The following is a 57671-nucleotide window of genomic DNA, read 5'->3' on the forward strand; positions in this document are numbered from 1 at the left end:
GCGGCGAAGGGCAAGACAGTCGTGCTGCATCTGGGCAACGGCGCAAGCATGACGGCGCTCGACAATTGCAGAAGCATCGCGAGCACGATGGGCTTCACAGCCGTCGAAGGGCTCGTGATGGGCACACGCTCGGGCAGTCTCGATCCCGGCGTCGTGCTGTGGATGATGGATGAAGCAAAGATGGACGCGCGCGCGATCGAGTCGCTGCTGTACAAGCGCTCGGGCCTGCTCGGCGTATCCGGCATTTCCAGCGACATGCGCACGCTGCTCGCGAGCGACGATCCCAAAGCGGCCGAAGCCGTCGAGTTGTTTTGCTACCGGATTTCGCGCGAGCTCGGCTCGCTCGCGGCCGCACTCGGCGGGCTCGATGCGATCGTGTTCACCGCGGGCATCGGCGAACGCGCGGACGTCGTACGCCAACGCGCCTGCACGCTTGCCGCGTGGCTCGGCGTATCGCTCGACGATGCGGCGAACAAACGTCACGGTCCGCGCATCAGCGATGCGAAAAGCGCCGTCGACGTATGGGTGATTCCCACCAACGAAGAACTGATGATCGCCCGGCACGCGCTTCGCCGGCTGGAGGATTGAGCATGGACAAGCCAACGGGCCAGGTGCTCGCGCAACGCAAGGTACTGATCATCGGCATCGCCAACGAACACTCGATCGCATACGGCTGCGCACGTGCGTTCCGCGAGCTCGGCGCGGAACTGGCCATCACGTATCTGAACGACAAGGCAAAGGCCTATGTCGAGCCGCTCGCGCAGGAACTCGGCGCGTCGCTGCTGCTGCCGCTCGACGTGTCGAAACCCGGCGAACTCGAAGCCGTGTTCGATGAAATCCGCAATGCGTGGGGACGGCTAGACGTCGCCGTGCATTCGATCGCGTTCGCGCCGAAAGCGGACCTGCAAGGCGGATTGCTGAACAGTTCGGCGGAAGGCTTTTCGGTGGCGATGGACGTGTCGTGCCATTCGTTCATCCGCATGGCGCGCCTCGCCGCGCCGTTGATGGACGATGGCGGATCGATGTTCGCGATGAGCTATCTGGGCGCGTCGCGCGTCGTGCCGAACTACGATCTGATGGGCCCCGTGAAGGCGGCCCTCGAAGCATCGTGCCGTTACCTCGCGCATGAGCTCGGGCCGAAGCGCATCCGCGTGCATCCGATCTCGCCGGGGCCGCTGATGACGCGCGCCGCGTCGGGTCTCAAGGACTTCGAGTTGCTGCTCAACGAAGCGGCCGAGCGCGCGCCCATCGGCGAACTGGTCGACATCATGGACGTCGGCTACACGTGCGCGTTCCTCGCGACGCCCTACGCGCGCCGCATGACGGGCAACACGATCTTCGTCGACGGCGGCGTCAGCATTATCGGCTGAAAGCAGGCATCAGCATGAAGCTCCTGATCAGTGGTCTGCCGCACCAACCCAGAGTCGACGAAATCAAGGCGCTCGTGTTCCGCTATTCGCACGCGGACTGCCGCGAAATCGATCTGGTCGGCGCGGCCGACGAGCATCCCGCCGCGCTCGTCGCGATCAAAGGCGCCAACTGGACGACGCTGAACAACATCCGGCGCCGCCTGCACGGCATGTACTGGCATCGCTGCCGGCTGTCGGTGCAGGTGCTGTCGTTCTGGGACGTGAGCGAAGCGGCCGAGGCGCGCCGGCAGACGAGAACGGCCCGGCCGGGACGTGATGAGCCGCGAGCCGCCGACCCGCGCGTGTAAACCGTTTCGAGCCGCGAGACGTTGTACTTCTGCACAGCGCAGCTTGCTGCACTGACGCGCAAACCGTCATGTCATAACATCATGGATCTCGCGCACGTTCGCGTCAGCGGCATGCGTCCCCCTGGCTCAGTTACCGGTTCGAAAGAAACACGTTGTCGAAATGAACGATGCGTCGCCTAAGATAACTTCTATCCCTTCTTCGTCGAAAGCTCCCGCCGTGCCATCGCCGTCTACCGTTCCCGAACTGGAACGCGCGCAGCACCGCGCCTGCGCCGCGCACAGGGATGCCGCGAAGCACGGCGGCACGCCTTGGGCGATGTTCGCGCTGTCGGTCGTCGGGCTGATGGTCGGCGCGTTTGCGGTGATCGGACCGGAGCATGTGTCGATGGCCGTCGCCAAGACGCTGTTGACGGTCGGCTGCCTGCTGGCCGCGGCGCTCGCGGGCATCGTCGCGTCCGATCTCTCCCGTGACCGCTGATCCGCCGTCCGCGCACCATCGTGGCGCATCCGGGCATACATAAAGTGGTGCACCGCACCACATTCTCTGCTATACTCGCAGATTCACTTTTCCGCACGCGTCGAATTGCGTCCCATTGGAAGGCACTGCGCGGAAGGCCCTGTGTAGCCACTGGTATTTCAGTGGGCTTCGCAAGTGGCCTCGCGCGCATGGTTCCGCGTCAATCGATTCGTGCAACACCCCGCCCTCCCTCACGATCCGACAGGTCACGCCGCCTGCCGCGCGTGCGCGCGCGGGGAAGCGAAACAGCCTGCCGAGGAGAACGCATTGGCAAAGCTTGACCGGGATAACTCCCAGTTCGAAACGACCGCACCGAAGGCGCCCAAGCGCGCCGCAAAAGCGAAGGCACAACCCGCCGCCGTGCCGCAAGACGCGGCGCTGATGGAAACCCTCGCTGAAGAGCGTCAACGTCAGATGCGCGCGCTAATCGCGCTAGGCCGCGAGCGCGGCTATTTGACGCACGCCGATATCAACGACCACCTTCCCGACAATTTCACCGAAACGGCCGCGATGGAAACCATCGTCAGCACGTTCGGCGAAATGGGCGTCTCCGTGTACGAAACGGCGCCCGACGCGGAAACGCTGCTTCTGAACGACGGCCCGTCGGCGGCCGCAACGGACGATCAGGCAGATGAAGAAGCGGAAGTCGCGCTGTCCACGGTCGACTCCGAATTTGGCCGCACCACCGACCCCGTGCGCATGTACATGCGCGAAATGGGCGCGAGCGAGCTGCTCACGCGCGCCGGCGAAATCGAAATCGCGAAGCGTATCGAAGCTGGCCTGCAGGAGATGGTGCAGACCATCGCGATGTGCCCGTCCATCGTCTCGACGATTCTCGCGGACGTGGACCGCGTCGTCGCGGGTGAAATCCGCATCGACGAACTGGTCGACGGCATCAGCGACGCAAGCGAAGCCGCCGAACTCGACGACGATGCCGCGGAAGCCCCAGCGGAAGAAGAACTGGAAGCGAGCGCCTCGGACGACGATTCGGACGACGAAGACGGCGACCTCTCCGATGACGGCGGCGAAAAAGCCAACGCCGCGCGCCTCGAGCAACTGACTGCGGACAGCCTCGCGATTTTCGAGCGCGTGCGCAAACTGTTCGAGAGCGTGCCTGACATGCCTGTCACGGACAAGCGCCGCGCGGCGGCCATCGCGAACCTGCGCGAGTCGATCCAGCAGGAGCTCACGCCGATCCGCTTCACCGCGAAGACCATCGACCGGCTGTGCGCGGACGTGCAGGCGCAGGTCGCGCAGGTTCGCGCAATCGAGCGCAACATCCTGCAGATCGCCGTGGACCGCTGCGACATGCCGCGCGAAGCGTTCGTCGAATCGTTCCCGGGCAGCGAAACCGATCTCGAATGGACGACGCGCACGGCCGCGAAGTCGAAGGCCTACGGCCCGGCGCTCGAACGCCACCTGCCCGCCATTCAGTCGGAACAGCAGAAGCTCGTCGATATCGAAGCGGCGATTGCGCTGCCGCTGCAACAGCTCAAGCAGATCAACAAGAAGCTCGGCTCGGCTGAATCGAAGATGCGCCAGGCCAAGCGCGAGATGATCGAAGCGAACTTGCGTCTCGTCATCTCGATCGCGAAGAAGTACGTCAATCGCGGCATGCACTTCCTCGATCTGATCCAGGAAGGCAACATCGGCCTGATGAAGGCAGTGGACAAGTTCGAATACCGCCGCGGCTGGAAGTTCTCGACGTACGCGACGTGGTGGGTCCGTCAGGCCATCACGCGTGCGATCGCGGACCAGGCACGCACCATTCGTGTGCCCGTCCACATGATCGAATCGATCAACAAGCTGAATCGCATTCAGCGCGAGATCGTCCAGCAGACGGGCCAGGAGCCGCATCCGTCCGTGCTCGCCGAGCGCATGGACATGCCCGAGGCGAAGATCCGCAGCATCCTGAAGATCGCGAAGAACCCGGCCTCGCTCGATTCGCCCGTGGGCGAAGATGCCGATACGACGCTCGGCGACATGATCGAAGATACGTCCGCGACGTCGCCCGCAGATGCTGCGGTTCATGCGAACATGCGCCGCGCAATCGACGAAGCGCTCGACGCGCTCACGCCGCGCGAAGCGAAGGTGCTGCGCATGCGCTACGGTATCGATACGGCGTCGGAACTGACGCTCGAAGAAGTGGGCCGCCAGTTCGACGTAACCCGCGAGCGTATTCGCCAGATCGAAGGCAAGGCGATCCGCAAGCTCAATCACCCGAGCCGCGCGGACAAGCTGCGCCCGTTCCTCGAACGCAGCTGATGCATACGGCCGCGCATGGAACGCGCGGCCTTCTCAAACGACGCGCGGCAGCCCCAGGGCTGCCGCGCGTTTTTTTGCATCTGCAATCAGCTCATGCGAGCCAATCGCGCGCCTGTGAGGCCGCTCAGTGGTGCTCGCTGTATTCCTTGCGCGCCATCGGCGTCGCGCGGACCTTCGTGTACTGGAACGCCGGAATCGCCTTCACGGCGTCCTTCGTCGCGCCCGCCCACACCAGCTTGCCGCCCGAATAGTCGATCTGCGAGAACGGCACGGCCACGTCATGCTGCGACACGCCGAGGAACTGGTGCGCGGCGACGATCGCAAACGAAGCAGCGTTGTCCGGCGAAATGATGATGTCATGCAGCACGCCGACCTTCTGGCCCTGTTCGTTGTAGATCGGCTTGCCGAGCAGACTCTTCTTCGCACTCCAGCCGTTGATGATGAGCGATTCCTGCTCGACGCTCACGCCGATGGTCTGCGCACCCGCCACTTGTGCGCTCGCCTGGCCGCACACCACGCCAAACGTCGACGCCGCGATCAGAACCGCTGCCCACTTTGCCTTCATAGCTTATTCTCCGATGTGAAATGTTGCGAGGGACTGCCGCTGCTGTGAGAAGTGATATACCTTACCGCATCAGAAAGAAAATGTCGCAGAAGGGTACGCGCGTGCGCTTTCGCGCGACATGACACGCGCATCGGCTATTTCGCGAGGCGCAGTCCCTTGGAGAGCACTGTGCCGTCCTTCCGGTTCACGAGCCAGACGGCCTGAATGTTGCCGTGCAGAGTCGAGACTCTGCGAGTGACGTCGGTGGGCTCTTCATCCGTCGGCTCGTCGTGTTCGCGCGTTTCCGTCAGATACGGCGGCTCGAGCGTGCAGACGAGCACCACGGCGAAGTAGTCGTCGGCCTTCTCGAAGTTCTCTTGCGAGAGCTTCAGACGTCCGCGCGCCGTCGTTTTCGTCTTGCCTTGCGTCCTCAATTCGATCGAGTCGATCTTCTGGATATAGCCTTTTGCCTTTGCATCGGGCGCGATGACCAGTCCTCGTCCGCTCGGGCCAACGATGCTCTCGTAAAGCTGAATTGCATCGGGATGCTCGTCGCTCGCAAGCGGCACGTTCACGCTCAGCATATCCGTATTCGACCGGTACAGAATGCCGTGCGGCGCGGGAATCATGAAGAGAAACGTGCGCTGGCCGTTGTCAGTCGCCGCCGCATGGCCGCGAAAGATGTGACCAAACGGCTCGCGCGCGAGATTGCGCAGGCGCTCGCTGAGCGAGTGCGGCGCGGCGCCGGGCATCTGGCCGGCGAGCGCATCACGCACCTTGACGGGATCGTCCGGCGTGATGTGCTCTTGTGCCGCGACGGTGCTCGCCTGCGCGCCGGGCGTGTCGCCGGCCTTGGGCGCGCTCTGGTTCGCGGCATGCGCCGCCGTGCCAGCGCTTAGCGCGACGCCGACACACAGCGTCGGCACAATGCGATTTGCCCAGGCTACCGTGCGATTCAGAAATTGCACAACACACTCTCCATACATGATGACGCTATCGATGCGTCTCGATCTTCACGCTATTCGCTTGGCATTCTAAGCGCATTCGATAAAACGCGACCGACCGGTATGCATACGTTCAAAGGCGTCGGCGCAATGGAAAACGCCAGGCAGCGCAAGCACCTGGCGTGAAGCAAACGCAGCGTGACCGGCAACATCAATTCATGATTGCACGGTGCCGCTGAAAAACAAAAAGGAGCGATGTCACGCGCTTTCGCGCGCAATGACCGTGTAGTCGATCTTCACGTTCTTGCGCGCGGACACGCGTGCCGCGGCGCCTGCGCCGTCGCTCGCGGCAAGTGCGACGAGCAGCGCTTCGCCCGTGCGCGCGCCGATGCCGTAAGCATCGACGGAAACGGTCGTGATGGAGGGCGTGCAGCATGCCGCCACTTCGAAATTGCCGAAGCCCGCGACGGCGATATCGCCGGGCACCGACAAGCCGCGCCTGTGACACTGCATGATCGCGCCGAACGCGGACATGTCGCTCACGCACATCACGGCGTCCGTGTCGGGCCACTGCTGCAGCAGCGCATCGAGCGCGGGCCCACCGTGGCTCATCGTGACGGGCGATTCGCCCAGGCGCACGACGCGCGGCTCGCCGAGCCCCTGCGCTTTCACTTCCTGCAGATAACCCTTCAGACGTTCGAGGCCGCGCTTATCGCGTTCGCTCGCTCCGCCGAGAAAGCCGATGCGCCGATAGCCGCGTTCGACGAGATAGCGGACCATCTCGCGCGCCGCCTTCGCATTCGAAAAGCCCACGGCGGCATCGATCGGCGATGCAGGCAGATCCCACATCTCGACGACGGGGACGCCCGAGCGCACCAGCAGTTCGCGCGTCGCGCCCGTGTGCTGCGAGCCCGTCAGCGCAATGCAGCGCGGCTGATGACGCAGCATCGAACGCACGAGCCGCTCTTCGCGTTCGAGATCGTAGTCGGTGTCGCCGATCAGCAGTTGCAGGCCGTGCGGTTCGAGCGCCGCCGTGAGTCCGCGCACGGTGTCGGAGAAATTGGAGCTGGCGAGCGACGGCACGAGCACGGCGGCGAACGCGGAGCGGCCCGAGGACAGCGCGCCCGCCGCTGCGTCGGCGACATAGCCGAGTTCGTCGATGGCCTGCTGCACGCGCTCGCGCGTCGCGGGCGCGACGCCCTGGCCTGCCAGCACGCGCGACACCGTCATCTTCGATACGCCCGCCAGCGCCGCGACATCGGACATGCGCGGCGGACCGGCAAGCGTAGGGGCGCGCGCTTCGATGGCGCGCTTTGCGGTGCGTGATGTGCTCGACATGTCGATCGATTCGGCTCGCGTTCATGGACAGGCGCATATGATACCGGCAGCATCGAGCGATGCCTGCATGCCGGCGGCAGATACCGGCGCGGCATGGCGGCGGCCGCGAGCGCGCCGCATCGCGTGCGGCGTGGCGCGCAATCAATCCGTCACACGCAACGCACTGCGCTTTTCGATCAGACCCGGGACAAAGACGTGCATCGCAAACACGCCACCCGACTGCGGATACTGTTCGATTTCTTCAGCCGGGCGGCCTTGACGCGCCGTCGTCACATAGAGCGTGCGCAGATCGTCGCCGCCGAACGCGCACATCGTCGGGCAACGCGCGGGCAGCCGATGTTCCTCGACGATCTTGCCTTCGGGTGAAATGCGCACGACGCGCCCGCCTTCATAAAGCGCGGACCAGTAGTAGCCTTCGCTATCCACCGAGGCACCATCGGGACGCCCGCGATCGGTCGGCGTCGGCTCGAATTTCATCCAGTCTTCGCGCGGCCCGACCTCGCCGCTTTCGATGTCGTACGGATGCCGGTAGATCGTGAAGCGCGGCGTATCCGAGTGGTAGCACCAGCGATAGTCGGGGCTGAACGCCATGCCGTTCGACGTGAGCAGGCCCGCATCGATCTTCGTCAGCGCGGCGTTCGCATAGCGATAGAGCGACGCCGCGTTGCCCGCCTTCGGTTCGTCGAGCGTGCCAAGCCAGAAGCGGCCGCGCGCATCGCAGCGGCCATCGTTGAAGCGGCTCGTCGCGGGGTTCTCCGGGTTGGCGCACAGCTTGCGAACGACCTGCCCTTTCGCGTCGAGCAGAAAAATGCCCGTGCGCATGCCGGCGATGAATCCGTCGTCCTCGGTCAGCGAAAAGCATCCGATGTTCTCGGGCATCGCAATCGACGTGTCTTGCCCCGTCTTCGGATCGAAGCCATGCAGCGCGGGCGCCTGGATATCGACCCACCACAGCTTCGCGCGGCGCTCGTCCCAGCGCGGACATTCGCCGAGCGCGGCGGCGGCGGGCAACACACATTCGAATGTCTGCATGATGACAGTCCTCTCCCGTGAACGGTGAGCGCGCCGGATATGACGAGCGGCGCGAATCAGTCAACAGTAGCAGACATTCACGCGCACAGCAGCGCCAGCACGCGATCCAGTTCGGCTGCGAGCGTGGCCTGAGCGCCGGCCGCTTCGATCGTAAGCGTGCCTTCGCTGACTGCCCGGGCGAGCATCGCAAGCAACGCTTCGCGCGTGTGGCTGCCGTCGAGATGGGGCAGCAGATAGTGCATCACCGGGTTTAGCAAAACGGGCTCGTGCCATCCGTTGAATGTGTGCACGGCCTGGCCTTGCGGCAGATATGCCGGATAGTCGCGCGCGGCCTTGTCGACGCACGGATGCTCCCCTTGCCGCACGAGCGGCGTCAGCCGATAACGCCCGATGCCCTGAACCACGATCGAGTTGAAGAACGCGACGAGTCGTCCTTCCGTGACGTTGCGTGCTTGCTCTGTCTCGGGCAACTTCGATTGCACGACGCGATGCAGCTCGTCGAACCCCATCGTGAATGGCCAGGCTCGCGTGAGCGCCTCGGCCGCCAGCTTCGCGACGGCGTTGTCGAGCACGACGGCGTTGCCGTTGGCCGCGCTGAACGGCTGCGGCGAATCGTCGATGCGCGCCTCGCCTTGCGCGCACGCGAGTTGCGCCGCCACGTGAAGCCCGCGCAGCCGCGTGGCCTGCACGTTATAGCCGATGTCGCCCGCGCGCTCCTTGCGCACCAGCAGCGAGCGTCGAAATGCACGGTCGGTGACGAAATCCAGATATTGCTCGAGCAATACCTGGCTGTGCCCGCATTCGTCGAACAGCAAGCGCGCGATTTCGTCGCCGTAGTTCGTGGCGAACATCAGCGGCGGATCGGCGTCGGCCAGATAGGCGAGGTCATGTTCATCCGCGCGCGCCGCGAAGTCCCTGAAATAGCACGGCGCATTCGTCGATGCGAGAAAGTCGTGAATCACGTAGGCGGCGTCGAAGGTCCGGATCATCGCATGATCCTGTTCGATCGCCCGCGCGAGTACGCTGTCGCGCCGCGCGTGCTGATGCAGAAAGTCGAGCATGCCGCGCCCATAAGCAAGACGCTCGGCACCGCCTTCGCGCTCGCCCGCGCGCAGCAACATCGCGTCGCGCACGATTTCGTGCGCCTTCCAGCCCGGATAGGTCTTGTAGCCGATGTACGCGATGCCCCGTGCGGAAAGATTCTCGCGGCAGATGCGCAAGATCGCTTGCTGCACCTTTTCCGGCACCCAGCTATACACGCCATGACAGAGGATGTAGTCGAATTGGCCGAACTTCTTCGTCACCGACACGAGATCCTTCTGGACCAGTTCGAGGTTCTTCAATTGCAGACGCTCGACCCGGGCGCGCCCATCCTGAATCTGCGCACCGGAAAGATCGATGCCGACCACTCGCGCCTGTGGATTGCGCACTGCGAACGGAATGAGGTTACCGCCGGCAGCACAGCCCGTTCAAGGACGCGTGCCGTGCGCACGTCGGGCGCGGAAAGGCCGAACACATGCGCGACGGCGGCCAGATGCTCCGGCGCGCTCTGGTGATACGGGAAAGAGTAATAAGGACAATCGTCGTAGTTCTTCTGGATCTGCTGTGTGGCGTCTGTCATTGCGCAACCTGTCCTTTGGCTGAAGTGAACCAAAAAGTGTAGGCACTTCGTTCATACGAAATGTCGCAATGTGTTGCCGGCCATCGAGGTTATCGGACTACGTTGCCGCGCGGCGCAGTCGTGCCCATTCAACCGGCACAGCCTGCGGCGCGAGCGGACCTGTACACGTCGCCACGGCGCATCCGCGCACGCGTCCCGCGCCGGCCTCTCAACCGCTCGGGGCGCATGCTCGCGCCATGACGCAAACGGTCTTCGTCCGCGGTCGTGGGTGAATCGGTCGACGTCGGGTGCCGTGTGAAGAAACCCGTCAACGTCAAGATGCGCTGCTTCATTTCGTCTCCATGTGCGCTCTTCCGCTGCAACGTGAAGAGCACGCGAAAGTTGGGCGAGCAAGTTGAGCGAGAAAGTTGAGCGACAGTAAACGCGAACGGCGTCCCGACGGTCCGGTTAGAAAACCAGACCAAGGGGACGCCATTGTCCTGTTCGATGTTGCGAAAAAACCCGCTGCGGCGCGGCTCGTCGTCGATGCCGCGGCGGTTTGTTCATGCAAGCCATATGCCATTCGCTTCGGTTCGCGTTGCAGGCACGCCCGCGCAAGGTTTTGCGGGACGTCGACGGTTGCCGTGCCAAGGCGGCGAGCGAATCATCATGACGCTTCGGAGCACTCATGTGGTGCGCCACAGCACTGGACGGGTGCGCTTGTCTCGTAATGGCAAAGGCTCGCGTGTGACATGCGCCCCTACCTCGGCATCGCGCTCGGCGCAGCCCAGGCCGGCGCTCGCGGACGGATCACGCTGTCGCCGACGCCACTGGCCCCGTTCTTGCACAGTTGGCGTGTCCGGCAAAGGCGCCGGCATCGACACACGAGCAGCAATACCCAGGACAGCGGCGTCCCCTTCGTGCATGCACGAGCGGGACGCCGTTTTGCATGGACGCCTCGAATGACGACCACGCGACGGAGAAAACGATGAACACAGGCAAAGTCACATTGGTCAGCGCAGGACCGGGCGATCTGGACCTGCTGACTTTCAGGGCGGCCAAAGCTATCGGGGCGGCCGACGTGCTGCTGATCGACGACCTCGTGAACGACGAAATCACCACGCTGAAGGCGCCGCATGCACGCGTGGTGAAGGTCGGCAAGCGCGGCGGCTGCAAGTCGACGCCGCAAGCGTTCATCCAGCGCCTGATGCGCCGTTATGCGCTGCAAGGCAGGCATGTGGTGCGGATCAAGGGCGGCGACGCCCTGCTGTTCGGCCGCGCGGGCGAGGAGATCGCCGATCTTAGGCACGCGGGCATCGCCGTCGATATCGTCAACGGCATCTCGTCCGGCTTCGCGGCGGCCGCCGGGCTCGGCGTATCGCTCACGCATCGCGATCATTGCCAAGGCGTCATCTTCGTGACGGCGCATCTGCGCGACGGCACCGAGCCCGATTGGACGACGCTCGCGGCCACGGGCATGACGCTCGCAATTTACATGGGCGCAAGCCGCATCGACAGCATCAGCGCGGCGTTGGGCAACGCGCTTCCTGCCCATACGCCCGCCGCCGTCGTGCAATGGGCGGGCACGTCGCGCGAGAGGCGCATTTGCGCGACGCTCGGCGAGATCGCGGCGCGCGCGGCGTCGGAACAGATCGCAAGCCCCGCGGTGATCCTGGTCGGCGGTGCGATCGGCGAGGCGGTGGCGGAACACGCGGCGCAACTGGCCGCGCAAGCAGGTGCGAAGTGCAGGCTGAGCGCGTGAGCCCGTTGCTGGAGGCCGCTTACTGGCCCCGCTTGCTGGCCCGCTTACTGGCCCCGCTTTGGCCCCGCTTGCTGGCCCCGCTTGCTGACCCCGCTTACTGGCCGCACATGATCTTCACGATGTCGGCCTGGGTCAGCATGCCCACGACGCGCGCGCCCTCTTCCACGACGGGCAAATGGTGATGCCCGTTTTTCGTGAAGCGCGGAATCACCTCCGTCAGCGGCGTCGTCGCCTCGACATACTGGACGTGGCTCGACATCACGGTCGTCACGGGCCATTCGCGTCTTTCGCTCTCAGGGGCGGTCGCAACGGAAGCGAGCTTGAGGAAGGGCAGAAACTCGTCGAGTGGCTGCAGATCGACATGCGTCACTACGCCCTTCAGACGCCCCGCTGCGTCGACCACGGGCAGCAGCTTGATGTGATGTGAATCGAGCACCTTCAACGCGCCGCCGATGGTTACATCGACGGACACGGTGACGGGCGGCTTGCGCATCACGTCCGCGCAAGTGAGCCGCAGCAGCTCTCGCAGATAGGCCTGCCGCTGCAGTTCGTCGAGCAGCACATGCCGCTCGTCCTGCGGCTCCCGTGCGCGATGCCCGGCATCGGGCGGTCCGCCGTTGCCGCTGCGCCCATTGTCCGGGGCAACATGGCGACGCGCGTTTCCGAGACCCCAGTGCAATACCGATGAAATCGACATGTTGCGCCTCCGCGAGTACGTTGGCCGTGCATGCACGGCAATTCCAGCTAATCGTGCCTGATGCGGCCACGGCCGCACCAACCTTACATCGTTTTCGGCAGTTTACATCATAACGTGATCTAATTGCACGCGCCGGCCCTTCGCAGTACGCGAACGCACGCGACCGGCCACATTTGCGCGACATGCGATAATCGGGCATTACGTCGCGCCGCGACTGCCCGTCTGTTTCAGCCCTTGAAATCGCTTCTCGTCCCGCTCGATCAATTAGCGGACTTCGACGAAATCGTCGATGTCCGTACGCCGCTCGAATTCGCCGAAGACCACATCCCCGGCGCAATCAACGCGCCCGTGCTGTCCAACGAGGAACGCGTGATCATCGGCACGATGTACAAGCAGGTGTCGCCGTTCGAGGCGACCCGGCAAGGCGCCGCAATGGTGTCGCGCAACATAGCCGCGCACCTCGAGACGACCTTCGCGGACCGTCCGCGCAACTGGCGGCCGCTCATCTATTGCTGGCGCGGCGGCAAGCGTTCGGGGTCAATGACGACCTGGTTCAACCTGATCGGCTGGCGCGCGCGCCAACTGGACGGCGGCTACAAGAGCTATCGGCGGGGCGTCGTCGAAGCGCTCGACGCGCTGCCCCGGCAGTTCCGCTATATCGTGCTCGCGGGCCATACGGGCAGCGGCAAGACGCGGCTGCTCAACGCCCTCGCCGGGGCCGATGCGCAGACGCTCGATCTCGAAGCGCTCGCCGCGCATCGCGGCTCGATTCTCGGCATGCTGCCGCACGCGCCGCAGCCCTCGCAGAAAGCGTTCGACACCGCACTGGTGTCCGCGTTGCGCGGCTTCGATACGCAGCAGCCCGTGTTCGTCGAAGCGGAGAGCCGCCGCATCGGTTCAGTATCGTTGCCCGCGTCGCTGACGCAGGAGATTCATCGCGGCACGTGTGTCAGAGTGGACACGGAGCGCGGCGAGCGCATCCGTCTGCTGCTGCAGGACTACGCGCACCTGTTCGACGATCGCGAGTTCTTCAAGTCACAACTCGCGAAGCTCGTGGAACTGCACGGTTACGAGAGAATCGGCGAATGGCAGACGATGATCGACGAGGACCGCCGCGTCGAACTGTTCGAGCAACTGATCGATCTGCATTACGACCCCGCTTATGCGCGCAGCACCAGCAAGCACTTTGCGCGCTTGACGGGGTCGATGCGCTTCGCGCTTCGGCCCAACGATGCCGATCTCCACGAGCAGGCGTGCGCGCTGCTCGAACAATTCGCCAGAGCATCCGTCGTCTGACGCATCACGCACGAGGCATCACCAATGTTCGGCCGTCGGCCAGGGCAGCCGCCGCAGAGACCAGTCCAGTTCCGCGCCGACCACGCAGCGTCCCGCGTGCGACTGCAATGCGACCGTCACCGCGATGCACGGCCTGCCGCTCGCGAGCGACAGATACGGGCTGCTCGTAATAGGCACGCCCGGCCGCAGCACGGCATTGCGGAAATACGGCCGATGATCCCAGCGCGCATCGCGCGGATTCGCGACGGGATGAAGCGACCCGCCATCGACAGCGGACGCCTTGCCCGGCACTTCATGTCCGATCTGCCTGCCCGTATCGTCGAGCACGAAGCAGCTGATGCATAGCTCCAGTTGCGCGAGATCGTAGAACGCATCGTTGAGCGGCACGCCCTTGAGCCATGCATCGACGCCCGCGTCGAGCGCCTGCCGGTACGGCTGCACTTCCGATTCGAACAACGCATGCTGATGCGCGCGCCCTTGCGCGATCACGTCGAATGCATCGTCGATGCGCCGGTGCACCGCATCGGGCGGCGTGACGGAAGGCGCAGGACGGCCAAGCAGATAGCCTTGCGCGAAGTCGACGTTCGATTCGACGGCGAGTATCAGCTGCTCCGTCGTCTCGACGCCCTCCACGACGACCAGCATGCCCGCCTGATGCAGCAGAGAGACGAGCCTCGGCAGGATCGGCTGCTCGACGTCCGGGCTCGTCGCACGGATCAGCTCGCCGTCGAGCTTCACGAGATCGGGCCGGATGCGCAGCAGACGGTCGAGATTCGAATGCCCCGCGCCGAAATCGTCGACGGCGATCAGAAAGCCGTGCTCGCGATACCGGCTCGCCGCGCGCGACAAATCGTCCACACTGCCGCCATGTGACTCCAGCAGTTCGAGCACCACGCGCTCCGGCTCGAGCCCGGCCGAGCGCGCGATGTGCGCGAGCTGGCCGGGATAGCCTTCGGCGACGAATGTCGCGGGCAGAATGTTGAGAAAGATCCACGCGTCGTCGGGAATGAGGCGGCGCGCGTTGCCCAGATGCAGCGCGTGGCTTGCGCGGTCCAGCGCGCCCTGATCGCTGAACGGCTGCGGCGAGAACAGCACGGCGGGCGGCACCTGTGCGCCGTCCTCGCGCTCGCCGCGCAGCAGGGCCTCGAAGCCGACCTGCTTCTGATGCGACAGGCTGTAGAGCGGCTGGAAATGCGAGGTCAGCCAGAAGTCGTCCCACTGCTGGCGCAGGAGAGGCTGCGACGACACGTCGTCCGCGCGGTCGTGCGTCCACGTCAGGCGCACGGACTCGACAACGGCCATGCGTTCGGCGCACACCCGGTTGCGCCCCGAATGCTTCGCGCGCAGCAGCGCCTCATCCGCGCGATCGAGCAGCGCCATCACGCTCTCGCCGGGCCGGTACTCGGCAACGCCGAAACTCGCGCTCAGGTGGCCATCGGGACGCGCGATACGGCCGATCGCCGCGCGCAGTGCGTCGGCCAGTTGCGTGGCGGGGCGCAATGCCGCGTCATGCAGCAGCGCGAACTCTTCACCGCCGATGCGGCTCACCATGTCGTGCGACGCCGTCAGTTCCTTCAGCACGCGCGCGACGTCCGATAGCGCCTGATCGCCGACCGCGTGGCCGAACTGGTCGTTGAGCGACTTGAAGTAATCGATGTCGAGAAATATCGCGCTGACTTTCGTGCGGCTGTCCAGCTTCGACAGCCGCAGCGCCGCCTGTTCGAGGAACGAGCGGCGGTTTTGCAGTCCCGTCAGCGGATCGGTGGCGGCGAGCCGCGCGAGCCGGTCTTCGAGCAGAAAACGGTTGCGCCTGACCCGGTAAAAACCGAGATGCAACACGGCCGCCGTCGACGCGGCGATCGCCATCCACATCCAGCACACGGCGCTCACATCGCGCTGCGGATGCGGCAGGTTCAGCAGCAGCGGCGCGCCCGTCGCATAGAACAGCGCCGTGCCGACGCAGAAGTGCATGGGCGTGAGCCATAACGGCGCTGCGCAAACGGGGATCACCACCATCGCGGGCAGCGCCCACAGCAACGGTTCGTCAAGACCCGCGATGTTCAGCACGAGACCCGCCAGCAGGAGCAGCGTGTACGCGACGCCGATACCGCCGAACACCCACGTGCTCTTCGTGCGCGCAATGGCGGCGACGAGCAGCGCGAGACCCGCGGCGCACGCGAGACGCCATGCGAGCGGCGCGGCCGGTCCCGCCACGAGGCAACGCGCGAAGACGAACGTCACGAACGCAACGACGATAAACGCCATCGTCACGATCGAAAGGGGTCGCTGATGTTCCAGCGAACGTCGGTGAAACCGGATTCGAAATCCGGCGTCGGACGTCTGTTCCGTTGGGGAGGAAAGCATATTGAACTCAGGCCAGTTCCGGTCACTCTGCCGATGTATATCGGCAGCAAAGGCCCGAGGTTAATACTTCAGATCAAAACGTTCATAGCCGGGCATGGGTCTCGCGGGCCGGTTTGACAATTGCCGACCAGCGCGCGCGCAGGTGCGCTTGCATGAAATGCCAGCTACATGCAAGTCGCGCCTGCATCTTCTCGTCAAATGGAAATCGCGGCCGTGTTTTCGCTTCAAAAGACGAGTTCGAGAAAACGTGTCCCCGGCACGGGATTCGGGTAATAAGCGGCCGTTTCGGTGAAACCCATGCGCTCGTACAGCCGTTGCGCGAATGCCGTTCGCGCGACGGAATCCAGCATGAGCTTCTCATACCCCAGCACTTTGGCCTTGCTCGCCAACGCCGTCATGAGCTTTTCGCCAAGCGCGAGACCACGATACGCAGGCCGCACATACAGCCGCTTCACTTCGGCGACGGCATCCGTATGACGCAGCAGTCCCACGCAACCCGCCATCGCCCCGTCCACTTCGGCGACGAAGAACATGCCCGATGGCAACGTGAAGGTCTGCTCGAAGGATCGCATCTCGTCTTCGAAACCGCGATACGACAAGTCCATGTCGAGCCACTTCACGTACTCGCGAACGAGCGCGACAAGCCGCGCCGTATCGCCCGGAAAAACAGCCTCGCGAATGTGAGGCACCACTTGCTGCATGATTGAAGTCGACATGTCGCCCTCGCGTCTGACCCGGATCAACCGTACGGGACGCAGCGTAGCGCTCGCAAAGGCACACCGTCTTGAACGTTTGTGCAAGCGCGCTTCGCGCTTCTCGCGAAGGCAGCGGGAAAATCAAAGGCGGCAAAATCGGCGGCGCGGCACGCGGCGCGCAAAATGACGGGACGGTCGGCGTCCGGCTGTCAATGATGAGTTCATTGCAACCCACGTGCGAACCATGTCGATTTCGTCGGCCGTCATTCGTCGTGACTTTGACAGCCGACCCAGCGTGCGGCTTCGACAACCTCATCAAGGAGAAAAGACAATGCGAGTCATGGTCATCATCAAGGCGACGAGCGATTCGGAAGCCGGCAAGATGCCCAGCACCGAGTTGCTGACGGCAATGGGCAAATTCAACGAAGAACTCGTCAAGGCGGGCGTGATGCTCGCGGGCGAAGGCTTGCACCCGAGCTCGCGCGGCAAGCGGGTGCGCTTTTCGGGCGCGAACCGGACTGTGATCGACGGTCCTTTCGCCGAGACCAAGGAGCTGATCGCCGGGTTCTGGCTATGGCAGGTCAAGTCAATGGAAGAAGCCGTCGAGTGGGTCAGGCGCTGCCCGAATCCGATGGAAGGCGAGTCCGAAATCGAAATTCGCCGGGTGTTCGACGCCGCGGACTTCGGCGAGGAATTCACGCCCGAACTGCGCGAACAGGAAGACCGGCTGCGCGCCGAAATCGAACAGCAGGCAAACAGGCCGAAGTGACATCGACGATGTCGGCGGGATGGCGCGCGTTCAGCGCGCGCGCAACGCATCGACGATGTTCATGCGCGCCGCGCGCAGCGCAGGCAGAAAGCCGCCGACGAGCCCCATCGTCATCGAAAACGCCAGCGTCTTCAGCACGATCGCGGGCGTGAGGATGAAGCGGAATGACAGGTCCGCGAAGGTCTGAAAGTTCGTCGTCGAGAACGACGCGAGCTGCATGAACGCCGCGCACGCCAGACCCGCCAGCCCGCCGACCAGCCCCAGCAGCATCGCCTCGGCGAGAAACGCGGCCAGCACGCTCGAGCGGCGGAAGCCGAGCGCGCGCAGCGTGCCGATCTCCGCGACACGATTCGCAACGGACGCATACATCGTGATCATCGCGCCGATCATCGCGGCGACCGAAAAGATCGTCGACAGCGTAAAGCCAAGTATGTTGATGAACGTCGAGAGCGCCTTCGACTGATCGCTATAGAACGTCTGTTCGCGCTTCGCTTCGTCGGCGAGGCGCGGATCGACGTCGATATCCGCCTTGAAGCCGTCGAACTGGTCGGACTGCGCGAGACGCACCACCATCGACGAATAGCTGGTGCGCCTGAACGACTGCATCAACTGATCGACATCGCCCCAGATTTCCGAATCGAAGCCGCTGCCGCCGGCATCGAAGGTGCCGACCACCGTCCAGTCGCGCTGCGCGAAACGCAGATGCTCGCACGGCTGCGTGCCGCTGAAGCTCTTCGCAATGCTGCTGCCAACGATGATCTCCGACGAGCCCGGATTGAACATGCGCCCCGACGCGAGCTTCACTTGCGGCCGCAGGCTCATGCCCGCCGGCGAGACGCCGCGTATCACGACGTTTGACGGCTTGCCCGTGCCGAGCTTCAGCAGCGAGATCAGCACGACGGATTCTTTCGACGCCATCCGTCTTCCATCGCCGCCAATCGCGACGGCAGGATGCATTTCGATCACGTTCGCCTGAGCGCGGTCGATGGCGCTCTGCACTTCCGTTTCCGCGCCCTTGCGGATCACCACGACGTTGTCCTCTTCGCCCGTCGAGACGAGCGTCTTCTTGAGTCCCGCATCGAGCATCAGCACGGTCGCGAACACGAACACGACGAGCGCGAGCCCGCATGCCGTGAGCGCCGTGGTCAGACGGCGCGTCCACAGGTTGCGTGCGATGTACGAGAGTGGAATAGCCACGATGCGCAGTCCCTAGCCGATCGCCCGCAGACCTTCGACGATCCGCACGCGCGCCGCCTGCATGGCCGGAATGATCGCGGCCGCCAGGCCGACGGCGAGCGCGCAGGCCGCTTGCAGCAGCATCGTTCGATGCGACACGACGAAGACGGGGAACACGCCGCCTGTCGCCTGTTTGAAGAAGCTCGCGGCGGGCGGCGTCAACAGGATGCCGAGCCCGCCGCCCACCGCGCAGATCGTCACCGACTCGCCGAACATCAGCAGCGCGAGAAAGCCAGGTCCGAAGCCAAGCGCCTTGAGCGTCGCGTATTCGACGGTGCGCTCGCGCGCGCTCATCGCCATCGCGTTCGCCATCACGGCCATGATGATGACGATCACCACATACGACACGAGCCGGATCGCCGCGATGATCTGGTTAGACATCGCGACGAAGCCCAGTTGAAATGCCTGCTCCGTTTCCGTGAGCGTTTCCGCGAGCGAGTTCTTGAACACGTTGTCGACGTTGCGCGAGATCGCGGCGGCATCGTCAGGGTTCGCGATGCCGAGCACGTAAACGCCGACCTGATCGGCGCGCCGCCCCGGCGTCTTGCGCACGGTCTCGTTCAGATAGTCCCAGTGAAAGATCAGTTGCCGCGTGATCGTCGATTCGTCACGGCCGTCCAGAATGCCGCGCACGACGAATTCCCATGTGCCCGGGTAGATCGTGCCTTTGATCGGAATCACATCGCCGATCTTGAAGCCGAACTGGCTCGCAAGCTGCCTGCCGATCAGGCAGCCTTTGCGGTCGCGCTCGTAGTCGCTGCGCTGCTGCGCGGGCAAAATGAACTCCGGGTATAGATCGAGATAGTTGTCCGAGACGGCGAACTGCGCGAAGAAGTTTTTCGGCTCGCGGTAGATGCCGCCGAACCAGTTGGAACGCGCGACCATCGTCACGCCTTCGACGCCGCGAATGCGGTTCTCGTAGCTCAGCGGCAGCGGGAACACGAGCGAGATCGCGTTGCGCGTCACGAGCCGCGCGTTCGATGCCGCCGCCGCGCCCGCATACCACGCATCGACCACGGTATGCAGCAGTCCGTACGCGAGCACCGCGATCGTCAGCCCGAGCACGGTCAGCAGCGTGCGCAGCCTGTGCCGCAGCGCGTTGCGCGTAATCAGCTTCAGCAGGTACATGTCGGCCGGCCGCCGCGCGGTTCGGCACGCCGTTCAGCGCGTCGTTCCATTCGTCAGCTCTCCCTTTTCCAGATGCACGAGCGCCTTTGCCGCGCCCGCCGCGTGCGCGTCGTGCGTGACCATGATGATCGTCTTGCCCAGCTCGCGGTTCAGGCGTTGCATCATCGCGAGCACTTCCTCGGCGGAAGTGCGGTCCAGGTCGCCCGTCGGCTCGTCGGCGACGATCAGCGTCGGGTCGGTGATCAACGCGCGCGCAATCGCGACCCGCTGCTGCTGGCCGCCCGACAGCTCCGACGGGTAATGGTGCGCGCGGTTCGACAGATTCACCATATCGAGCACGAGAGCGACGCGCTCGCGGCGCTCCTTGCGCGTCAGGCGCGTGAGCATTAGCGGCAACTCGATGTTCTCGAATGCCGTCAGCACGGGCATCAGGTTGTAGAACTGGAAAATGAAGCCGACATGCGCCGCGCGCCACCCCGCCAGCTCGGCCTCGGACAGCCGCGTGATATCTTGCCCGCCGACCCGCAGTTCGCCGCCGTCCGGCCGGTCGATGCCCGCGATCAGGTTGAGCAGCGTGCTCTTGCCCGACCCGGACGGCCCCATCAGCGCAATGAAATCGCCTTCGCCGATCGCGAGCGTGATGTCGGACAGCACGGGCACGGTCTGCACGCCGCGCCGGTAGGACTTGACGAGGTGGCGGATATCGACGAGCGGCGCAGTGGGATCGACGTCGGTGCTCACGGCATGGCTCACGTCTTTCACTGTTTCTTCGCCACGGTGACTTTCGCGCCGTCCTTGATGCGCTCGCCCGGCGCGCGCACGAGCACGTCGCCGGAACGCACGCCGCTGACGGCGATCAGCTCGCCGAGCGTCGCGCCCGTGGTCACGGGCACCTCATGCACGGCATCGTCCGTGACGACGAACACGACCTTGCGGCCATCGCGTTCGACGATCGCCGCGGGCTGCACCGCGATCACCGGCTTGCGGTCCTGCGGCGAAACGGGCTTCGACAGAAACGCGATCTTCGCGCTCATGTCGGGCAGCACCCGCTCGTCGCGATCGACGAAGCGCACCTTGACCAGCACGGTCGCCTTCGAGCGGTCCACGGTCGGCACGATGCGCGACACGCTGCCCGCGAGGCGCACCTCCGGCAGCGCGTCGAGCTGGATTTCGCATGGCGCATTCACAGCGATCTTCGCAATGTTCGATTCGGCGACGTCGGCTTCGACTTCGAGCGTGTCCATATCGGCGATCGTCACGACGGCGCCTTTGCTGTCGGAAGCCTGCGAAAACGGCGTGATGTTGTCGCCCACGTTCGCATGCTTTTCGATTACGACGCCGTCGAACGGCGCGCGGATCACGGTCTGATCGACGGCGACCTGCGCGGCCTGCGCGTTGGCCTGCGCCGACACGATCGCGGCGCGGCTGTTGTCGATCGATGCCCTCGCCTTGTCGTAGCGCGCGAGATCGGCGTCGTACTGCGTCGCGGGAATTGCGCCGTTCGGCGCAAGGATTTTCGAGCGGCGCAGATTGATCTCGGCGTTCTGCAATTCGGCCTGCTGCAACGCGAGGTTCGCCTGCGCGACCTTGATCTGTGCCTTCGCCTGCGCAAGCGCCGCCTCGACGTCATTGCTCTCGATCCGTGCGATCACTTCGCCTTTCTTGACACGCGTGCCTTCGAGCACGCCGAGCCATTCGAGGCGCCCTTGCGCCTTCGACGCTACGGCGGCCTTGCGCTGCGGCACGACATAGCCAGTTGCGTTGAGCAGCGTATAAGCCTGCGACGGATAAGCGGACACGACGGTCGTGGTTTCGACGGTCTGCGGGCCCGTCAGCTTGAGACCGACGGCGAGCGCGCCGGCGAGAATCAGTGCGACGACCCCGTAGCCGATCCAGTTGCGCCGACGGCCGCCCGCAGCGACGGCGGGCCGGTCTATTTTCAGCCGCTTCAGATCGTGATCTGCCAATTTCTTTTGTCTTCGCCGGATGGCTTGCGTCGCCGCGCCGGGTACTTGTAATGTAGGACGGGTCCACAGTATAGCGCTGCCGTTTAGCCGCGCTCGCATCGCGAGGCGGGGATCGCGGCGTCCTTGACCAAAGTTGACCGATGTTCATCAATGTGAACGAGCGCTGACAGACGCCCGTTCACTCGTTTTAGATTGCTGGCCATTAGCGTCGATGACAACGGAGGCATCATGCAGGACAGGCAGACGGCTGCGCCGGACAGCACCGCGGTACGGGTTGCGTTGTGGCGAGCGATGCACGTTCAGGTCGATGCGCCGCCGCACGTGCTCGATGACGAGATCGGCCTGCGGCTCGCCGCGCCCGGCGACGGCTGGCGCAGCCGTCCCGACATGGACGCGCAGGGCACGCGCGGCTATCGGGCGGCCATCGTGGCCCGCGCGCGCTTTATCGAAGACCTCGTCGCGCAGCAGGCGGCTCGAGGCGTGACGCAGTATGTGATCCTCGGCGCGGGCCTCGATACGTTTGCGCAGCGCAAGCCGGAGATCGCCTCGCACCTGAGCGTGTTCGAAGTGGATCGGCCCGGCGCGCAGGCGTGGAAGCGCGCGCGCCTGCGCGAACTCGGCTACGGCGTGCCGGCATGGCTGCGGCTCGTTCCCGTCGATTTCGAGGCGGGCCAGTCGTGGTGGGAACGTCTCGTCGACGCGGGCTTCGATTCAAGCGTGCCGGCCGTGATCGCATCGACGGGCGTCTCGATGTATCTGACCCGGGAAGCGAATCTCGCGACACTGCGTCAGAGCACGAAGCTGGCACCGGGCTCCACGCTGGCGATGACCTTCCTGCTGCCGACAGAACTCGTCGATCCCTTGGAACGCGCGCCGTATCAGGCGGTGCAGGAACAGGCGCGCGCGTCGGGCACGCCGTTCGTCAGCCTCTTCAGTCCGGATGCGATGCTGGCGCTTGCGCGCGAGGCCGGGTTCGGCAACGTGCGGCACGTCTGCACCGATGAACTTGCGCAGCGCTATTTCGCCGGCCGCTCCGATGGACTGCGGCCAGCGACAGGCGAAGCGTTTCTCATCGCAAGCACCTGACGAGGGCACGGGCGAGCGTCGACGGCAACCCGCGCGTGGGCGTGGAGCATGTGCGCGATCGTCATTTTCTCTTGAACGCAGCGCGCCGGTCCGCGCGCTCCTTTGCATAAGGAGCGCTCAGCGCCGCATCCAGATCCTTGCGCTCGACGACGACGCCGCAGTGCGGGCACACATTGCCGAGGCCGACATCGTGGCCGCAGTCGCGATGCACGAAACGCACCGCGATTTCTTCGCCCTCGTCCTTGCACCATGTTTCGCCCCACGCGCGCAACGCGTGAACGACGGGATAAAACGAGCGCCCCTTTTCGGTCAGGCGATATTCGTAGCGCAGCGGCTTTTCGTTGTACGGATGACGCTCGACCATCCCATCCGCTTCGAGCGACTTCAGGCGCGTCGTCAGCATTTGCGGCGTCGCTTCCGTCTGAATCTGGATTTCCTCGAACCGCGCCGCGCCCATATACAGCTCCCTCAGCACGAGAACCGTCCACCGGTCGCCGACGATATCGAGCGACCGCGCCACGGGACACACCGTACTTGCCTTCTCTGCGACATCCGCCACGATTCACTCTCCGACTGAAACTTCTAATTTCATAGTAGCACAAACCGCATCACAGCGTGCGTACGCACATTCACCTGCGCCGTGCTCTGACGCGCACTCCGCGCCATGTCGTCCGGCGTCCTGAAAGTGACCGAAAATACGTGTCGCCCTTGACACTATGTTTTTCATAGTTATATCCTGAATGCACGCTGTCCGATCCGTGAGACGTCCCGCATCGTTCAACAAAACTGCGACGCGGCCTGTTCGCGCCCACCATTCCGAAATGGAGAACTGAAGTGTCCAATCCCGAGTATCGCGCCGAGCGCACCGGCCTGTTACTGGTCGACCCGTACAACGACTTTCTGTCCGAAGGCGGCAAGGTCTTTCCGATGATCAAGGAGATCGCCACCAACGTCAGACTGCTCGACAACCTCCGCGCCACGGTCGCCGCTGTGCGCAACGCGAATATCCAGGTCTTCTATGTTCCGCATCGCCGCTGGCAACCCGGCGATTACGACACCTGGGATCATCCGAGCCCCACGCAGCGCCTGATCCAGAAGCGCCATTCGTTTGCCAAAGGCACATGGGGCGGCGAATGGCATCCCGACTTCATGCCACAGGAAGGCGACATCATCGTCCAGGAACACTGGGGCCAAAGCGGTTTCGCCAACACCGATCTCGACTTTCAGCTCAAGCAGCAACGCATCTCGCACGTGATCGTCGTCGGCCTGCTCGCGAATACGTGCATCGAGTCCACCGGCCGCTATGCGACCGAACTGGGCTATCACGTCACGCTCGTACGCGACTCGACAGCGGCCTATACGGTTGAAATGATGCGTGCCGCGCACGAACTGAACGGTCCTACCTTTGCGCACGAAATCCTGACGACGGCCGAATTGATCGCCGCTCTCCCCGCAACGCAAGGAGAAACGGCATGAAGCTTACCGGCAATCTGCTGATCGGCGCAGAAGAGGTAGGCGCCACGGCCGGCGTGATGAAGGCGCTGAACCCCGCGACGAATGTCGAGATCGAGCCGGCGTTCGCGTTTGGCGGCAGCGCCGAAGTCGATTTCGCGGTGCAACTCGCCGATGACGCATTCGACAGCTATAACGCCACGTCCCTTGACGAGCGCGCCGCGTTCCTCGAGCGCATCGCCGACGGCCTCGACGCGATCGCGCCCGAGCTCGCGCAACGCACGTCGCTCGAAACCGGCCTGCCGGCCGCGCAACTCGAAGCGGAAACCGCGAAGGCCGCGACCCAGTTCCGCCAGTTCGCGACGGTCGTGCGCCAAGGACGCTTTCGCCAGGCGGCCATCGACCCCGCTCAGCCCGAGCGCCAGCCGCGCGCGCGCATGGATCACCGGATGCAGAAGATCGCGCTCGGCCCCGTCGCAGTTTTCGGCGCGAGCAATTTTCCGATCTCGTATTCGGTGGCCGGCGGCGATACGGCGTCGGCGCTGGCGGCGGGCTGCCCCGTCATCGTGAAAGCGCACAACGCACACCCGGGTGCGTCCGAGCTGATGGGCCGCGTGATCCAGCAAGCCGTGAAGGATTCAGGCCTGCATGAAGGCGTGTTTTCGCTGGTTCGCGGCGGCGGCAATGAAATCGGCGCGGCGCTGGTCGATCATCCCCTCGTCAAGGGCGTGACGTTCACCGGCTCGGAAGCGGGCGGCATGGCGCTGTTCCAGCGTGCGCAGCAACGCCCCGAGCCGATTCCCGTCTTCACCGAAATGACGAGCGTCAATCCGACGTTCGTGCTCCCGGCGGCGCTGGCTGCGCGGGGCGGCGCAATCGGCGATGGCTTCGGCGAACGGATGCTCGTCAACGTGGGACAGGCTTGCCTGAAGCCCGCCATTCTGCTGGCCGTCGACGGCCCCGGCTACATCGGATTGAGACAAGCGCTGATCGCTCGCGTCGAAGCGATGCACGCCCGCACGATGCTGACGCCCGGCATCTGGACGGCGTATCGCGAGAATCTGGAGCGGCGCAAGAACGCGGGCGCGGAGCCGATCGCAGCGGGCGGCAAGGCGCAGGGCGCGTGGGACGGCCAGGCGGCCCTGCTCGAAGTCGACGGCGCGCGCATGCTCGAAGATCCGTCGTTGTCGGAGGAAGTTTTCGGTCCCGTCGCGCTGCTCGTGCGCGTGAAGGACGTCGAGCAACTGGCCGAAATCGCGAAGCAGTTTCGCGGCCAGTTGTCGGCGACGATGCAGATCGATGCCGACGACTACGCGCTCGCAGCCCGCCTGCTGCCCATTCTCGAACGCCGCACGGGACGCATCGTCGTCAACGCGTTCGCGCATCCACAGGAAGTGTCGTATGCATCGATTCATGGCGGCCCGTTCCCGGCCACCTCGGACAGCCGCTTTACTTCCGTCGGCATGACGGCGATCGAGCGCTTCTTGCGGCCCGTGTGCTACCAAGGCTTCCCGGACGAGCTGCTGCCCGAAGCGTTGAAGCACGACAATCCGCGCGGCATCTGGCGTCTAATTGACGGCGAGTTGTCGAAGGACTGATTCACGCTGTCGATAAGAAGCCCGCGCAAGCAACGGCATGCGCGGGCTTTTTGCGCTTCCATCCGACGCGCTAATTCTTTGCTCATTCGCGCCGCGCATCATGCCCTCATAGCCAGCCGCGACGGCAGTCAGAGATGAACAACATCACCACATGTCATTTCGGCTATCAGGAGCAACCATGGACTTTCAGCCTCCCCTTGTCATCTTCTGCGCCATCGGCGCCAGCGCGATGATCGTCTCGGCGATGCTCGCCGTTGCCACCGAGAAGCTCGACAACTGGCTCGATCGGAAGACGCAGAGGCTTTCGATGCAGCGTGCGGTGCCGCAACGCCATGTCGAAGTCACGCATGTGCTGTGAACGGGGCCAGACGGCGTTGCTGCGCGAACGGGCACACGACGACGACGCCGCCGATGCGCTACACGCCGCGCGCCTCTACACGCTGGTCCTGACAGGCGACGACGACAGCATCGTGGCGAAACAGAATGCGCAGGCGCTCGCCAGAACGATGCCCGATGCGCAACTGCTCGTCGTGCGCGCTGCGGGCCACGCGATGATGTATCGATAGCCGCGCGCTCGCTGCGGCGATCAACCGCTTCATTGCGCAGTCGCAACCGCGCCAGTTCGCGAAGGTCGCGAAGGTCGCGAAGGTCACGCTCGATGCGCGCGCCTGAATCGCATGCCGATACCGACGCCGCACCGCACGCCATCGCGATGCCTGCGCTCGCCGCGACGCGCGATGGCATCAACGCACGAGCAGGCGTAATATCGGAAGCCGTCTTCGCGGCACAACGGAGCGTGCCGCTGCGACCTATGCGGAGGTGGCGATGACGAACGATACCCGCCCTGTCCGGCGGCTGCAGCTATTGCTGCGCGATGCATGCCGCACGGAGCCCGCACGGCAAGCGGCGAAGTGCGCCGCCGAGGCGCTCGGCATGCAGATCAGCGGCGAAGGGCTCGCAACGCTGTCCGCACGCATGCCGGATGCCGAATTCCGCAGGCTCTTTTCATGTCTTTCCGGCACGGACGGAACGCTCGCCGTGCCCGGCAGTCTGTATCCCTACGTCTCATCGATCAGCGAGGCGCCGGAACATCTTTCATTCGATTGAACAGCAATCATCTTGCATGGAAGCGGAGAAGAAACGATGAAAGCCTACGATCCTCATGATGTAGCCGCGCGGCCTGCGCGCGGCGACTCGCACGAAGAGCTGCGGGTCGCGATCACGTTCAACCGGCCGGGTCAGCACGGCGGGCCGACCCGGTTCGGCGCGCGCATGTCGACGGACACCGTCGCCTCGTTCATCCCCGATCCCGCGCAGGCCGACCTCGCGCTCGCCGAACTCGCACGGCGCGGCTTCACGCTGACGGGACGCGGCTCGCTGTCCGCTTCGATGCGCTGCACGCCCGCGCAGTTCGAAGCGCTGTTCCAGACGCGCCTCAAGCGCATGAAGGCGCCATGCGCATCGGCGGCGCAGTTCGGCTCGGTGCTCTATCCGCCCGATGGCGCGCCGTGGAATCCGGACCCCGCGATCCAGTCGCTTCTCGACGATGTGTATATCCAGTGGCCGCACATCTACATGGCAAAGGCGGCGAAGAGCACGAGGGCCAAAAAGACGGCATCGACGGCGGCAAAGAAGCGCCCCGCCGCGCCGAAGCAACGCGAGCACGCCGCGCCGTCGGCCACGCCGCCCGCCGTGCCTTACTTCCATCTCGCTGCGCCCGCCGATATCGCGCTGCATCTGAACGCAACGCCCGTACATCAGCAAGGCATCACGGGCAAGGGCGTGCGGATCGCAATGATCGACAGCGGCTTTGCCCACGGCCATCCGTATTTCAAGGCGCACGGCTATTCGTCGTCGATCGTTCTCGCGCCGGGCGCCACCGACCGGCGCACCGACGCCAACGGCCACGGCACGGGCGAATCCGCCAACATCTTCGCGATCGCGCCGGGCGCGACCTTCATCGGCGTGAAGCTCGACAACGACACCGATCCGACGCGGGGCGCGTCCGTGCTCGAAGGCCTTCAGGAAGCGCTCAAGCATGACCCGCACGTGATTTCGGTGAGCCTCGGCTATGACTTGCGCGGCCCCGACAACACGCCGTTGGCGACCCTGCCGAACGGGCTCGTCGCGCTGGAAGCCGAAATTCAGGCCGCGGTGAAGCGCGGCGTCGTGATCGTCTTTTCGGCGGGCAACGGCCACTATTCGTTCCCGGGCCAGATGCCCGACATCATTTCGGCGGGCGGGGTGTTCGTCGACAGCAAAGGCGCGATGCGCGCCTCCGACTACGCGAGCGCCTTCACCAGCGCGATTTACTCGGGCCGCAGCGTGCCCGATGTCTGCGGGCTCGTCGGGTTGTTGCCGCATGCGACGTATATTTCGCTGCCCGTCTCGCCGGGTTGTGAGATCGATCGCGAGAACGCCGCTTTCGACGGCACGACGCCCGACGACGGCTGGGGCGTGTTCAGCGGCACGTCGGCCGCCGCGCCGCAGCTCGCGGGACTGTGCGCGCTGCTGCTGCAAGCGAATCCGCGGCTGTCGCCAGGCGACGTCAAGGCGATCCTGCGCCGCACCGCGCGCGACGTAACCAAAGGCCACGCAAACCCCGCGAGCGATCCGAAAGGCGCGGGCGTACCGGCGGGTCTCGGCGAGGATGGCGCGACGGGCGCGGGTCTCGTCGATGCGCTCGCGGCGGTCAGGCAGCTTTGATGGTTTCGCGAAGGGGGGCTGCGGTTCGCGGGGCCGCCCTTCGCGCAGCGGGATGCGCGTGTGATTCGCGCGTGTGATCCGCGCGTGTGATCCGCGTGTGTGATTCGCGTGTGATTCGCGCGTGATTCGCCCGTGTGATCCGCCCGTGTGATTCGCCCGTGTGATCCGCCCGTGTGATCCGCCCGTGTGATCCGCCCGTGTGATCCGCCCGTGTGATCCGCCCGTGTGATTCGCCCGTGTGATCCGCCCGTGTGATTCGCCCGTGTGATTCGCCCGTGTGATTCGCGCGTGTGATTCGCGCGTGTGATTCGCCCGTGTGATTCGCACATGTCATTCGCACACGGTTCTCACACGCGGTTCTCACACGCGGCGCCTGCGGGCGCGCCGCTACATCGCATGGACAGAGGTATGCAGCGCGCCGCTGACGCGCGCGCTGCGCCGCGCCGGACACCATGCCATACTTGCGGATCGTCCCGGCCCACCTGTCTTATCGCAATGATCGCCCCTTCCGCTCCCATCGGCTTCAACGTCAATCCGCTCGACCGCCGCTCCGACAAACGCGACGACGATGCCTTCATCGCGCAACTGCACAGCGATTCCGCGGCGCGCTTTCTCGTCTTCGATGGCGACGTGCCGTTGCTCAAGCGTGGCGACGCGCATGACGCGTGGTTCGCGGCAAGCGAGGCATCTTTGTTCGGCGAGCCGGTGCAAAGCGTGTTCCTCGGTCAGGAGGGCGACGGCAGCGGACGCTTCGCGCTCGGCTTCAAGCTCGGCGTTGCGCAAGACGAAGGGAAATCGCAAGACGCGCAGCACGATCGCATCGACCTGCGCTCGATCGCGTTGCAAGGCCTCGTCGCGCAGGAATCGCTCGGCATGCTGGGCCAGGCGAAATCGATGCTCGACTGGCACCGCCGTCATCGTTTTTGTGCGAATTGCGGCTCGGTGAGCCGCGCGACGGCGGCAGGCTGGCAGCGCGTATGCGATGCATGCGGCGCGCGCCACTTTCCGCGCGTGGACCCCGTCGTGATCATGCTGGCGATCGATGGCGAGCGGTGTCTGCTCGGACGCCAGCGCCAGTTCGCGCCGGGCATGTATTCGTCGCTCGCGGGCTTCGTCGAGCCGGGCGAGACCGTGGAAGACGCCGTGCGCCGCGAAGTATTCGAGGAAGCGCACGTGGCTTGCGCGCGGGTCGTCTACTTCGCGTCGCAGCCGTGGCCGTTTCCGTCGTCGCTGATGATCGGCTGCTTCGCGCAGGCAACCGATACCGACATCGTCGTCGATACAGCGGAACTCGAAGACGCCCGCTGGTTCACGCGCGCCGAAGTGGCCGCGATGCTCGCGGGCACGCATGCGGATCGGCTGTCGGCGCCCAAGCCGTTCGCGATCGCGCATCATCTGTTGAAGGCGTACGTCGAGCACGGCGAATCGGTGCTGAGGATGTGACCGCCTGCGTCGCGGCGCGCGCTGCCGCCCACATTTCCCGCGGAAGTCCAAGCCAGGTTCCGACGCGGCCGGCGCGCCGCGCGGGGCCGCCTGTTGCGCCAAGCCTTTGGGCATCCAAGCCCGCCTGATTCACCCTCTCCAGCAACCGTCCGCAAGAAGGTCTCGATCCCCGCGCATGGAATCCGCCGCGCGCACGGGTCAACATATACGCGCACGTACACGTTGATGTATAATCCGTTTCATCCTGACCGCACTGCCCGCTGCACGCCTTTCGCATGTCCACTGCCGACTCCCCTCTCGTTCCGATCCGTGACGCAGCCGGCCGCCACGGCGTGAAGCCACGAACCGGAAACGTCGCGGCGTGAGCGCGATGTCTTCCCAACAGAGGTCGCTCACGGCCGGGCGGCTTCGCGAGGACTTCTTCCCTTGGGCAATTGCGCTTGCCACCGGACTCGACTACTTCGACAACACGATCTTCTCGTTTTTCACCGGCTATATCGCGGGCGGCGTCAACGCATCGCCGGACGAGCTCGTGTGGTCGTCCAGCGCCTATGCCGTAGCTTCCGTGCTCGGCATCCTTCAGCAGCAATGGTGGGTCGAGCGGCTCGGATATCGGCGCTATATGGGCGGATGCCTGCTGCTATTCGCTGCGGGCGCGGTAGCGGCCGCGCTCAGCGAGTCGGCGATCGAGCTGGCCTTCGCGCGCGGCGCGCAGGGCTACTTCCTCGGCCCGATGATGGGCGCCTGCCGCATCCTGATTCAAACCCGCTTCACACCCGCGCAGCGCCCCGTGGCCGTCCGCGCGTTCCTGCGCATGATCCTGCTCGGCAGCGCGCTCGCTCCGTTGACGGGCGGCTATCTGGTCGCCCACCTGGACTGGCGCGCGCTCTTCACGTGCACGGCGCTGGCCGGCGTCGGGATGGCCGCGTTCGTTCTGCTCGTCGTGCCGCCCTCCGGCCGCTTGCAGCCCGAAGAGCGCGGAGAAGCGCATTTCTGGCCGTACATCGTGTTCGCCTTCGCGCAGGGCACGCTGCAGATCGTGATGCAGCAGGTGCGGTTCGAGCTGTTCAGCGGTTCCCCGCTGCTGGTTTGCCTGGCGGGCGCGGGCCTGCTGTCGCTAGGCTGGTTCGCGTGGCATCAGTGGCATCATCCCAATCCCCTCGTCCGGCTGCATGCGTTGCGCGAAAAGACCTTCCAGGTCGGCATCGTGCTGTATATGCTGTTCTATTACATCAGCAACGCATTCAGCTATCTGGTCTCCAGGTTTCTGGAAAGCGGGCTGCGCTATCCCGTCGAGAATGCGGGGCGGCTCGTCGGTCTCACGTCGCTCGCTTCACTGGCGATGGCGGCCGTGTACTTCCGCTACGCATCCCGCGTCAAGCACAAGCGCTGGATGATCGTGGCCGGTTTTCTGATGGCGGCGCTGATCGGCGGCTGGATGGCGAGCATGCCGCCCGATGTCAGCATGCCGTGGCTGTTGCCGCCTCTTCTGCTGCGCGGACTGCTGCTTCTGTTTATCGTGTTGCCCGTCGCGAACCTGACGTTCCGCATCTTCTCGATCGAAGAGTTCAACCACAGCTACCGTTTCAAGAATATCGTCAAGCAACTCACCTATTCATTCTCGACGGCAAGCATGATCATTCTCGAACAGCACAGACAAGCCGTGCATCAGGCGCGCCTGGCCGAGTTCGTGAATCCGTTCAACCCCGTGTTTCAGAACACGCTCGATGGGCTGACCCACGCATTCGAAGGACTGGGCCACGCGGCGCACGACGCCCAGCTTCTCGCGCTCGTCGAGATCAGCCATGCCGTCACGCAGCAGGCAAGTTTCCTGAGCGCATTGGACGGCTTCTACTTCCTGATCGCCATCGCCGTGATGGGAGGACTCTTTGCACTGTACCAGCGGCAAATCGACTGAAGACTTACAGTGAGCCACTTTGACGAACGAGCGCGACGCGCAACGCGACGCGCCTGACCCGTGGATACATTCATCACCATGCGGATCTTCGTGCGCGTCGCGGAAGAAGGCAGCTTCACGGCTGCCGCGATGCGCCTGAACATCACCACACCCGCCGTGTCGCGCGCGATCTCCGCGCTCGAAGCCCATTTACACACGCGCCTCCTGAATCGCAGCACGCGCAAAGTCGTGCTGACGGAGGCCGGGCATCGCTATCTGCAGCGCTGCGAGCAGATCCTCGCGGTCGTCGAACAGGCGGAAGCCGAGGCCGCCGACGCACAGGTTCGCCCGACGGGCCAGTTGCGCGTGCATGCGACGGCGAGTTTCGGACAGACGTATGTGACGCCCGCCATCGTTCGCTTCAGGCAGCGCCATCCTTCCGTATCGGTCGATCTGACACTGTCGCAGCACGTGCCCGATATCATCGACGAAGGCTACGACGTCAGCGTGCAACTCAGCGCGGACGAACTGCCCGATTCCAGTCTGGTTGCGCAGCCGCTCGGCACGTTGCACAGCATCTTGTGCGCGGCGCCTGCCTATCTACGGGAGCACGGCGCGCCGCGCGACGTGCATCAACTGTCGCGGCATGCATGCTTCCGCTTCGTGTCGCCGCTGTTCCCCAACGACCGATGGTTGCTCGACGGACCGGGCGGAACACAAACCGTGCCGCTGCATCCCGCGGGCTTCCGGGTCAATTCGGCGGACGCGCTGGCCGTTGCGTTGAAGGACGGAATCGGCATCGGCGCCGTGCCGATGTCGACGGCCGCGCCGGCGTTGCGCGACGGCTCGCTGGTCCGCGTGCTGCCCGGCTACCGTCTGCAACCGCTCAACGCGTACGCGCTGTACACGTCGCGTCGTTATCTCGACGCGAAGATCAAGGCCTTCGTCGAATTTCTGCGCGACGTCATACCGCAGATGCTCGAATCACACGAAGCGGATCTGCGCGACACGGCTCAACTTTCCCCATAGCCTTCCTGATTGAAGACGGCCCAACAGAAGTCGATGAAAGCCCCGCACCTTCGACGACACCGTTTTCTTCGGCGGATAGACAGCCCATATCGCAGGCGCCGTGCGACCCGGCCGAACCTCCCATTCCGGCAACAGATGCACGAGCGTGCCGTCACGAAGAAATCGGACCATGTCGCCTATGTGATTCCGCTTCAGGATGCCGGCCTGCAGACTTATTGGCGTTCGCTCGAGATCCGCTTCGCGCATTGATCGCAAGCCGCAGAGCACCAGCGAACGGGCGCTCTGCGGGCTTGCGCATCAACCGCCGCGGTCGAGCGGGTCAACGGTGTCGACAGGACCACGCCGGCCGGACTGCATCCGGGTTCCCATCATGTCGTCGCCGCCGACGGCGCCCTGAGTTTCATCGGCCATGCCGGACTGGCCCTGTTCGACGGCTAGCGTCTGAGCGGATTGACCGCGTTGCGATGCGGGCGCGCCAGCGTCCGGACGATAGTAAGGCGCTGGGCCATATCCGCTTGCGAAGGCGGGCGCAGCGAGCGCTGCGGAGCTTGCGACTAACAACGTAGCGAGGGTTTTCGCTTTCATAGCGACTCCAGTTGGATTGCCAAACGTTCAGCGGCCCCGCGATGAATAGACATTGCGGCGCGCCGTGTCCGACGTCGATGGGACGATGTGCAGCGCCGTGCGGCACGCTGCCAGCGAGGCTCAAACGAACAACACTTTCACGAAAATCCGGGCAATGCTGCCAATGCCGTGGCGCTCGCGCAGGCCTGTCTTCGTTGTGCCCGCGGCTTCAAATGCACGGCTTATGCCAATGGCCGCGCGCGTGCCCGCGAATTCGCGCTAATCGTTTGAAAACAAAGCAGATCGGCTTGTGCGACGATTGTGTTTGCACGCAGGTCGAGAGAACGGTATGTCTGGCGTCAGCCAACGTTTTTCGATCCGCCGTCAGAGGTCGCCCAACAGTGCGTATAAGAAGAAAGCGCGCCGCTTTGCACGGCGCGCTTTCGATGGTCGCTCAGGCTCGCCGCGCTGAGCGGACTCCATCCGCCGTCACTGTGGCTCGTACCACGAATACGTCGGCAGCATAGGCAGCGGCTGGCCGATCTCCAAGGTGATGTCGCGGTGCGAGATCAGTTCGATATCGCGCAAGTCGCCGTCATAGCGGCGCACGTCGCCATTGTCATTGATGTATGCGACTACTGTTCCCGTAATGCCCGCGACATTGGTGCTGGAAAGTGCCTGCCCCCAGATATCGAAGAACTGGCCAAGCGTGTAGTTCTTCACGTTCGGCGTTTCGATGTGGATGATGCCTGTCTGGTCATGCGTATGCATCTCGTAGTTGCATTGGGACAGAAGGCCGACGTTCGCGGGCAACGCAAGCCATTTCCCATTGTTCACGATCGCCAGGTGCGCGTGCACGTGATAAAGCTCGCTCATTCCCGCCGCGCAGATGAGTCCATCCACAGCGGCGCCCTTGCCGCCCGTCGAGGTGTTGCCATTCGGCCAGTTAGCTATGCCGACCGTGCCGCCGAACGTGAGGACAGTCTGCTTCGGATCGAAGGCCGGCGGGTCGGTCCACGTGTAAGTTGGGATTGGGCCGACGGGCGTGCCGACTTCAATCGTCACCTCGCCGTGCGCAGGCAGGACGAGGCTTGCGAGATCGCCCTTGTATTGCGTGAGCGCGCCGCCGTCATTCACGTAGACGTTGACGGGCATCCCCGTCAATCCCGCAATATTCGATGTCGAAAGCGATTGACCCCAGATCGCAAAGAACTGACCGAGCGTATATGACGCGCCCGTGCTCGCGTCCATGCGAATCTTGCCGCTCTCGTCGACGGTATGCACCGGGTACGCGCAGCCCGTTTGCGCGGCCATCGTCGGCTCGACGGTGCCGATGTTCGCAGGCAGTGCGAGCAGCCTGCCGTTCAGAAAGATGGACAGATGCGAGTAGGTGTATGTATTGCCGCGCGCCGCGCAATTCAATCCGCTGACCGGCTGGCCCGTTCCGCCCGTCGACGTCGAGCCTGCGGGCCAATACGCGTCGCCGAGCTTGGTGCCATCGACTACGGGTGTCGCGGTCGCAAGAGCCGGCCCGCTCGCAGCGGGCGCTGTCGACCCCGTGGAGTTCGAACCGGAACCGCCGCTTGTCGGGCTTGAACCGCCACCGCCACCACCGCAACTCGCCAGCATCAGAATAGAGCCGACCACGACGATCCTTGAAACGATGCCGTACACCATGCCGGCCTCCGCGTGAGTAATTGAACGAACTTCGGCTTGCGCGCCGAGCGACACCCACGCCTGTTGCAGGTGGCGTTCCCGCACGAGCGTATTGCGGTTAATCTCCCTTTTGCGTGCCAGGCAGCAACGCTTTGAGCCGCCGCGACAGTGCCGACAGGCGACCTTCGCGCCGGCCGGCACTCACGCGCCTGTGCGGCATATGCTGCAGGTCGTCCCAGTCGGCTTCAAGCGATCGCGCATGGCCTGCCGCGGTAAAAGGCCATTCGACAGCCGACGCTCGCACGATACGCATGGGCGCGTCATTCGTCTGGCTAGCCAGATACGCATTGATCGCCGTCGCTTCCTGCTCTGCCGCTTCGCGTGAAGCGGCCGCAACGAAGTCGTTCAGCCCTTCGAGATGAACGCACCAAAGCTGTTCGCTCAAGTCACGCTCCGTCTGTATCGTGGCTCGCGATTCGCTTCGCCACTCTTTGCATTGCGCGCGAATCGAAGACTTTTCCAACCTGATTGCATCGGTCATTTATAGCGGACCTGCTCGAACAGAACCCAGAGGTGTTCGCGCGCTCGACTTCGAACGCGCGTCGCTTTGCTTTTCATCAGCGCCGCGCGAGCCGGGCGATCACGCTCAATACGCGTTCCGATGAGAAAAGCCCTTGAAAATGGTCGCGAAAATGATCTTCAAGTCCAGTGCGAAAGACCAGTTGCAAAGGTAGTACAGATCGTGCTCGACACGGCCTTCCATCTTTTCGAGCAGATCCGTTTCGCCGCGAAAGCCGTTCACCTGCGCCCAGCCTGTAATGCCGGGCTTGATACGGTAGCGATGGATGTACCCCGATACGACGTTCTGATACAGGTCGTCGTGTTCGAGCGCATGAGGACGCGGTCCGACGACCGACATGTCGCCGCACAGCACATTGAAGAATTGAGGCAGCTCATCCAGACTCGTGCGGCGCAAGAAGCCGCCCACAGGCGTAATGCGCGGATCGTCGCGTTTTGCCTGTTCGAGCACGCCCTCTTTCTGCTCGTGCAGACGCATCGTCCGGAACTTGTAGATCGTGAAGACGCGGCCATCCGCACCCTTGCGCTGCTGCCTGAAGAAGACGGGCCCAGGCGAACTCAGCTTCACTGCAATCGCGCAACCGAGCATGATCGGTGCAATCGCGAGCAGTGCGCATAGCGCAAACAGCCGGTCAAACAGGTCCTTCTTGAGCATCGCGTTAGGCGGCAATGGCGATGCGGCGAGATTGATCGTCGGCAGGCCCAGCAGGCTCGTCACACTGCCTTCGAACAGCGCGAGCGTTCGCACGTCCGGCATGAAACGTATGTTGATCAGATCATTGCGAAACTCGTTGACGAGCTTCAGGATTGCGCGCTCTTCCGTCAACGGCAATGCGAGCCAGACTTCGGCGATGTGCTGCTCGCGAACGTAAGCGGCAAATGCCTTGTGATCGTCGAATGCCGGCACGCGCGGACAGGTCTTCGTACCCGGCCGGAGATTGTAGACGGCCCATGGACGAAAGCCGGATGTGGCCGCACGCTCCATCCTCCGGATGATTTCGTTGCAATGGTCTCCGCAAGCGGCAATCGCGACGGTCTGCAAGTCGAGTCCCGCGTGACGGACACGCCCGAGCAGGCTATGCACGACGAGACGGCTCACGATCATCGCGCCGCCGGATATGCCCGTCCAGTACGCGAACCAGAGGCGAGACACGAAGTCGATCCGATGCAGCGAGAACATCAACGCCAATGCACAGGCCTGCACGACGAGCCACCCTAACGCCAGTTGCCCCGCCAGCACCCGTTTGGAACGTCCGCGCCACGACTCGTACACGCCGAGCGCCGGGAAAATCGCGAGTGAAAATGCCGCCGCAAATGCGACGAACGCAAGATAGAAACCCCGCTGCGACGCATCGTCGAAACGGATTTGCGACGCCACGATTGCCCCCGTCACGATCAAGGCGACGTCGAGCAGCCTTGCCAGTAGACCTGTTATTGCACGCATCACAACACCTCGTTCACCACACACACTGTCTGCGCTACGGGCGATCACTTGCAGCGGCCATAGTTATCGTCGAACCTCACGATGTCGTCCTCGCCGAGATAGGCGCCCGACTGAACCTCGATGATCTGCAACGGCATATGGCCGGGATTCTCGAGTCGGTGCTTTACGCCCAGCGGGATGTAAGTCGACTGGTTCTCTGTCAGCAAGAACTGTTCTTCGCCTCGCGTCACGAGCGCAGTTCCGCTCACGACGACCCAGTGTTCTGCACGGTGGTGATGCATTTGCAACGACAGGCAAGCGCCCGGGCTCACGACGATCCGCTTGACCTGAAAGCGGTCTCCATGATCGATCGAATCGTAGAAGCCCCAAGGGCGGTGCACCTTTCTGTGATTGTCGGCCTCCGGCGACTTTTCTTTCCTGATACGCGACACCAGACCTTTGACGTCCTGCACATGCGAGCGATCCGCGACGAGCACGGCATCGTCGGTTTCGACGACGACGAGATCGTGAGTGCCAACGCAAGCGACGAGCCGGCCGCCTTGCGCCCGCGCATAAGTCGCCGTCGCGCCTTCCAGCAGTACGCGGCCATTCGCCACATTGCCGAACTCGTCCTTGTCCATCGCTTGCCAAACCGCGTCCCATGAGCCGAGATCGGACCACCCGGCTTCGAGCGGCACAACGACACCCGTGAACGGCGAATCCGGCTTGCCCAGTTGCTCCATCACCGCGTAATCGATCGAATCAGACGGGCACCCCTCGAATTCGGGCGCGCCCGGCGCGATGGAGTCGTCTTCGCGTGTTCCGCTTGCATGGGCCTGAATACACGCTGCGTGCATGTCAGGCTGGAAATGCTCGACTGCCGCTAGCCATACGGACGCGCGAACCACGAACATGCCGCTGTTCCACCAGTAGCCGCCCGATGCAACGTATTGCGCGGCCAGTTCCGCTGCGGGCTTTTCCACGAAGCGGTCGATCCGGTGCGCGCCGCTCTGCAGCCGCGCACCAAGCCGGATATAGCCAAAGCCCGTGTCGGCGCGCGTCGGCGGCACACCCAGTGTCGCGATCTCGCCCGCCTGCGCGTGACGCGCGGCGTGTTCGATTGCGCGGTGCAGCGCAGGTACATCAGCAATCGCATGATCCGCGGGCATCGCCACGAGGATGGGATCATCGCCGCCCGCGCTTGCGCTCAACGCAGCCAACGCGGCCAGCGTCAATGCAGGCGCCGTATCGCGCCGCGCGGGTTCGACGACGACACATGGCTTGACGCCACATTGACGCGCCTGTTCCCGGGTCGCGAACGAATGCTCGGCGCCGCAAACGATCACGGGCTCAGCAGCAACATCCCACGTATTCGCGAATCCCTGCATACGCGTCATCGTCGCCTGTAGCAACGACTGATCGCCGATCACGTCGATCAACTGCTTTGGATAGTGTTCACGCGAGATGGGCCACAGGCGCGTACCCGACCCGCCCGCCAGAATGACCTGTACGATCCGCCGGCATTCCTTTGCCGCTCCCGCAACGACTACGGCGATGTCATGTTCTTCCACATTCGTGGTTCGTTTATCCACTTCAATCTCCCTGTATTGAAGTTTGTCCTTCGCTCATTTTCGCCTCGACGAAATGTGCAGGACGGGGTTTCTTGTCTGCACACTCTGCAGGCGAGGCGTTCAAGCCTCGCCGCATCAACTTGACGGCCGCGCGTCCCATCAGCCCGCTCAGGGCGCGATGAGCAACGACCAACATGAAAAGGCCCGGGCCCGCGTCGTGCTCGCGCAACCCTGCAAAGTGAATGGTCCGATCGAAGTTTGCGACGACTAGAGGTCACGATATTCAATTCGACCTGCTAGAAATCATAGACACGTTGCACCGCACGACAGGCGCTTCTGGCGCGAACGGTTGAAGTTATGGCTTCACGCGCTGAGCCTTTCGCTCGTCGTCGGTCAATCGGCCAAGCCATCTTTTTTTCTAATCGGTTTCGGCGTGGAAATCGGTCCCCATTCATGGTACGTTGGAATGCGGCTGTGTTATCGACTGCCTTTTAACAGGCATCCGGGTAGTGGTGCCCAGTATCGAGCTGTATTGCACCAGCCTGGCACGTTCCCGCCAGACGCGCTCCTCGCCGAATAGGAAAGACTGCTCATCAAGGCAAGTCGCAATTCTTCTCGGGCCAGTCGATCGGAAATTCGGTGACTGGCCGCGCGCAATCCCATTTACGTGCGTATCCGTTAGTGGGGTTGCACATCTCTTCATTATGAGAGTCGAAATGGCTTACATATCGCTACTCGCGCTGTTCCTGACGGTGACCAATCTGATTCCCGTGAGCGCGGTCGGCTTTCTACCGATTTTGTTTTGCGCGTGGCGCTTTTTCGGTCGAAGCTACCCGTCATTCATCACGCCGTTGACGGCCCTCACGTTGTACGTGCTGGTATCGACATTGCTATACGATCCGCATTCGCTGACCGAATTCGATTTTTACCGGCGCGACGGCAATTACTTCGTCGCCTATGCGCCGATCTTCGCGGGATGCGTATACGCCCATCGCTGGGACTTGAACAAGATTCTGCGCGCGTTCTTCGTATTCGCGGTGCTCATCAATGTACCGCCTTACGCCTACTACATCGTGCAAAATGGTCTGCTCAGTATCTTCAAGAATTACGACAACAGCTTCGGCAGCTTTTTCATTGCACGCAATGCTGCGGGTGGATTTCTTGCGATGCTCTTCTGTCTCGGCATTGCCTGCTACCTGCAAAAGCGCAGCAAGATTCTCCTTGCGCTCATCGCGCTCAATGCGCTCATGCTCTTTTCGACCTTTAGCCGGGGTTCGCTGCTCGGTGCCGTCGCCGTACTTCCGTATCTGTATTTCGGGCGCAAGCGTGTGATTCTCGCCACGCTGATGTCGAGCCTCGTCGTCGCATCGCTTGCAATGGCGATATACAACACGGAGCCAAACGTCAACTATATGGGCTACACATTCACGATCCACAACTCGGACGCCAAGCTCGCCAACCTGAACATCCGCTACGAATGGCTGTGGCCGCGCGCCCTCGCCTATTTCCGGCAGAGCCCGATCGTGGGAATGGGCTTCGGCTCATTCGACGATCAGATCCGCAGCGTCGTGTCGTATTTCGGCCTGCTGGGCGTGCCGTCCGACATCATCATCGAACATAGCGATTCACATGCGCACAATTCGTATCTGAACTTCCTTGCGGAACTTGGCGTGGTCGGCCTTGCGTTGATGCTGAGTTTCTTCTGGAGACTCATCAAGTGGAGCCAATATGGCGCCGCCCGCAGTGCATTGATCGAGCGCGGACGAAACTTTGCGGCGTTCAGATTCGTCGAACTTTCGTCGGTGTGCCTGCTCGTGATGGCCGCAACCGAGCACCGGCTCGTTTCGCCGTCGAATGTGCTGATTCTTACGCTTGTCGTGTCGCTGCTGCTCGCAGCTCGCCCCGTGCGCGTCACGGCTCCGGAACACGGCCGACGGGTTGTGAATGCGCCGCCGCCCTATCGGGACCAACGGCATCCTTATCCTTCTGCCGCCGGACGCAGCGTACCCGGCGCGTGATCGAACCGAAACAGGACCCTCAATCGGCTTATGTGGACGTTTTACTCCAACCTCGGCGATGCAGCGGTCACACTGCCCGTGGCGATCGTATGCGCGGTGTGGATTGCGAAAACCGAGCTGGGACTCGCATACCGCTGGGGCCTCACGCTCGCTTGCGGCATGCTGCTCGTCGGCGTCACCAAGGTTCTCTACTATGCGTGGGGCGTGTCGGTGCCGCTCGCCCATTTCCGCGTGATCAGCGGCCACACGATGCTGTCGACAGCCGTCTGGGTCGTCGCCTTCGCGCTGGTATTGCGATGGTGGCGCCAGCCCGTTTCGCCGGGCATCGTCGCGGGACTGCTGCTGGGTGCGATGACAGGGATGTCACGCGTGCACGGTCATTCACATTCCGTCGCGGAAGTCCTGATTGGCTGGACCATCGGATCGATCGCCGCCTGGGTGTTCCTGCGCTTGGCGCTTCGAAACGAGTTCAGGCCGTTTCAGCCTATCTGGCCAACGCTCTGTCTGCTGATCGTAACGAGCATCGCGTATGGTCACAGAGCACCATTTCAGGATCTCATCGAAACGAAGTCGGCAGCGCTTCGGGAAAATACGCCCACGCTCGTGTGCGCGCTTTCCCGAATACGCTTCCCTGCCGTGCTGCCCGCACGCGGATCGTCCGACAAAGGATCGCGTAGTTAAGCGACCAGATGTCGATCTTCATCTACCAGAACCTCTTCGACAGAATACGAAGGCGCGCGATGATCAGCCGCAAGTTCCGGAGGCAAGCGCGCGTCGATAAATGACATCAATTCTGCCTTGAATTTCTCCGCTGAAAACCGCTCCGCGTTCTTGCGGCACTGACGCGGCTCGAAGAGACTGGCGTGCCGCTCGAACCGCGCAACGGCTTCCAGTAGCGATTCGGGTGTCTGCTCCGGAAAGAAGACGCCTGTCGGCCGCTTTTGAGGCAATCCAAGCACCGATTCGAGCGCTCCCCCCCTGCCAAAAGCGATAACGGGTGTCCCGCACGCCTGCGCTTCCACGACCGAAATGCCAAAGTCCTCCTCGGCCGCGAATACGAATGCACGCGCACGCTGCAAATGATCGACGAGCACGTCGAACGGCTGATGGCCGAGGATCGTGACGTTATCGCCCGCGGCGGCCTTGACCTTTTTCATGTCAGGCCCATCTCCGATCACGACGAGGCGGCGTTCAGGCGTCTGCGAAAACGCCTTGACGATCAAATCGATGCGTTTGTACGGCACCATCCGGGACGCCGTCACGTAGAAATCTTCCTTGTCTTCGCGCAGTGGCATGTGGGTGAGATCGACGGGCGGATAAATGACAGTCGCCTCACGTTGATAAGCCTTCTTGATACGCCGCGCGATGAACTTCGAATTGGCGAGCAGATGATCCACGCCATTCGCAGAACGAGAATCCCAACCCCGGATATAGTGAAGCAGCACCCGCGCCATCGCGGACCTGATGCCCGTCGTCAGATGCGATTCCCTTAAATACTGATGCTGAAGGTCCCACGCGTAACGGATAGGCGAGTGCACATAGCTCACATGCATCTGGTTCGGCCCCGTCAACACCCCCTTTGCGACGGCGTGCGAGCTTGAGATGACGAGATCGTAGCCGGACAAATCGACCTGTTCGATGGCAATCGGCATTAACGGCAAGTACGCGCGGTAGCGCTTCTTCGCAAAGGGCATTCGTTGAATGAACGACGTCTCGACGGATTTACCCTTGATGCACGTCCGGTCCTCCAGAAAATCGACGAGGGAAAACAGGTCCGCGTCCGGGAAGCATTCGATGATATTTTCCAGCACCTTCTCCGCACCGCCCGATACCACCAGCCAGTCGTGAACAATGGCTACTTTCACCTCTACCTCCTTGTACTCGTCCAGTCCGTTCCACTATTCCGAATCCGCCGCATCGACAGCAACCTCATTCGTCCTTGCCCACGCCATTGCCCCTCACGCCCCACGCGACGCGCGCCATGGCGATTGCGCGGTCGGCGCCCGGCACGAGCGTCACGAGTTCCAGTCGGATCATGATCAACAGCAGCATGGCGGAAAGCGAAAGCTCCCCGATGACACGGGCAAACGCCATGCCTTCCGCGCCGAATCGCGGCGCGAGGCACAGTGCCGCGACGAGATTGACTATCCCCGAGGCCGCGCCGACGATGGCCAGCACCCGATCTTTCTTCCGGGGTACGAAAACGTAGAACGCGGCGAACTGGTTGAAGGCCGCGAATGGAAACATCCATGCGAAGCACTGCAATACATGGCCGCTTGGCGTGAAGGCCTGGCCGAGAATCAATGGCAGGACGATCGGTGACAAGGTCAACGCGCCACATAGAGCCGCGAGGCCATAACCCAGCATCAATATTGCGCCGCGCCTCGTCGTGGCGTGCGCGCCCGCCTTGTCACCCTGCGCAAGCTGGCGTGAGATCGTCGGGATGAAGACTTGTCCCGCAGGACCCATCAGACTCAGCCCGATCGTCGCAAAACGCTCGGCGGCACCGAAATAGCCCACCTGATCAGGCGTCGACAGCAGCGTCAGAAGGTAAGTGGATGATGCCGTGAGCACGACCGAACCGGACGAATAGCAGAACAGCATCGTCGAGCTTTTCACGAGAGGCACGATGCCTGATAACGAGAGGCGCGGCCTGCCCAGCTGATACATCGCTAGCCCATACGAGATCGCCAGTGACGCGACGCCTGCAATCAACAGGCTAGCTACGACCCAAACGGAGTCCTTGGGTTCTCTCACGAGGATCAACACGAGCACGAGGCTCAGCGCAAAGCCGAAAACCTCGATCATGATGGGTGTTCGAAAATGATGACGCCCCTGGTACAGCCAGCCGAGATTCAACGCTGAAACGACGCCGAGCGCCGTCGCGAGAAAACCGATCACAGGACGCTCCGACAATGTCGGCGAACAAAACGTGGCAATCACGCCAATGCAGGCGCCCACGATGCCTAACGCAAGGCGCGCACTCACATGCAACGAGAAAATGCCGTTGCATTCGGCTGTTCCCTGCGCCTTGGACACTTCGCGCATGCCGACGAACGTGAAGCCATAGCTCGCCAGCATCCAGATCACATTCATCAGCGACATCGCCGCGAGAACCCGTCCGTATTCGGCGACCCCCAGCACCCGGCCATAGAACGGCACGACGATGATGAGGTACACATACCTCATCAGGTATCCGCCGTAGACGAATGCGATGACGTTCGCGTTCTTTTTACCGTCCATTTCAACCTCTTCGTTGTCGATCACGTTGCATGGCGGCCTCGCTCCTGCTCAGCCACCGCGCCACGGCGCGCAAGCGGGTTGGTAATGTACCGGATCACAAAGTCGGACAGCGGCGAAAACGGCAACAGACAAAGGCTCGACAGAAAGAGCGTTCCCAACTTCTTCTTCAGGCTCCAGAATGGATTGGCGATGATGGTGTGCAGATAGTCGTGTGATTCATGCGCCATCCAGCGCCAACGCTTGCTCAATGGAGCGCGATAGAGACTCGAACCGAAATAGGATTTCTCGTGCGCGAAGTCGTAGAACGACGGCGGCAGGTCGAGATTGAGACGGGCCCGTGCGACTTCACGCAAGGTCACCCATCTTTCCTTGAACGCTCGCGGCGCTTTCTTTATCTGCTCGGAGTTCGCAAACGACACGCTCGGTTCAATCGTGTGGTGGACACGGTAAGATCCCAGCGATCTGGATATCGTGGCCACGGGTCCGACGAGAGCGACACCGTAGATCGCGTAGAAGTCTGCGCCATAACGATTGATGCCCGTCTCGGGAACCGGAAAAACCTGCTTCAGCGCGCTCAACCGATAGGCGTTACCCGATGCGGGCGGTGACGGATAGAGCCAGCCTTTCATCAGCAAACGCCTGCAATCGGACGGTGGTGCGGAGTGTGGAACATATGCGCCCGTCTGATTACCTTCGACGTCGATCACATCGAGGCGAAATTGCACTTTCGCCACGTCGCTGTTCTCGAACTCACGCATCACTTCGGAAACGACGCCGGGGTAAAGAACGTCGTCGGAATCCAGGAAGATCACGAATTCCGTATCCAGCATCTCGACGGCAACGTTGTACGCGGATACCTGACCGCCGTTCTCCTTGAATATCGCCGCTACGCGCGAGCCGTACTGCTCGATCATGGCTCGCGAGCCGTCAGTCGACCCGTCGTCGATGACGATTACGCGCGTGCCTTCGTAGTCCTGGGCCAGTGCGGAATCGATCGCCTCGGCGAGAAAACGTTCGTAGTTGTAGTTGCAGATGACGATGGCGATCTCTTTCATGGAACCTCGAAGCTATCAGGAACGGTCAACAAAAAGTTCAAACTTCCCTGCGGAAATGACGCTACCGCCTTTGCAATAAAACATGCGTCTCGTTAGGCTGATTCATCGGTTAACCCACTGATGGACGTGGCGCCAGTTCGGAAAGCGGTTCGCTTTCGTTGCCATATAAAACATCGAGCAGCCTCTGTGCCGAATAGTCCCACCGATATTCGCGCGCATGCGCGATTCCTTTTTCTCTATACTGCTGCCGCAACGCGCTGTTGTTCATCATCAAGGAGATCTTCTCCGCAATGTCTTCAGCAGACGTGGCATCGCAATACATCGCGGCATCGCCACACGCCTCGGGTATCGAAGTGCGCGATGAAGCAATCACAGGGCAGCCGCAATACATCGCCTCGAGGGGCGGTAGTCCAAAGCCTTCATATAGCGACGGAAACACGAGGCAGCCCGCATGTTCGTATAGCGCCTTGAGCTCGCTATCCGACACGAAGCCGGCCCATACAACCTGCCTGGAGAGCCGCGCCTCTTCCATATGTTCGTCTGCGAAGATCCGCTGGTTCTTTCCGCCCACGATGACGAATTTGACGTCGCGCAAATGGCTCAAATTGCCAATGGCGTCGAGAACACGCTGAAGATTCTTACGCGGGTCAAGACTCCCGACGATCACGCAATACGCGTCATTCTCGATTTGCAGACGGTCGATCACGCGATGATCCGGCACGACGCGATCCAAATGATCCGCACCAGGCGGGATGACGGCGATACGCGACTCATCGATTTTCAGGTGATGACAGATGCGGCGCTTCGAAAAGGCCGATACGGTCAGAACCTGCGGCTCCAGTTTCGGCAGAATGGAGAAGCAAAGCCGATACCACATCAGGAATTTCTTCGAAAAGCCAGCCGGTACGTCATACACGGCCATGTCGTGAACCATGACGACCTGTCTGCGCTTGAGAAGCGGACTCGTGTTGCACAGGTTGACGAGCGTCCTGCCGCGCGCCGCAATCGGCAGCGTGATCTGCTCCCATAACGTGCCCCGCAGCCACGGAAACCGCCGCTGTCGCTTAAGGGACGCACCTGGCTCCATCGCGTTCTGAGGCACGAAGATCTCCAGTTCATTGCCTGGAGATTCACGCATTTGCATTGCTCTCGTGAGTTCATATGCAACCCTCTGAACGCCCGTCATCGGTTGCGAGGTGAACTTTCCATTGATCGCGAATGCCATTGGATTCTCCGCCTCACGAGGTTGTATGGGCTTCAGCGCGCGTTCGAACGCGGGTCGGCGCATCAGGTCGCCGTCTCGACGTCCCCGAGATCGCTCGCATAGTTCGTCGCATATCCGTAGTTGCGGGTGCTACGACGCAGCGGTATGCCGTTGAACACGGCACCGGCTATGCGTCCCCCGGCACGCTCGATCTTTTTGATGGTGTCGGCGATCTCTTCCTCCGTCTGCATCTCGGAACGGAGGACGAGCCAGGACGAGCCCGCCTCGTTTGCAATGATCGACGCGTCGGTGACGGCAAGAAATGGCGGTGTATCGACAATCACCAGATCGAAATGATTGCCTAGCCGCTGAAGCACTTCTCTGAAACGAGGCCTCGTCAGCAATGCCGCGGGGTTTTCCGGCCGGGCGCCGCACGACATGAAAGTCACGCCTTCAATCGCAACTTGCCGCAGCGCATCGCGCAACGTGATACGTTCGGCAAGCACCTCCGAAAGGCCGCCGCGGTTGCTCTGGCAGAAGAATGCAGCGAGGTGGCCGCGGCGCATATCGCCGTCGATCAGCACGACCCGCGCGCCCGCCTCCGCATGCAAGGTGGCAAGATTCGCCGCGACGAAGCTTTTGCCCGCCGACGTGGTCGGCCCGGTAATCATCACGATGTTGTTGCGCGCTTGCGCGAGGTCTCGCGCCATCGCGGTGCGGACGGCGCGCAGCGCCTCCACCGACGCATCATGAGGAAACCGTTCCGCCAGAATCTTGTTGCCGGAGTAGCCGAACGAGGGATCGATCTTCTCGCCCGGCCCCACATGGGATTCGTTCCCGCTTGAGCCGCGCTGCAACGCTACCGCGCCGCGCCCCACGTTACCCTCCAGCGGCTTTCGCACGGCGGCCGGCAGGCTCCTGGCAAGCAACGACTGCTGATGACTGAACAGCACTTCGCCGACAACGGGCACGCTCAGGCGGCGTTCGACGTATCTCGGGTCCGTCACACCGACCAGTACGTGGCGGCGCATGAAGACCAGAAAAGCGCCCGAAACGAGGCCGAGCACGAAGCCGCCCGGCAATACGATCAGCGGATTAGGCTTGACCGGGCGATGCGGCCTGACGGCCGGGTCGAGAATGTGCGCACCGCCAGTCGTGCTTGCACGGCGAACCGTCAATTGCTCGGCCTTTTGCACCATGCCCATATAAACGGTCTCGGCCACTTTCTGTGCGCGAATGAGATCGACACTCTCGCGCTCGGACGCCGGCATGTTCTGGAAGCGGCTATCGAATTCGGATTTTGCATTGTTCAGTTGCGCGAGTTGAGTATCGATGTTTTGTATCCAGCGGCTACCTGGCGCGTATTTATCCAGCAGTTGCGTACGCTGCAATTGCAGGCTGGCGATCTGCCGGTCGAGATCCAGGCCCCCCTGCAGATACGATTGCGCCTCGGCCGTCGGCTGCATCGAACTGGCTTTCGCCCGGAAGTTCTTAAGCGCTTCCTCGCTTTTGCGTAAGTCCACCAGCAAGCGTGGTAATTCGCCCTTGATGAAATTGAGCGTCTGCGTGTCGTTCAATTGACGGCTGGCTATCGCGGACGCGAGATACTGTTGCCCGAGCGCGTTGGCGACCTCCGCAGCCATCGCGGGGCTCTTGTTCGAGTACTCGATCTGGATCAGACCGGAATCTTTCACCTTGTCGGTGACCTTGACGATGTCCGCAAAGCGCTTGGTCGCGTCCAATGAATTCCACCGGATTACTTCGAAGTGTGTTCCCGGTCTTGCCGCCAATCGATTGATGAGCAGCGAGATTCCATTGGCCGACGCGGGCTTGCCGGCTTGACCCTTAAGCAGAAACTCGCCCGACGGGCCCAGCAATTCATATGCACCACCATCGAGCGCGACGAGCGTCAGCTTCTCTTCTTCGAAATTCTGCGGAACATTCAGATACCCGACCTTTACGACTTCGCCGCCCCATGCAAAGGACTTCAGTCCCAGCCACGCGCCATTCGGTTCACCCGGCACGGCAAATTTCGCTGCGAGATCCCCAAGAATCGGAATCTTCCGGGGCGAGACCGTCACGTCGAATCGATATCGTTCGATCACGGGATCGAGCACCGAACGGCTTAGCATTACACCCATCTCGGTGCTCGGTGATGGTGCAGGCGGTGGAAGCGCCTCCTGCGTCTGAATGGCGAGTCCAAGGGCATTCGGCTCCGGGGGATCGACACGCACGAGGACATCGGCCGAATAGATCGGCGTCGCGATGAACTGGTATGCGACGGCCAACAGGAATACGACCACGGTGGCCGCCACAATTTCCCAGATGTGATCCCGCATCAGATTGAGCACGTCTCGCGAGCTGAGCTGCCCGCGCTCAATCTCAGGCGCGACAGGAAGCGAGTTCGAGGGGTAGTAATCCACGGGAGTCATCCTTTCAAGTTCAGTTGCTCGAGCACGCTGAGAGACAGCAATTTCGCGGCCTGACCGGGAAGCCGCTGACAGAGCGCGATAGAGCCTCGATCAGCCGGCTCGGGCCGATGAGTTACAGGGACGGCATCGAAGCGTCAGCCGATAGAAACCAGCGTTGCTGGATGCCGTGTCAGAACGTCAGGACGAAAAGATCGACATGGTGCGTTTTGCTCATGCATTTTTCCCTTTTCTGCGCCGACCGTTGCCAAAAGCCCGGCGGCTCTCCATTGTCTGGAGAGACTTCGTCGAGCACGCAACTGTGGCGAATCTGCGTACCGTTCGTGGCTAGACATGACGCCTTCCCCACCTCACCTTCTGAAAAGATGAGTTGCATGTCATGCGCACTCGTACGCGCGATTCGCTAACAGAGAACTTCAGTGAGAGTATTCAGGAATTGACTTCGATCGCCTTTCCGTTGATGTTGCGTTGAAGCATAGACGCGAGCATTTCGAATTAGAACAACTTAGGCTTAAATTCGGGTACTAATGGCCGATAGTGTGGAACCCGTTACACCGAAATTGGGCTGTAGAAATAGTTGTTGCTATCTGAAATTCGTGTAACAGATTGATACTCGACGGAAGAAATCACGTAACGAAATCGTAGTGCCAGTTCACTCAAGGCCCGTCCCGCACATACAATTCCCAATCGTCTCTTGATGCTTATAGCGCAAGGCTCTCCGAGGATAAAACCCCTATTTCCTCTGCAAACGATAGTCAATTTCCGCAAGAAAAACTTGCCGCAGTCAGCCAAACGGTCTGGAACATTAAAACCCGCGCCGGTAACAATTTCCCTTATCCGAACGATTACGCCATCTCGATCGCTAGAATCGGACAGGTATCGCATGGCCCTTTTTCGTACGGTATTCTGACTCTCATTGAAATATCGCATATTGATTTGGAGAGCTAATAGTGAATGGAATTGCTCAGCCACATCTATCGCGCGATGGAGGTCGGCCTGCGAATCGGGAATCCCGGAAACACATTGGCCTGCTCATCTCACAGCATTGCTCAATGGCAGCAGCGGGAGCCATAGGCGACGCGTTTTGCCTCGCCAATCGGCTCGAGCAGGAACTGGGCGTAGAGCCTCCTTACCGCTTTTCGGTGCTGTCGGAGTCGGGTGGCTTTGTTAACGGTGGCTCTTGTTTTTCGATCTGGACACAAAAGCTCGACCGTTATCAGCTCACGGACTTTCACGCGTTCTTCGTGGCCTGCAGCGGGAGTGCCGCGACGGAATCGAGTGAAGAACTCGTTTCGTGGCTTTCGCGCCAAAACTCAACGGCCTCGTCGTGCATACGGCAAAAGACGGACATGTCCAGCGCTCCGGGTCAATCAGGCGTGCCTGTATTTGTTCTCGACGACGGCCTGTCGGAAACACGCGCCGCCGGTGCAACGGCGACCGATATGGCGCTCGCCCAGATCGAGCGCGACCTGAGTGCGGAAACAGCGCACCGGATTGCGCATGCCTTGCAGCCAGACGTCCGCGAGCGCATACGCCCTGATATGGACGATCTCAGCATGGCGACCACGACGGAGAAGATCCGCGAATCGGCGCGCTGGATCAGGGAGAACTACAGCAAGGCGATTTCCGTGAGCCAGGCGGCCGAGTGCGCGACGATGAGCAAACGCAATTATCAGCGCCGGTTCAAGGTCGAATTTGGCATGACCCCGCTTGAGTACCTGCTTCGCACACGCTTCGAGGTGGTCTGTTCAATGCTTATGGATACGGATCTTCCGATCGACAAGATCGCAAGACGCTGCGGCATGGGCGATGGCAACCGGCTCGGGCGAATTTTCAAAGTCCGCTATGGGATGTCTCCGACGAGCTTCCGGGCGCTGCGTCATCTCGGCAACGGAAGTCATGGGCTGACGCCGGTGTCGAGAAGCGGCGGCGCGCGTGAATATGACGTGGCAATCGCTTCTTCGATGAGGCCTACATTCTGAAGGGATACGCGCGAAATATGCCAGCACCCGGATACGCGCGCCCCGGTGACGACGCAAGTCGATCGGGCGCGCAGCACGAAACCGCACGACCGTCGAATAAAAGGGAGGCAAACAGATTTCCGCCAGATCAAGATCCCGGAGACCAGGGCCGGCCCCCATCGACGGTCAGAAGAATGAAAGAAGCCGCCAAGTCGATCTTGCCCGATACGCTCTTTCTCACCCTGCTACATCGGAAATGTATCGGCCGCTATCCGCGGCTGATTCACCCCACCACATTCAATGAAAAGATCCTGCAGCGAAATCTTCGACCGGACCCGCGCTTCGTTCGGCTAACGGACAAACTCGCCGTTCGGGAATATGTCGCCGACAAGTTGGGTGAAGAGTATCTGATCCCGCTCATCGCCGCCCCCGACGTTTTCACACGCGAAGTTTTCGACGGCCTGCCCGAGTCGTTCGTGATGAAGGCGAACCATGGCAGTAGCTTTGTCGAAATCGTCAGGGACAAATCGCAGACCACGTTCGAACAGTTGCGCAAGCTTGCCGACCAATGGCTGTCGACGTCGTTCTATCATGTCTCGCGGGAGCGGCACTATCGTCAGATCAAGCCGCGCATCTTCTTCGAGAAACTGCTTGTCGACCAGCAAGGGCGGGTTCCCGCCGATATGAAGATTCACTGCCTAGGTGCACGCACCGGCAAACCGATCAATTTCATCCTGATGATCTCGGACCGATTTGGCAGCAACACGCATGGAGATGTGTTCGACGGGCAGTGGAAGAACCTGGACATGTGCATTGGGCCTTACACGCGCAGTGCAAAGCCGCCGCCCAAGCCGGAGAATCTCGACGTCCTGCTGCAAACAGCAAACAGACTGGCCAGAGACTTCGACTACGTGCGCGTCGACCTTTATACGCTCGATAAGCGGATCTATTTCGGCGAATTGACTTTTACGCCCGGGGCCGGCGTATTGCCCTTCACGCCCGATCACATCGACTATGAGTGGGGAAAGCTGCTGACCGCGTGGGACAATATGTAGCGCGTCGGTTCCGGTTCAAGTCTGCTCAGGAACCGCCGTGCTGATATGGATCGGGTTTGCCATAGCGTGGCATCGATCCGTGCGTGCGGGCGCTTTTGAGTTCGTCGACGACTTCGGTGCGTGTCTTCGGTCGCGCATTCGCGACATGCACTGGTCCGTGATAGTGCGGTACTTGTATGGCATGGCGCGTTTTGTCGTGCGGCTTGCCAGTCGAGGCGGGGTGCGCACGCGCGGAACTTCTGTCCGATGCCCGGCGCGAGCCATTTGCTGATTGCGTGCGAACCACGGGAGCCGGTTGCTCCTGCACGCGATCGGGTATTTCTGCTGCTGCCGGGGTAGGCAGACTCACAGGCACTTCGCTTGTTGGTGCAGCCGCCACAGCGGCCTCACGCGCATTCAGATCTTTTTGCAAAGCCACTGCTTGGGGAAGATCGCTGCGGATTGCAAGCACTGCATCGAGCAGGACTCTTGCAACCGTCAAGTCATTGCGCTGCAAGCTGTCCTTGATCGCCTGAAGAATGAAGGCGATATCGGCATCGGAAATCCCGTCCGTGTTCCGATGCAGACTTGCGGGTGCATCCTGCACGCGCCACGAGCGATCGATGTCCGGGGCATCCTCGCGACTCCACGACCGGTTGGCGGACATGTCATCGCTGTCGATGTGCAGACCCATGGCGACAGCGACCAGCAAGCACATCACAGCGCAGCCTGCAACAGTCATTCCGTCGGATCGACTGATCATCGTGCCCCTCTTCTCGGCGAAGGCGCAGAGAGTCTAACGGCAACGGGCAATTCCACAGCCGCAGGCTTATTACTCTATACGACTGCAACCATCGTCAGCAATCGATACACCAATTGTGGGCGGAGATCGGACCAAAGACAAACCGCGACGACGCCGTCGCGTCAAGATAACTCGTTGCAGACTTCGATACCGATCTGCGAGTGGCTCGTGAACCCCGGGCGGCCACTCGCCTCCCCGCCAGCCAATTTCGCGCGTCGCCATGCACGGTACCCCATCGGCGATTTGCCTATACAACGGCGGAACAGCTTGCCCAGTCGATCGCCGTTGGTCAGGCCGACGCGCCGGGCAATCTTGTCCGCGGGCAATGACGTTTCCGCCAGCAGTTCGCAGGCACGTTCGAGTCTCACGCGTTGCAGGTACTCTGAAGGCGAAGTCCCCACGTAGGTATGGAAGTAGCGCAACAGCGTCCGCTGACTCATCGCGCACGCGTCTGCCGCGTCGGCTACGCTGACGGCACGATGACAATTGTCCTGAAGCCATTGGGCGACGGCGCGGATTCTGTCGACGGCGGTCACGGCCACGTCGGCGGCGTGCACGCTCGCCAGTTCGTTCGAATCGACGAAGGCCGTACGGCGCAGAGCCTCGCGAGCAATGGACTCTCCGAAGTCTCCACAAATGACGTCGAAGGCTATTTTGATCGCATTTCCCAATCGTGCCTTCTGGTCGCGCCCGTGCAAGGGCGTATTGAAAGTGTCGATTCCAGCTGGCGTACGCGCCGCTGCGTCACCACCCGGCCTCACGGCGCTTGCCGTCAGAAATCTAACGGGCGTGCCGTTCGCTTTCATCCGGTTCAACCACGAAACCTGTGATAGCGCGTTGCCCACCGCTCGCGAATCAGGCGCACCTGCAACGAAGATGGCGGCGAACCGCATTTCGCAAGCCTTGGCCAGTTTGTCGGTCGAGACGATCAGCGAGCGATCGCACTTGACGAATCCGCCATCCGCGGACAGAAACCGCAATTCGTATCCTTGAGAACCTTCGGCCGTTGCCAGTGCACCCGCGCATTCGAGCGCTTCAGCGATGACGCCCACGCCAAGCAGGTCGCACGCATCGGTAAGCACAAATGCGATTCGCCGAAGGGTTGGGTGTTTAATTGATCTCCATTGCCGGTCGTCTGCGAAGAACATGACTTCTCCTTGCCTCTTTTGACGGCATGCTTGTGCATTTATTCATGTCTAAAACGAACTCGTAATGACCCGGCTAAAACAGCGAGCGAGATGCGCCACCGTCAATCGGACGCATGTGTTACCGCGCGCACATTCCGGCGCGCCGAACATTCATGGCACCGGGCTTGCAGGGTCGGAAAGAAGCAGCATTTGTGCCATTTGCATAACAGCAAGGCACTCGGGAGAGCAGATGGTTAGCTGGCAGCGCGTTGAAAATTCGTCTGGTAGCGCGTGCAATTCGCGCTCGTCAGCCTGCGCCACGCCGTCGCATTGAGGAGAAGTTGCGAATAAGTTGCAGTCTCGGCGGTTTGGCCCGCCGCGATTGAAGTCGCGGTGAATACCGGCTCGCAAGCAGCATGGCCTGCCAGGTTGTGTCCGTATTGACATGCATGCAGTTCATCGTGCATGCATGTCCGAACATGCCGCAAGCCTGTCGACGCGCCGGTAATGCTGGCCCAGATCACTGGGCGGCGGTGAGCTTCAGGCTTGGCCGCGAGCTGTCGATCACTGTTTCGTGCGGGCTCTTCCGATGGTCGGAAACCTGCTCGATGCCTGTTTTGACGACCTGCTCGCAGAAAGCAATGCGGCTGCGATAATAGTCGGCTTGCAACTGGGCATCCAACACCCGCTGCTCCGCCTGGAACAGACCCATACGAAGCTCGCTCAAGGCCCGCTCAGCCTGCTTTTCGGGCGTCGGAGCATGTTGAGAAATCAACTTTGCAATCCAGCCAAGCATAAGCGTTACCTCCCGTCCAAGGACGCTTGATCGCACTTGTCGCAAGCGTCTGTTAGGTCCTGGCATGCTGACGGATTAAGACTATCAAAATCTCGGCGCCGGCTGTGTGACCTTCCGCACCTGTTGCGAAAATGACTCGCCCTCCATCCGGCGCTGGACGAAAGCGGCCAAACCGCGCCTACCACACGATTCGAGTCTTCGGCAGGGCCGCCTTGATGTCATCGACGTTGCTCGCCCGGGTACCGTAGAGCACCAGCTCCCGCAAACCCGTCAGGCGCTTTAGCGGCGCGACATCCTCGACGGGCGTGTTCGCAAGATAGAGTTCCTGCAGACCCGTCAAGCCCTTCAGCGCATCGACGCTCCGAACACGGGTGCGAAAGAGATTGAGCATCTGAAGGTTTGTCAAAGCGCTCAGCGCGTCGATGTTCTCGACGTCGGTATCGGCCAGATTGAGCCTGCGCAGATTTTTCAGGCCCTTCAACGCGTCGATGCTCTCGACTTGCGTGCGCGCGAGAACGAGCGTTTCCATCTGGAGCGAGCTTTGAATAGCGTCGATATTCGCGACTTTCGACCCGTCGAGCACGAGCGTTTTCAGCGCGTGCATGTCCGCGAGCGGACCGATGTTGCGAACCGCCGTGTTCGCCAGATAGAGTGCCTGGAGATCGTGCAGCTTCTTCAATGCGTCGATGTTTTCGATCTGGGTTTCGTTGAGATCGAGCGTTCTCAACGAGCCCAACTGACTGAGCGGCGCAATGTTGCGGACATTTCGCGCGCCGCCCAATTTGAGTGTTTCAAGGTGCGGCAAATCTACCAGTGCATCCAGATCGCGAACCTGCGTGTCGCGAAGATCGAGTTGACGCAAGTCGGACAGGTCCTTTAACGCATCGAGATTCGAAACCCGCGTGTCCCACAGGTTCAACGATTGTAGACCGGTCAGTCCTTTTAGCGCACTGATGCTCTGGACATCCGTGCGATGAAGCACGAGCCTATTCAGCGACGAAAGTTTCTTGAGCGCGTCGAGGTTCCAAACGCGGGTGCTGGTGAGGTCGAGCGACTCCAGGCCATCCAGTCCGTTCAGCGACTCGATACTGTCGACCTCGGTGCCCGCCAGATTCAGTTCTAGCCTGCCGTCGAGCTTTTCCAGGTAGGGCGCCGCGGCAGCAAGCCCGGCACTCGTGAGCGCCGGGTTCGCGCGCAACGCGAGGCATTCGGACCGGGGCGCCGCAGTGGGGCCGTCGTCGCTACAGGCCCCTTGTGAAAATCCAAGCTCGGTTAGCGCCCGCATCGCGCGGCTTGCCCCAAAGGGCTTTATCGCCACCAGCAAGATCACGAGCAACAGCAGGATCCCGGCACCAATCGCCCAAGGCTTCGGGCGGCGCCACATGGAGGCGCGCGCATGTTCGGCTGTTGGCTGTGTGCTCGAGGGTGGAATTTCTGCCACGGCGGACTCCGCAAGTCGAGAATTGTGTTCTTTATACACGAGAGATCAGCGGACTGACGAAACGACCAAGCGGGCCGCGAGCCGCTTGCCTAGAACCTTGTCTGCAAGCCGATTCTCGCCAGCGTCTGGGAGCGATTGCTCGCGGCTCCATCCGGTTGCAGCAGGCCGTTGATCCATGCACGCGTCGTCTCGCCATCGCCGCTTGCGCGTTGGTAAATCGCTTCCACGTACGCCGTCGTCCGTTTCGAGAAGTGATATTGAATCGCCGATGCGACCTGGTGCGCCTTGTTGTTGAGGAGCGTCTCGTTGCCCTTCATGAACTGATAGTCGAGGCCAGCCGACCAGGCGCTCGAGATCGTCCATAGCTTTCCTCCAAATGCCCGCGGACCGTTCGCGCCGTTCAACGCGGCTTCAGCTCGACGGGCGGATCGGCGCGATAGCCGCCGCCCAGTGCCTTCGTCAATGCAATTTCCTGACTCAGCATCTGACTTCTGAGCGTAAGCAGCGCGGCCTGCTCCGCGATCACAGGCTGGCGCGCCTCGAGCGCCGCGAGGCGGCTGGTCAGTCCGCGCTGATAATGCGCTTCGACGCTGTCCCGGGTGAAGGCAACCGATTCGATCCGCTGGCTCTGCAAGCCGGTTTCCTCGTCGAGCGCCTGCAGTCGGCTGCCCGTCTGCGCAACGTCGCGCACTGCATTGAGCACGGCCTGGTTGTATTGCTCGATCAGCAGGTTGCTGCCCTCGCGCGCGCCGCTCAGGTTCGCGTTGAGCCGGCCGCCATCGAAGATCGGTAGATACAGGCCCGGAATCAGGTTGAGCTGCTGGCTGGTGTGCGTGAAAAGGTCCCCGAGGCGCAGGGCGTTGTAGCCAAAGAATGCCTTGATGTCGAAGCTCGGATAGAACGCCGCCTTCGCCGCGTCGATCCGGTCGAACGATGACTCCACATACCAGCGCATCGCCTGAAGATCGGGGCGACGGGCCAGTAGCTCGTACGAGAGCGTCGGCGGCAAGGCCGCGTGCGAGCGCGGCAGCGCGACGGGTTCGATGACAGGCAACTCATCCGGACCCGCGCCGACGAGCGCCCGCAGCGATTCGCGAAACTGCCTGATCTGCGCTTGCGCCGACGCGATCTGCCGCTCGATGCCCAGTTGCTGCGCGCGGGCCTCTTCGAGCTGCGTCCGTGCTTCGAGCCCGCGTGCCGCGCGCGCCTCGTGAGCCTGCACCGCGAAGGCCGCGACCTCATGCGACTCGTTGAGCAGGTCGATAAGCTGCCAGGTCGTCTGAATGCCGTAGTAAAGCTGCGCGACGTCGGTCGAGATTTCGAGCTCGACGGCGGACGTCTCGGCAAGGCGCGCGTTGCTCACGCCAATCGACGCGGCGATCTGCGCACGCTGCTTGCCCCATATGTCGACGTTCAGGCTTGCGCCGAACCCGACGAGGCCTTCCGTATACCACGGCCCCGTCAGCCCCAGCGCCGGCTCGTTCCGCGCGAACGGGCCGAGAAAGCCGTGTGCGGAAACATGCTCGCGATCCAGCAGCGCCAGCGCGACCACCTGCAGGCTCGATCCCGTTCTGACCAGCTCGACATCCGACCTGGCCTGAGCGACGCGCGTGCGCGCAATCACCATCGTCGGCGCATTGCGCAAAGCCTGATCGATCAGCGCATCGAGTTGATCGTCGTGATAGC

General features: G+C 62.4%; 52 protein-coding genes (2 of these 52 cut by a window edge). 22 read left to right on the top strand and 30 right to left on the bottom strand.

Features of this window, described 5'->3' with window-relative positions; translation table 11 throughout:
* From J8I87_RS07930 to rpoD, 5 genes are all read left to right on the top strand, one after another.
* A protein-coding gene (locus J8I87_RS07930) for an acetate/propionate family kinase (RefSeq protein WP_209930896.1) crosses the window boundary here: on the top strand, nt 1-588 show its 3' end. 594 nt of this gene lie to the left of the window's left edge; 588 of the gene's 1182 nt are visible here — the last part of the coding sequence; its start codon lies beyond the left edge, outside the window; it ends in the stop codon at nt 586-588.
* Nucleotides 589-590: 2 nt separating this feature from the next.
* The gene (gene fabI, locus J8I87_RS07935) at nt 591-1370 is read left to right on the top strand and encodes an enoyl-ACP reductase FabI (protein ID WP_209930897.1); all 780 of its coding nucleotides are present in this window, start codon (nt 591-593) and stop codon (nt 1368-1370) included.
* A gap of 14 nt (nt 1371-1384) precedes the next feature.
* Nucleotides 1385-1717 (top strand): RNA-binding protein, encoded by a 333-nt coding sequence (locus J8I87_RS07940; protein WP_209930898.1) that lies wholly within the window; start codon nt 1385-1387, stop codon nt 1715-1717.
* A gap of 217 nt (nt 1718-1934) precedes the next feature.
* On the top strand, nt 1935-2195 hold the full coding sequence (locus J8I87_RS07945) for a hypothetical protein (RefSeq protein WP_313064212.1): 261 nt from the start codon (nt 1935-1937) through the stop codon (nt 2193-2195).
* 306 nt (nt 2196-2501) lie between these two features.
* Complete coding sequence (gene rpoD, locus J8I87_RS07950; protein WP_209930900.1) at nt 2502-4499, top strand: RNA polymerase sigma factor RpoD; 1998 nt, start codon at nt 2502-2504, stop codon at nt 4497-4499.
* Nucleotides 4500-4623: 124 nt separating this feature from the next.
* On the opposite strand, the gene J8I87_RS07955 is transcribed toward rpoD, so the two are convergent.
* From J8I87_RS07955 to J8I87_RS44540, 6 genes are all read right to left on the bottom strand, one after another.
* On the bottom strand, nt 4624-5064 hold the full coding sequence (locus tag J8I87_RS07955; RefSeq protein ID WP_209930901.1) for a PRC-barrel domain-containing protein: 441 nt from the start codon (nt 5062-5064) through the stop codon (nt 4624-4626).
* 134 nt (nt 5065-5198) lie between these two features.
* Complete coding sequence (locus J8I87_RS07960; RefSeq protein ID WP_313064216.1) at nt 5199-6011, bottom strand: hypothetical protein; 813 nt, start codon at nt 6009-6011, stop codon at nt 5199-5201.
* A 234-nt stretch (nt 6012-6245) separates the two neighbouring features.
* Complete coding sequence (locus tag J8I87_RS07965; RefSeq protein WP_209931030.1) at nt 6246-7253, bottom strand: LacI family DNA-binding transcriptional regulator; 1008 nt, start codon at nt 7251-7253, stop codon at nt 6246-6248.
* 213 nt (nt 7254-7466) lie between these two features.
* Nucleotides 7467-8357, bottom strand: a complete 891-nt coding sequence (locus J8I87_RS07970) for an SMP-30/gluconolactonase/LRE family protein (RefSeq protein ID WP_209930903.1) — start codon at nt 8355-8357, stop codon at nt 7467-7469.
* Between the two features lie 77 nt (nt 8358-8434).
* Nucleotides 8435-9766, bottom strand: a complete 1332-nt coding sequence (locus tag J8I87_RS44530; protein ID WP_313064219.1) for a class I SAM-dependent methyltransferase — start codon at nt 9764-9766, stop codon at nt 8435-8437.
* Complete coding sequence (locus J8I87_RS44540) at nt 9697-9978, bottom strand: hypothetical protein (RefSeq protein WP_245253779.1); 282 nt, start codon at nt 9976-9978, stop codon at nt 9697-9699. The genes J8I87_RS44530 and J8I87_RS44540 overlap by 70 nt, the downstream gene beginning before the upstream one ends.
* Before the next feature lie 967 nt (nt 9979-10945).
* Between J8I87_RS44540 and cobA the strand changes: the two genes are divergently transcribed.
* Nucleotides 10946-11719, top strand: a complete 774-nt coding sequence (gene cobA / locus J8I87_RS07980) for a uroporphyrinogen-III C-methyltransferase (protein ID WP_209930904.1) — start codon at nt 10946-10948, stop codon at nt 11717-11719.
* Between the two features lie 94 nt (nt 11720-11813).
* Here the strand turns inward: cobA and J8I87_RS07985 are convergent, their stop codons facing one another.
* Nucleotides 11814-12416: a CBS domain-containing protein gene (locus J8I87_RS07985; RefSeq protein WP_209930905.1), complete on the bottom strand. Its 603-nt coding sequence runs from the start codon at nt 12414-12416 to the stop codon at nt 11814-11816.
* Nucleotides 12417-12650: 234 nt separating this feature from the next.
* On the opposite strand from J8I87_RS07985, the gene mnmH reads away from it, so the two are divergent.
* Entirely contained in the window at nt 12651-13712 is a 1062-nt protein-coding gene (mnmH, locus tag J8I87_RS07990; protein ID WP_209930906.1) for a tRNA 2-selenouridine(34) synthase MnmH, read from the top strand.
* 18 nt (nt 13713-13730) lie between these two features.
* Here the strand turns inward: mnmH and J8I87_RS07995 are convergent, their stop codons facing one another.
* The gene (locus tag J8I87_RS07995; protein WP_209930907.1) at nt 13731-16076 is read right to left on the bottom strand and encodes a bifunctional diguanylate cyclase/phosphodiesterase; all 2346 of its coding nucleotides are present in this window, start codon (nt 16074-16076) and stop codon (nt 13731-13733) included.
* A 224-nt stretch (nt 16077-16300) separates the two neighbouring features.
* Nucleotides 16301-16792: a GNAT family N-acetyltransferase gene (locus tag J8I87_RS08000; RefSeq protein ID WP_245253780.1), complete on the bottom strand. Its 492-nt coding sequence runs from the start codon at nt 16790-16792 to the stop codon at nt 16301-16303.
* A gap of 310 nt (nt 16793-17102) precedes the next feature.
* Here J8I87_RS08000 and J8I87_RS08005 point away from each other — a divergent pair, with 310 nt between their 5' ends.
* Nucleotides 17103-17540, top strand: coding sequence for a YciI family protein (locus tag J8I87_RS08005; RefSeq protein WP_209930908.1), 438 nt, complete (start codon nt 17103-17105; stop codon nt 17538-17540).
* A gap of 30 nt (nt 17541-17570) precedes the next feature.
* On the opposite strand, the gene J8I87_RS08010 is transcribed toward J8I87_RS08005, so the two are convergent.
* From J8I87_RS08010 to J8I87_RS08025, 4 genes are read right to left on the bottom strand one after another with little or no spacing between them, the layout of a single operon-like run.
* On the bottom strand, nt 17571-18737 hold the full coding sequence (locus tag J8I87_RS08010; RefSeq protein WP_209930909.1) for an ABC transporter permease: 1167 nt from the start codon (nt 18735-18737) through the stop codon (nt 17571-17573).
* 12 nt (nt 18738-18749) lie between these two features.
* On the bottom strand, nt 18750-19904 hold the full coding sequence (locus J8I87_RS08015) for an ABC transporter permease (RefSeq protein ID WP_209930910.1): 1155 nt from the start codon (nt 19902-19904) through the stop codon (nt 18750-18752).
* A gap of 33 nt (nt 19905-19937) precedes the next feature.
* A complete protein-coding gene (locus tag J8I87_RS08020; RefSeq protein WP_409518731.1) occupies nt 19938-20657 on the bottom strand; it encodes an ABC transporter ATP-binding protein in 720 nt (239 codons plus the stop codon).
* Between the two features lie 5 nt (nt 20658-20662).
* Nucleotides 20663-21871 (bottom strand): efflux RND transporter periplasmic adaptor subunit, encoded by a 1209-nt coding sequence (locus J8I87_RS08025; RefSeq protein WP_209930911.1) that lies wholly within the window; start codon nt 21869-21871, stop codon nt 20663-20665.
* A gap of 228 nt (nt 21872-22099) precedes the next feature.
* Between J8I87_RS08025 and J8I87_RS08030 the strand changes: the two genes are divergently transcribed.
* Nucleotides 22100-22957, top strand: a complete 858-nt coding sequence (locus J8I87_RS08030; RefSeq protein ID WP_209930912.1) for a class I SAM-dependent methyltransferase — start codon at nt 22100-22102, stop codon at nt 22955-22957.
* A 61-nt stretch (nt 22958-23018) separates the two neighbouring features.
* On the opposite strand, the gene J8I87_RS08035 is transcribed toward J8I87_RS08030, so the two are convergent.
* Nucleotides 23019-23516: a helix-turn-helix domain-containing protein gene (locus tag J8I87_RS08035; RefSeq protein WP_209930913.1), complete on the bottom strand. Its 498-nt coding sequence runs from the start codon at nt 23514-23516 to the stop codon at nt 23019-23021.
* 275 nt (nt 23517-23791) lie between these two features.
* Here J8I87_RS08035 and J8I87_RS08040 point away from each other — a divergent pair, with 275 nt between their 5' ends.
* The 9 genes from J8I87_RS08040 (at nt 23792) to J8I87_RS08080 (ending at nt 33082) form a co-directional block, all read left to right on the top strand.
* The gene (locus J8I87_RS08040) at nt 23792-24433 is read left to right on the top strand and encodes a cysteine hydrolase (protein ID WP_209930914.1); all 642 of its coding nucleotides are present in this window, start codon (nt 23792-23794) and stop codon (nt 24431-24433) included.
* Nucleotides 24430-26007 carry an aldehyde dehydrogenase (NADP(+)) gene (locus J8I87_RS08045; RefSeq protein WP_209930915.1) on the top strand — a complete coding sequence of 526 codons (1578 nt, stop codon included), beginning with the start codon at nt 24430-24432 and terminating at the stop codon, nt 26005-26007. The genes J8I87_RS08040 and J8I87_RS08045 overlap by 4 nt, the downstream gene beginning before the upstream one ends.
* Before the next feature lie 178 nt (nt 26008-26185).
* A complete protein-coding gene (locus tag J8I87_RS08050; RefSeq protein WP_209930916.1) occupies nt 26186-26365 on the top strand; it encodes a hypothetical protein in 180 nt (59 codons plus the stop codon).
* Entirely contained in the window at nt 26355-26573 is a 219-nt protein-coding gene (locus tag J8I87_RS44545) for an alpha/beta fold hydrolase (RefSeq protein WP_245253781.1), read from the top strand. The genes J8I87_RS08050 and J8I87_RS44545 overlap by 11 nt, the downstream gene beginning before the upstream one ends.
* A 259-nt stretch (nt 26574-26832) precedes the next feature.
* Nucleotides 26833-27114, top strand: a complete 282-nt coding sequence (locus J8I87_RS08060) for a hypothetical protein (protein WP_209930917.1) — start codon at nt 26833-26835, stop codon at nt 27112-27114.
* A 36-nt stretch (nt 27115-27150) separates the two neighbouring features.
* Nucleotides 27151-28713, top strand: a complete 1563-nt coding sequence (locus J8I87_RS08065; protein ID WP_209930918.1) for a S8 family serine peptidase — start codon at nt 27151-27153, stop codon at nt 28711-28713.
* Between the two features lie 495 nt (nt 28714-29208).
* Nucleotides 29209-30156 (top strand): NAD(+) diphosphatase, encoded by a 948-nt coding sequence (gene nudC / locus J8I87_RS08070; RefSeq protein ID WP_209930919.1) that lies wholly within the window; start codon nt 29209-29211, stop codon nt 30154-30156.
* A gap of 361 nt (nt 30157-30517) precedes the next feature.
* Nucleotides 30518-32074 (top strand): MFS transporter, encoded by a 1557-nt coding sequence (locus J8I87_RS08075; RefSeq protein WP_409518729.1) that lies wholly within the window; start codon nt 30518-30520, stop codon nt 32072-32074.
* Between the two features lie 60 nt (nt 32075-32134).
* Nucleotides 32135-33082 carry a LysR family transcriptional regulator gene (locus J8I87_RS08080; RefSeq protein ID WP_209930921.1) on the top strand — a complete coding sequence of 316 codons (948 nt, stop codon included), beginning with the start codon at nt 32135-32137 and terminating at the stop codon, nt 33080-33082.
* Nucleotides 33083-33379: 297 nt separating this feature from the next.
* Here J8I87_RS08080 and J8I87_RS08085 read toward each other — a convergent pair whose 3' ends face one another.
* From J8I87_RS08085 to J8I87_RS08105, 5 genes are all read right to left on the bottom strand, one after another.
* Nucleotides 33380-33667, bottom strand: a complete 288-nt coding sequence (locus J8I87_RS08085) for a hypothetical protein (protein ID WP_209930922.1) — start codon at nt 33665-33667, stop codon at nt 33380-33382.
* A 468-nt stretch (nt 33668-34135) separates the two neighbouring features.
* Nucleotides 34136-35323, bottom strand: coding sequence for a hypothetical protein (locus tag J8I87_RS08090; RefSeq protein WP_209931033.1), 1188 nt, complete (start codon nt 35321-35323; stop codon nt 34136-34138).
* A gap of 97 nt (nt 35324-35420) precedes the next feature.
* Nucleotides 35421-35747, bottom strand: coding sequence for a hypothetical protein (locus J8I87_RS08095; protein ID WP_209930923.1), 327 nt, complete (start codon nt 35745-35747; stop codon nt 35421-35423).
* A gap of 201 nt (nt 35748-35948) precedes the next feature.
* The gene (locus tag J8I87_RS08100) at nt 35949-37325 is read right to left on the bottom strand and encodes an undecaprenyl-phosphate glucose phosphotransferase (RefSeq protein ID WP_209930924.1); all 1377 of its coding nucleotides are present in this window, start codon (nt 37323-37325) and stop codon (nt 35949-35951) included.
* A 44-nt stretch (nt 37326-37369) separates the two neighbouring features.
* Nucleotides 37370-38875 carry a mannose-1-phosphate guanylyltransferase/mannose-6-phosphate isomerase gene (locus J8I87_RS08105; protein WP_409518732.1) on the bottom strand — a complete coding sequence of 502 codons (1506 nt, stop codon included), beginning with the start codon at nt 38873-38875 and terminating at the stop codon, nt 37370-37372.
* Nucleotides 38876-39591: 716 nt separating this feature from the next.
* Between J8I87_RS08105 and J8I87_RS08110 the strand changes: the two genes are divergently transcribed.
* The gene (locus J8I87_RS08110) at nt 39592-40893 is read left to right on the top strand and encodes an O-antigen ligase family protein (RefSeq protein WP_209930926.1); all 1302 of its coding nucleotides are present in this window, start codon (nt 39592-39594) and stop codon (nt 40891-40893) included.
* A 30-nt stretch (nt 40894-40923) separates the two neighbouring features.
* On the top strand, nt 40924-41574 hold the full coding sequence (locus J8I87_RS08115; RefSeq protein ID WP_209930927.1) for a phosphatase PAP2 family protein: 651 nt from the start codon (nt 40924-40926) through the stop codon (nt 41572-41574).
* On the opposite strand, the gene J8I87_RS08120 is transcribed toward J8I87_RS08115, so the two are convergent.
* From J8I87_RS08120 to J8I87_RS08140, 5 genes are all read right to left on the bottom strand, one after another.
* Entirely contained in the window at nt 41571-42758 is a 1188-nt protein-coding gene (locus J8I87_RS08120) for a glycosyltransferase family 4 protein (protein WP_209930928.1), read from the bottom strand. The two genes, J8I87_RS08115 and J8I87_RS08120, sit on opposite strands and share 4 nt — an antisense overlap.
* Before the next feature lie 64 nt (nt 42759-42822).
* Nucleotides 42823-44136, bottom strand: coding sequence for a lipopolysaccharide biosynthesis protein (locus J8I87_RS08125; RefSeq protein ID WP_209930929.1), 1314 nt, complete (start codon nt 44134-44136; stop codon nt 42823-42825).
* Nucleotides 44137-44156: 20 nt separating this feature from the next.
* Nucleotides 44157-45191: a glycosyltransferase family A protein gene (locus J8I87_RS08130; RefSeq protein WP_209930930.1), complete on the bottom strand. Its 1035-nt coding sequence runs from the start codon at nt 45189-45191 to the stop codon at nt 44157-44159.
* 109 nt (nt 45192-45300) lie between these two features.
* Entirely contained in the window at nt 45301-46416 is a 1116-nt protein-coding gene (locus J8I87_RS08135; protein WP_209930931.1) for a glycosyltransferase family 4 protein, read from the bottom strand.
* 62 nt (nt 46417-46478) lie between these two features.
* Nucleotides 46479-48827 (bottom strand): polysaccharide biosynthesis tyrosine autokinase, encoded by a 2349-nt coding sequence (locus tag J8I87_RS08140; RefSeq protein ID WP_209930932.1) that lies wholly within the window; start codon nt 48825-48827, stop codon nt 46479-46481.
* Nucleotides 48828-49876: 1049 nt separating this feature from the next.
* Here J8I87_RS08140 and J8I87_RS08145 point away from each other — a divergent pair.
* Both J8I87_RS08145 and J8I87_RS08150 read left to right on the top strand, forming a co-directional pair.
* On the top strand, nt 49877-50806 hold the full coding sequence (locus tag J8I87_RS08145; protein ID WP_209930933.1) for a helix-turn-helix domain-containing protein: 930 nt from the start codon (nt 49877-49879) through the stop codon (nt 50804-50806).
* A 17-nt stretch (nt 50807-50823) separates the two neighbouring features.
* Nucleotides 50824-51840, top strand: coding sequence for an ATP-grasp fold amidoligase family protein (locus tag J8I87_RS08150; protein WP_209930934.1), 1017 nt, complete (start codon nt 50824-50826; stop codon nt 51838-51840).
* 25 nt (nt 51841-51865) lie between these two features.
* Here the strand turns inward: J8I87_RS08150 and J8I87_RS08155 are convergent, their stop codons facing one another.
* From J8I87_RS08155 to J8I87_RS08180, 6 genes are all read right to left on the bottom strand, one after another.
* Nucleotides 51866-52582, bottom strand: coding sequence for a DUF4148 domain-containing protein (locus tag J8I87_RS08155; protein ID WP_209930935.1), 717 nt, complete (start codon nt 52580-52582; stop codon nt 51866-51868).
* A gap of 161 nt (nt 52583-52743) precedes the next feature.
* Nucleotides 52744-53427 carry a helix-turn-helix domain-containing protein gene (locus J8I87_RS08160; protein ID WP_245253782.1) on the bottom strand — a complete coding sequence of 228 codons (684 nt, stop codon included), beginning with the start codon at nt 53425-53427 and terminating at the stop codon, nt 52744-52746.
* Between the two features lie 841 nt (nt 53428-54268).
* Entirely contained in the window at nt 54269-54544 is a 276-nt protein-coding gene (locus tag J8I87_RS08165; protein WP_209930937.1) for a hypothetical protein, read from the bottom strand.
* A 178-nt stretch (nt 54545-54722) separates the two neighbouring features.
* Nucleotides 54723-55928: a leucine-rich repeat domain-containing protein gene (locus tag J8I87_RS08170; RefSeq protein ID WP_245253783.1), complete on the bottom strand. Its 1206-nt coding sequence runs from the start codon at nt 55926-55928 to the stop codon at nt 54723-54725.
* Between the two features lie 146 nt (nt 55929-56074).
* The gene (locus J8I87_RS08175) at nt 56075-56389 is read right to left on the bottom strand and encodes a hypothetical protein (protein ID WP_209930939.1); all 315 of its coding nucleotides are present in this window, start codon (nt 56387-56389) and stop codon (nt 56075-56077) included.
* Nucleotides 56386-57671 carry the 3' portion of an MdtP family multidrug efflux transporter outer membrane subunit gene (locus J8I87_RS08180; RefSeq protein ID WP_209930940.1) on the bottom strand. The gene runs 199 nt beyond the window's last position, so the window shows 1286 of its 1485 coding nt (coding positions 200-1485); the start codon falls outside the window, past its right edge; its stop codon occupies nt 56386-56388. Before J8I87_RS08180 ends, J8I87_RS08175 begins: the two co-directional genes overlap by 4 nt.

Source organism: Paraburkholderia sp. LEh10, from assembly GCF_017814945.1.
GTDB lineage: Bacteria > Pseudomonadota > Gammaproteobacteria > Burkholderiales > Burkholderiaceae > Paraburkholderia.

Excerpts from the sequence above, each read along its gene's own strand:
- J8I87_RS08065 (WP_209930918.1), top strand. The coding sequence starts at position 27,151 with ATGAAAGCCTACGATCCTCATGATGTAGCCGCGCGGCCTGCGCGCGGC.
- J8I87_RS08090 (WP_209931033.1), bottom strand. The coding sequence starts at position 35,323 with ATGGTGTACGGCATCGTTTCAAGGATCGTCGTGGTCGGCTCTATTCTG.
- J8I87_RS07955 (WP_209930901.1), bottom strand. The coding sequence starts at position 5,064 with ATGAAGGCAAAGTGGGCAGCGGTTCTGATCGCGGCGTCGACGTTTGGC.
- J8I87_RS08045 (WP_209930915.1), top strand. The coding sequence starts at position 24,430 with ATGAAGCTTACCGGCAATCTGCTGATCGGCGCAGAAGAGGTAGGCGCC.
- J8I87_RS08125 (WP_209930929.1), bottom strand. The coding sequence starts at position 44,136 with ATGGACGGTAAAAAGAACGCGAACGTCATCGCATTCGTCTACGGCGGA.
- fabI (WP_209930897.1), top strand. The coding sequence starts at position 591 with ATGGACAAGCCAACGGGCCAGGTGCTCGCGCAACGCAAGGTACTGATC.
- J8I87_RS08030 (WP_209930912.1), top strand. The coding sequence starts at position 22,100 with ATGCAGGACAGGCAGACGGCTGCGCCGGACAGCACCGCGGTACGGGTT.
- J8I87_RS08060 (WP_209930917.1), top strand. The coding sequence starts at position 26,833 with ATGACGAACGATACCCGCCCTGTCCGGCGGCTGCAGCTATTGCTGCGC.
- J8I87_RS08140 (WP_209930932.1), bottom strand. The coding sequence starts at position 48,827 with ATGACTCCCGTGGATTACTACCCCTCGAACTCGCTTCCTGTCGCGCCT.
- J8I87_RS08165 (WP_209930937.1), bottom strand. The coding sequence starts at position 54,544 with ATGCTTGGCTGGATTGCAAAGTTGATTTCTCAACATGCTCCGACGCCC.
- J8I87_RS07985 (WP_209930905.1), bottom strand. The coding sequence starts at position 12,416 with ATGTCGATTTCATCGGTATTGCACTGGGGTCTCGGAAACGCGCGTCGC.
- J8I87_RS08115 (WP_209930927.1), top strand. The coding sequence starts at position 40,924 with ATGTGGACGTTTTACTCCAACCTCGGCGATGCAGCGGTCACACTGCCC.
- J8I87_RS08130 (WP_209930930.1), bottom strand. The coding sequence starts at position 45,191 with ATGAAAGAGATCGCCATCGTCATCTGCAACTACAACTACGAACGTTTT.
- J8I87_RS08000 (WP_245253780.1), bottom strand. The coding sequence starts at position 16,792 with ATGTCGACTTCAATCATGCAGCAAGTGGTGCCTCACATTCGCGAGGCT.
- J8I87_RS07940 (WP_209930898.1), top strand. The coding sequence starts at position 1,385 with ATGAAGCTCCTGATCAGTGGTCTGCCGCACCAACCCAGAGTCGACGAA.
- J8I87_RS08015 (WP_209930910.1), bottom strand. The coding sequence starts at position 19,904 with ATGTACCTGCTGAAGCTGATTACGCGCAACGCGCTGCGGCACAGGCTG.
- J8I87_RS08160 (WP_245253782.1), bottom strand. The coding sequence starts at position 53,427 with ATGAAAGCGAACGGCACGCCCGTTAGATTTCTGACGGCAAGCGCCGTG.
- J8I87_RS08100 (WP_209930924.1), bottom strand. The coding sequence starts at position 37,325 with ATGCGTGCAATAACAGGTCTACTGGCAAGGCTGCTCGACGTCGCCTTG.
- J8I87_RS08145 (WP_209930933.1), top strand. The coding sequence starts at position 49,877 with ATGGCAGCAGCGGGAGCCATAGGCGACGCGTTTTGCCTCGCCAATCGG.
- J8I87_RS07995 (WP_209930907.1), bottom strand. The coding sequence starts at position 16,076 with ATGCTTTCCTCCCCAACGGAACAGACGTCCGACGCCGGATTTCGAATC.
- nudC (WP_209930919.1), top strand. The coding sequence starts at position 29,209 with ATGATCGCCCCTTCCGCTCCCATCGGCTTCAACGTCAATCCGCTCGAC.
- cobA (WP_209930904.1), top strand. The coding sequence starts at position 10,946 with ATGAACACAGGCAAAGTCACATTGGTCAGCGCAGGACCGGGCGATCTG.
- J8I87_RS08085 (WP_209930922.1), bottom strand. The coding sequence starts at position 33,667 with ATGAAAGCGAAAACCCTCGCTACGTTGTTAGTCGCAAGCTCCGCAGCG.
- J8I87_RS08110 (WP_209930926.1), top strand. The coding sequence starts at position 39,592 with ATGGCTTACATATCGCTACTCGCGCTGTTCCTGACGGTGACCAATCTG.
- J8I87_RS08170 (WP_245253783.1), bottom strand. The coding sequence starts at position 55,928 with ATGTGGCGCCGCCCGAAGCCTTGGGCGATTGGTGCCGGGATCCTGCTG.
- J8I87_RS08150 (WP_209930934.1), top strand. The coding sequence starts at position 50,824 with ATGCCAGCACCCGGATACGCGCGCCCCGGTGACGACGCAAGTCGATCG.
- J8I87_RS44545 (WP_245253781.1), top strand. The coding sequence starts at position 26,355 with ATGTGCTGTGAACGGGGCCAGACGGCGTTGCTGCGCGAACGGGCACAC.
- J8I87_RS08005 (WP_209930908.1), top strand. The coding sequence starts at position 17,103 with ATGCGAGTCATGGTCATCATCAAGGCGACGAGCGATTCGGAAGCCGGC.
- J8I87_RS08050 (WP_209930916.1), top strand. The coding sequence starts at position 26,186 with ATGGACTTTCAGCCTCCCCTTGTCATCTTCTGCGCCATCGGCGCCAGC.
- J8I87_RS07965 (WP_209931030.1), bottom strand. The coding sequence starts at position 7,253 with ATGTCCGATGTCGCGGCGCTGGCGGGCGTATCGAAGATGACGGTGTCG.
- J8I87_RS07970 (WP_209930903.1), bottom strand. The coding sequence starts at position 8,357 with ATGCAGACATTCGAATGTGTGTTGCCCGCCGCCGCCGCGCTCGGCGAA.
- J8I87_RS08155 (WP_209930935.1), bottom strand. The coding sequence starts at position 52,582 with ATGATCAGTCGATCCGACGGAATGACTGTTGCAGGCTGCGCTGTGATG.
- J8I87_RS44540 (WP_245253779.1), bottom strand. The coding sequence starts at position 9,978 with ATGACAGACGCCACACAGCAGATCCAGAAGAACTACGACGATTGTCCT.
- J8I87_RS08135 (WP_209930931.1), bottom strand. The coding sequence starts at position 46,416 with ATGGCATTCGCGATCAATGGAAAGTTCACCTCGCAACCGATGACGGGC.